The 50,170-nt window shown below is 71.8% G+C and carries 43 protein-coding genes and 1 riboswitch (1 of these 44 cut by a window edge); of the genes, 29 read left to right on the forward strand and 14 right to left on the reverse strand.

Translation table 11 applies throughout. From position 1 onward, the window contains the following. The 4 genes from IEZ24_RS03850 to pcrA all read left to right on the forward strand — a co-directional run. Window positions 1-1,089 carry the 3' portion of an APC family permease gene (locus IEZ24_RS03850; RefSeq protein ID WP_129455607.1) on the forward strand. Its footprint begins 345 nt before the window's first position, so 1,089 of the gene's 1,434 nt are visible here — the last part of the coding sequence; the start codon falls outside the window, past its left edge; the stop codon is at window positions 1,087-1,089. After that, the gene (locus IEZ24_RS03855; protein ID WP_129455608.1) at window positions 1,089-1,532 is read left to right on the forward strand and encodes a universal stress protein; all 444 of its coding nucleotides are present in this window, start codon (window positions 1,089-1,091) and stop codon (window positions 1,530-1,532) included. The genes IEZ24_RS03850 and IEZ24_RS03855 overlap by 1 nt, the downstream gene beginning before the upstream one ends. 26 nt (window positions 1,533-1,558) lie before the next feature. Further along, complete coding sequence (locus IEZ24_RS03860; protein ID WP_129455609.1) at window positions 1,559-1,912, forward strand: hypothetical protein; 354 nt, start codon at window positions 1,559-1,561, stop codon at window positions 1,910-1,912. Between the two features lie 70 nt (window positions 1,913-1,982). Then, on the forward strand, window positions 1,983-4,364 hold the full coding sequence (pcrA, locus tag IEZ24_RS03865) for a DNA helicase PcrA (protein WP_129455610.1): 2,382 nt from the start codon (window positions 1,983-1,985) through the stop codon (window positions 4,362-4,364). A 148-nt stretch (window positions 4,365-4,512) separates the two neighbouring features. Here the strand turns inward: pcrA and IEZ24_RS03870 are convergent, their stop codons facing one another. Beyond that, window positions 4,513-5,340, reverse strand: coding sequence for a M23 family metallopeptidase (locus IEZ24_RS03870; RefSeq protein ID WP_207206845.1), 828 nt, complete (start codon window positions 5,338-5,340; stop codon window positions 4,513-4,515). A 160-nt stretch (window positions 5,341-5,500) separates the two neighbouring features. Then, window positions 5,501-6,811, reverse strand: coding sequence for a cryptochrome/photolyase family protein (locus tag IEZ24_RS03875; protein WP_129455612.1), 1,311 nt, complete (start codon window positions 6,809-6,811; stop codon window positions 5,501-5,503). Window positions 6,812-6,939: 128 nt separating this feature from the next. Between IEZ24_RS03875 and sucC the strand changes: the two genes are divergently transcribed. Together sucC and sucD are read left to right on the forward strand one after the other, a co-directional pair. After that, window positions 6,940-8,109, forward strand: a complete 1,170-nt coding sequence (gene sucC / locus IEZ24_RS03880) for an ADP-forming succinate--CoA ligase subunit beta (RefSeq protein ID WP_129455613.1) — start codon at window positions 6,940-6,942, stop codon at window positions 8,107-8,109. Between the two features lie 17 nt (window positions 8,110-8,126). Beyond that, window positions 8,127-9,008: a succinate--CoA ligase subunit alpha gene (sucD, locus tag IEZ24_RS03885; RefSeq protein ID WP_129455614.1), complete on the forward strand. Its 882-nt coding sequence runs from the start codon at window positions 8,127-8,129 to the stop codon at window positions 9,006-9,008. Window positions 9,009-9,028: 20 nt separating this feature from the next. On the opposite strand, the gene IEZ24_RS03890 is transcribed toward sucD, so the two are convergent. From IEZ24_RS03890 to IEZ24_RS03900, 3 genes are read right to left on the reverse strand one after another with little or no spacing between them, the layout of a single operon-like run. Next, window positions 9,029-9,232 carry a hypothetical protein gene (locus IEZ24_RS03890; protein WP_129455615.1) on the reverse strand — a complete coding sequence of 68 codons (204 nt, stop codon included), beginning with the start codon at window positions 9,230-9,232 and terminating at the stop codon, window positions 9,029-9,031. Window positions 9,233-9,238: 6 nt separating this feature from the next. Further along, window positions 9,239-10,537 carry a hypothetical protein gene (locus IEZ24_RS03895; protein WP_129455616.1) on the reverse strand — a complete coding sequence of 433 codons (1,299 nt, stop codon included), beginning with the start codon at window positions 10,535-10,537 and terminating at the stop codon, window positions 9,239-9,241. Between the two features lie 36 nt (window positions 10,538-10,573). Beyond that, entirely contained in the window at window positions 10,574-12,472 is a 1,899-nt protein-coding gene (locus IEZ24_RS03900; protein WP_129455617.1) for a SigE family RNA polymerase sigma factor, read from the reverse strand. A 135-nt stretch (window positions 12,473-12,607) separates the two neighbouring features. Here IEZ24_RS03900 and IEZ24_RS03905 point away from each other — a divergent pair, with 135 nt between their 5' ends. From IEZ24_RS03905 to IEZ24_RS03930, 6 genes are all read left to right on the forward strand, one after another. Beyond that, window positions 12,608-13,858, forward strand: a complete 1,251-nt coding sequence (locus IEZ24_RS03905) for a cell division protein PerM (protein WP_129455618.1) — start codon at window positions 12,608-12,610, stop codon at window positions 13,856-13,858. Window positions 13,859-13,860: 2 nt separating this feature from the next. Then, window positions 13,861-15,060, forward strand: a complete 1,200-nt coding sequence (locus IEZ24_RS03910; protein WP_129455619.1) for a YibE/F family protein — start codon at window positions 13,861-13,863, stop codon at window positions 15,058-15,060. Between the two features lie 10 nt (window positions 15,061-15,070). Further along, window positions 15,071-15,688, forward strand: a complete 618-nt coding sequence (gene purN / locus IEZ24_RS03915; RefSeq protein WP_129455620.1) for a phosphoribosylglycinamide formyltransferase — start codon at window positions 15,071-15,073, stop codon at window positions 15,686-15,688. A gap of 2 nt (window positions 15,689-15,690) precedes the next feature. Then, a riboswitch (ZMP/ZTP riboswitch) is annotated at window positions 15,691-15,768 on the forward strand. 34 nt (window positions 15,769-15,802) lie between these two features. Next, a complete protein-coding gene (purH, locus tag IEZ24_RS03920) occupies window positions 15,803-17,374 on the forward strand; it encodes a bifunctional phosphoribosylaminoimidazolecarboxamide formyltransferase/IMP cyclohydrolase (RefSeq protein ID WP_191192813.1) in 1,572 nt (523 codons plus the stop codon). A 26-nt stretch (window positions 17,375-17,400) separates the two neighbouring features. After that, window positions 17,401-18,249: a bifunctional methylenetetrahydrofolate dehydrogenase/methenyltetrahydrofolate cyclohydrolase gene (locus IEZ24_RS03925; protein ID WP_129455621.1), complete on the forward strand. Its 849-nt coding sequence runs from the start codon at window positions 17,401-17,403 to the stop codon at window positions 18,247-18,249. Between the two features lies 1 nt (window position 18,250). Continuing rightward, a complete protein-coding gene (locus IEZ24_RS03930; RefSeq protein WP_129455622.1) occupies window positions 18,251-18,610 on the forward strand; it encodes a DUF3017 domain-containing protein in 360 nt (119 codons plus the stop codon). Window positions 18,611-18,660: 50 nt separating this feature from the next. On the opposite strand, the gene IEZ24_RS03935 is transcribed toward IEZ24_RS03930, so the two are convergent. Continuing rightward, window positions 18,661-19,647, reverse strand: coding sequence for a malate dehydrogenase (locus tag IEZ24_RS03935; RefSeq protein ID WP_129455623.1), 987 nt, complete (start codon window positions 19,645-19,647; stop codon window positions 18,661-18,663). Window positions 19,648-19,735: 88 nt separating this feature from the next. Here IEZ24_RS03935 and IEZ24_RS03940 point away from each other — a divergent pair, with 88 nt between their 5' ends. Beyond that, window positions 19,736-20,419 carry a hypothetical protein gene (locus IEZ24_RS03940; protein WP_129455624.1) on the forward strand — a complete coding sequence of 228 codons (684 nt, stop codon included), beginning with the start codon at window positions 19,736-19,738 and terminating at the stop codon, window positions 20,417-20,419. A 1-nt stretch (window position 20,420) separates the two neighbouring features. On the opposite strand, the gene IEZ24_RS03945 is transcribed toward IEZ24_RS03940, so the two are convergent. After that, a complete protein-coding gene (locus tag IEZ24_RS03945) occupies window positions 20,421-21,536 on the reverse strand; it encodes an aquaporin (RefSeq protein WP_129455625.1) in 1,116 nt (371 codons plus the stop codon). Window positions 21,537-21,712: 176 nt separating this feature from the next. On the opposite strand from IEZ24_RS03945, the gene IEZ24_RS03950 reads away from it, so the two are divergent. From IEZ24_RS03950 to IEZ24_RS03965, 4 genes are all read left to right on the forward strand, one after another. Continuing rightward, the gene (locus tag IEZ24_RS03950; RefSeq protein WP_129455626.1) at window positions 21,713-23,926 is read left to right on the forward strand and encodes an NADP-dependent isocitrate dehydrogenase; all 2,214 of its coding nucleotides are present in this window, start codon (window positions 21,713-21,715) and stop codon (window positions 23,924-23,926) included. A 44-nt stretch (window positions 23,927-23,970) separates the two neighbouring features. Continuing rightward, the gene (locus IEZ24_RS03955) at window positions 23,971-24,636 is read left to right on the forward strand and encodes a DUF6498-containing protein (protein WP_129455627.1); all 666 of its coding nucleotides are present in this window, start codon (window positions 23,971-23,973) and stop codon (window positions 24,634-24,636) included. A 73-nt stretch (window positions 24,637-24,709) separates the two neighbouring features. Beyond that, complete coding sequence (locus IEZ24_RS03960; protein WP_129455628.1) at window positions 24,710-25,954, forward strand: MFS transporter; 1,245 nt, start codon at window positions 24,710-24,712, stop codon at window positions 25,952-25,954. 130 nt (window positions 25,955-26,084) lie between these two features. Beyond that, window positions 26,085-26,243, forward strand: a complete 159-nt coding sequence (locus IEZ24_RS03965) for a hypothetical protein (RefSeq protein ID WP_165356102.1) — start codon at window positions 26,085-26,087, stop codon at window positions 26,241-26,243. 51 nt (window positions 26,244-26,294) lie between these two features. On the opposite strand, the gene IEZ24_RS03970 is transcribed toward IEZ24_RS03965, so the two are convergent. Continuing rightward, a complete protein-coding gene (locus IEZ24_RS03970; RefSeq protein ID WP_207206846.1) occupies window positions 26,295-27,467 on the reverse strand; it encodes a lipase family protein in 1,173 nt (390 codons plus the stop codon). 282 nt (window positions 27,468-27,749) lie between these two features. Here IEZ24_RS03970 and trpS point away from each other — a divergent pair, with 282 nt between their 5' ends. From trpS to IEZ24_RS03990, 4 genes are all read left to right on the forward strand, one after another. After that, on the forward strand, window positions 27,750-28,769 hold the full coding sequence (gene trpS / locus IEZ24_RS03975) for a tryptophan--tRNA ligase (protein ID WP_129455630.1): 1,020 nt from the start codon (window positions 27,750-27,752) through the stop codon (window positions 28,767-28,769). A 9-nt stretch (window positions 28,770-28,778) separates the two neighbouring features. Then, window positions 28,779-29,288, forward strand: coding sequence for a 2'-5' RNA ligase family protein (locus IEZ24_RS03980; protein ID WP_129455631.1), 510 nt, complete (start codon window positions 28,779-28,781; stop codon window positions 29,286-29,288). A gap of 1 nt (window position 29,289) precedes the next feature. Continuing rightward, window positions 29,290-30,354: a YihY/virulence factor BrkB family protein gene (locus tag IEZ24_RS03985; protein ID WP_129455632.1), complete on the forward strand. Its 1,065-nt coding sequence runs from the start codon at window positions 29,290-29,292 to the stop codon at window positions 30,352-30,354. Between the two features lie 425 nt (window positions 30,355-30,779). Beyond that, window positions 30,780-31,580, forward strand: coding sequence for a hypothetical protein (locus IEZ24_RS03990; protein ID WP_129455633.1), 801 nt, complete (start codon window positions 30,780-30,782; stop codon window positions 31,578-31,580). 269 nt (window positions 31,581-31,849) lie between these two features. Here the strand turns inward: IEZ24_RS03990 and IEZ24_RS03995 are convergent, their stop codons facing one another. From IEZ24_RS03995 to IEZ24_RS04005, 3 genes are read right to left on the reverse strand one after another with little or no spacing between them, the layout of a single operon-like run. Continuing rightward, window positions 31,850-32,593 carry a succinate dehydrogenase/fumarate reductase iron-sulfur subunit gene (locus tag IEZ24_RS03995; RefSeq protein ID WP_129455634.1) on the reverse strand — a complete coding sequence of 248 codons (744 nt, stop codon included), beginning with the start codon at window positions 32,591-32,593 and terminating at the stop codon, window positions 31,850-31,852. A 2-nt stretch (window positions 32,594-32,595) separates the two neighbouring features. Continuing rightward, complete coding sequence (locus IEZ24_RS04000; RefSeq protein WP_129455649.1) at window positions 32,596-34,632, reverse strand: fumarate reductase/succinate dehydrogenase flavoprotein subunit; 2,037 nt, start codon at window positions 34,630-34,632, stop codon at window positions 32,596-32,598. Between the two features lie 32 nt (window positions 34,633-34,664). Continuing rightward, window positions 34,665-35,378, reverse strand: coding sequence for a succinate dehydrogenase cytochrome b subunit (locus IEZ24_RS04005; RefSeq protein WP_242498517.1), 714 nt, complete (start codon window positions 35,376-35,378; stop codon window positions 34,665-34,667). 145 nt (window positions 35,379-35,523) lie between these two features. Here IEZ24_RS04005 and IEZ24_RS04010 point away from each other — a divergent pair, with 145 nt between their 5' ends. Genes IEZ24_RS04010 through IEZ24_RS04020 form a run of 3 tightly spaced genes read left to right on the forward strand, consistent with a single transcriptional unit; the run spans window position 35,524 to window position 39,010 of the window. Further along, entirely contained in the window at window positions 35,524-36,345 is an 822-nt protein-coding gene (locus IEZ24_RS04010; RefSeq protein ID WP_129455636.1) for a hypothetical protein, read from the forward strand. Further along, window positions 36,345-38,237, forward strand: a complete 1,893-nt coding sequence (locus IEZ24_RS04015) for a fumarate reductase/succinate dehydrogenase flavoprotein subunit (RefSeq protein ID WP_224744775.1) — start codon at window positions 36,345-36,347, stop codon at window positions 38,235-38,237. Before IEZ24_RS04010 ends, IEZ24_RS04015 begins: the two co-directional genes overlap by 1 nt. Further along, on the forward strand, window positions 38,234-39,010 hold the full coding sequence (locus IEZ24_RS04020; protein ID WP_207206847.1) for a succinate dehydrogenase/fumarate reductase iron-sulfur subunit: 777 nt from the start codon (window positions 38,234-38,236) through the stop codon (window positions 39,008-39,010). Before IEZ24_RS04015 ends, IEZ24_RS04020 begins: the two co-directional genes overlap by 4 nt. 6 nt (window positions 39,011-39,016) lie before the next feature. Here IEZ24_RS04020 and IEZ24_RS04025 read toward each other — a convergent pair whose 3' ends face one another. Beyond that, window positions 39,017-39,787: a DUF4328 domain-containing protein gene (locus tag IEZ24_RS04025; RefSeq protein WP_129455637.1), complete on the reverse strand. Its 771-nt coding sequence runs from the start codon at window positions 39,785-39,787 to the stop codon at window positions 39,017-39,019. A gap of 43 nt (window positions 39,788-39,830) precedes the next feature. Then, on the reverse strand, window positions 39,831-41,060 hold the full coding sequence (locus tag IEZ24_RS04030; protein ID WP_129455638.1) for a hypothetical protein: 1,230 nt from the start codon (window positions 41,058-41,060) through the stop codon (window positions 39,831-39,833). A 144-nt stretch (window positions 41,061-41,204) separates the two neighbouring features. Between IEZ24_RS04030 and IEZ24_RS04035 the strand changes: the two genes are divergently transcribed. From IEZ24_RS04035 to IEZ24_RS04050, 4 genes are read left to right on the forward strand one after another with little or no spacing between them, the layout of a single operon-like run. Further along, on the forward strand, window positions 41,205-43,016 hold the full coding sequence (locus IEZ24_RS04035) for a methylmalonyl-CoA mutase family protein (RefSeq protein ID WP_129455639.1): 1,812 nt from the start codon (window positions 41,205-41,207) through the stop codon (window positions 43,014-43,016). Continuing rightward, complete coding sequence (gene scpA, locus IEZ24_RS04040) at window positions 43,013-45,190, forward strand: methylmalonyl-CoA mutase (RefSeq protein WP_129455640.1); 2,178 nt, start codon at window positions 43,013-43,015, stop codon at window positions 45,188-45,190. The genes IEZ24_RS04035 and scpA overlap by 4 nt, the downstream gene beginning before the upstream one ends. After that, window positions 45,190-46,179 carry a methylmalonyl Co-A mutase-associated GTPase MeaB gene (gene meaB, locus IEZ24_RS04045; protein WP_129455641.1) on the forward strand — a complete coding sequence of 330 codons (990 nt, stop codon included), beginning with the start codon at window positions 45,190-45,192 and terminating at the stop codon, window positions 46,177-46,179. Before scpA ends, meaB begins: the two co-directional genes overlap by 1 nt. Window positions 46,180-46,191: 12 nt before the next feature. Beyond that, window positions 46,192-47,388, forward strand: a complete 1,197-nt coding sequence (locus IEZ24_RS04050; protein WP_129455642.1) for an amidohydrolase — start codon at window positions 46,192-46,194, stop codon at window positions 47,386-47,388. On the opposite strand, the gene IEZ24_RS04055 is transcribed toward IEZ24_RS04050, so the two are convergent. Next, window positions 47,378-48,535, reverse strand: a complete 1,158-nt coding sequence (locus IEZ24_RS04055) for a sensor histidine kinase (protein WP_165356103.1) — start codon at window positions 48,533-48,535, stop codon at window positions 47,378-47,380. The genes IEZ24_RS04050 and IEZ24_RS04055 overlap by 11 nt on opposite strands. Window positions 48,536-48,704: 169 nt before the next feature. Here IEZ24_RS04055 and IEZ24_RS04060 point away from each other — a divergent pair, with 169 nt between their 5' ends. Beyond that, window positions 48,705-50,036 (forward strand): HNH endonuclease, encoded by a 1,332-nt coding sequence (locus IEZ24_RS04060; RefSeq protein ID WP_129455644.1) that lies wholly within the window; start codon window positions 48,705-48,707, stop codon window positions 50,034-50,036. Window positions 50,037-50,170 lie beyond the last annotated feature (134 nt).

Consider the following 50,170-nt stretch of genomic DNA (forward strand, 5'->3'; position numbering starts at 1 on the left):
GGCTCGCTGGCGACCGGCTTCGCGTCGTACTTCTCCCAGCTCTTCGACGGCGGAGGTCCGCCGGCCCTGATCGTCTCGCTCGTCTTCGTCGCCGTCCTCGTGCTCATCAACTTCATCGGCATCACCGAGTCGGTGGTGATGAACATGCTGATGACCTTCATCGAGCTCACCGGCCTGGTGATCGTCATGATCATCGGCATCTGGTACATCGCCGAGGGCAACGCCGACTTCGGGACGCTCACCGACATCAGTGTCTCGGGCAACCCGGCCCTGGCCGTCCTCGCCGGGGTCGCGCTCTCCTTCTTCGCGATGACGGGCTTCGAGAACACCGCCAACGTGGCCGAGGAGACCATCGACCCCTACCGGTCCTTCCCCCGATCGCTCATCGGGGGTATGGTCGTCGCCGGCGTCGTCTACGTCCTGGTGTCGATGGCCGCGGCCCTCACCGTGCCCGTCGACACCCTGGCGGAGTCCGACGTCGCGCTGCTCGAGGTGGTCAAGCAGGGCATCCTGCCGTTCTCCACCGACCTGATGACCACGATCTTCACGGTCATCGCGCTGGTCGCGATCACCAACACCACCCTCGTCACCCTCGTCACCCAGCCCCGCATCCTCTACGGCATGGCCCGCGAGGACGTGGTCCCGGGAGTCTTCGCCAGGGTCCACGCGACCCGTCGCAGCCCCTGGGTGGGTCTGCTGTTCAGCGGCCTGGTCGTCGGCACCCTGCTCGTGACCGGCTACGCCGTCACCGCGGCCGGCGGCGGCATCGACCTGGTCAACCGGCTGGCGCTGGTCACGGTGGTCTTCCTGCTGGTGATCTACGCGCTCGTGATCGCGACGTGCCTCAAGCTGCGCGGGCAGGACGAGGACGAGCGGGCCTTCCGTGCCAACACGCCGCTGCTGGTCCTGGGCCTGGTCGGCAACCTCGCGATCCTCTACTACGCCGTCTACGACGACCCCGCCTCGCTGCTGTGGTGCGCCGGGCTGCTGGCGGTGGGCGTGGTGCTGTACCTCCTCGAGCAGCTCTTCGGTGGCCGGTCGGCTCCCCGGCCCGGCACCGCCTCACAGACCCCGAAGGGAGACCTCTGATGCACGTCATCGTCGCCACGGACGGTTCGAAGCAGTCGCTGGCCGCCGCCAAGCACCTGAAGTCCTTCGCCGACCCGACGAAGATCACCGAGATCTCCGTCGTCGCGGTCGTCCGTCCGCTCGCCTCCGTCGCCTTCGCCGACGACGTCTCGGAGAACAGGCTGGACGGCTCGTTCCGCGACGCCGCCCAGAGCGCCGTCGACACCATCGCGGGTGTCTTCGAGGGCTGGGGGCCCAAGGTCAGCAAGCGCATCCGCAGCGGCTCCGCGGCCAACGAGATCATCAAGGCCGCCAAGCAGTACGACGCCGGGCTCGTCGTGGTCGCCGCCGGCGGCCGCGGCCTGAGCGACGCGGTCCTCGTCGGCAGCACCGCGCAGCGCGTCCAGCACTACGCGCCGTGCCCGGTGCTCGTCGTACGCCCCGCGCCCCGGAAGAGGAAGTAGCACCCGCCAGCCGTAGGATCCCCGCCATGGAGACCCTGCGGCTGGTGCTGCTCTTCGTCCACATCCTCGGCTACGCCGCGCTGCTCGGCGGCCTGCTCGTGCAGCTGCGCTCGGAGCAGAAGGCCGTCAACCCGCTGATGCGCGACGGCTCCGGCACGGCCCTCCTCGCCGGGCTGCTGCTCGTCGGCGTGCTGGAGAGCCTCGGCAGCCCCGACCACGCCAAGATCGGCGTGAAGTTCGCCATCGGCCTCGTGATCCTCGTGCTGGTGATGGTCAACCTGCGCAAGCCGAGCATCCCGCAGGGTCTCTACCTCGGCCTGCTCGTGCTGACGGTCGCCAACATCGCCGTCGCGGTGTTCTGGTCGCCCACGCACGCCTGATCCGCGACCGGTCCACAGGGCCGGGCGGGGGCGTACGGCTGTCACCCCCGCCGCATAGGCTGGGGCGGACATGAGCCCCACTGACGCCACCCCCGATCAAGCCCTCTTCGAGCGCACCGACCACCCCCTCCTCGAGGGGCTCAACGAGCCCCAGCGGGCGGCCGTGGTGCACTCCGGCGCGCCCCTGCTCGTCGTGGCCGGCGCCGGTTCGGGCAAGACCCGGGTGCTGACCCGTCGCATCGCCTGGCTGATCAACGAGCGCAAGGCCCACCCGGGCTCCATCCTGGCGATCACCTTCACCAACAAGGCCGCGGCCGAGATGAAGGAGCGGGTCCAACAGCTGGTCGGCAACCGCGCGAGGATCATGTGGGTCTCGACCTTCCACTCGTCGTGCGTGCGCATCCTGCGCAAGGAGATCGACCGGGTCGGGTTCAAGTCCAACTTCTCGATCTACGACGCCGCCGACTCCAAGCGGCTCATGACGATGGTGCTGCGCGACCTCGAGCTGGACCCCAAGCGCTACCAGCCCAACGCGGTGCTCCACTGGGTCTCCGACCAGAAGAACGAGCTGCGCGACGCCGAGGACGCCGCCAAGGAGGCGCGCAACTCCTTCGAGGAGGCCTACGCCAAGGCCTTCGCGGCCTACCAGCGCCGCCTGCGTGAGGCCAACGCGCTGGACTTCGACGACCTGATCTCCACCACGGTCCACCTGCTGCAGGCCTTCCCCGACGTCCGCGAGAACTACCGCCGCCGGTTCCGCCACGTGCTGGTGGACGAGTACCAGGACACCAACCACGCCCAGTACAGCCTGATCCAGCAGCTGTGCGGCTCGTCCTTCGAGGAGTCGAGCGCGGAGTCCGTCGAGCCGAGCGAGCTGATGGTCGTCGGTGACGCCGACCAGTCGATCTACGCCTTCCGTGGCGCCGACATCCGCAACATCCTCGACTTCGAGCAGGACTTCCCCGACGCCACCACGATCCTGCTCGAGCAGAACTACCGCTCGACCCAGACGATCCTCAGCGCCGCCAACTCCGTCATCGGCAACAACCGCGGCCGCAAGCCCAAGCGGCTGTGGACCGACGCGGGGGAGGGCGAGCGCATCGTCGGCTACGTGTCCGACGACGAGCACGACGAGGCCCGGTTCGTCAGCGAGGAGATCGACCGGCTCGTCGACGAGCACGGCGTACGCCCCGCCGACGTCGCGGTCTTCTACCGCACCAACGCGCAGTCGCGCGTCTTCGAAGAGGTGTTCATCCGCACCGGCCAGCCCTACAAGGTCGTCGGCGGGGTGCGCTTCTACGAGCGCAAGGAGGTGCGCGACGCGCTCGCCTACCTGCGGATGCTCGTCAACACGGCCGACGAGATCTCGTTGCGCCGGGTGCTCAACACCCCCAAGCGCGGGATCGGCGAGCGGGCCGAGGCCTGCATCGCCGCCCTCGCCGAGCGCGACCGGATCACCTTCTGGGAGGCGCTCACCCGGGCCGCCGAGGCGCCCGGCCTGGCCACCCGCAGCCTCAAGAACATCGAGGGCTTCGTCGCCGTCGTCCAGGAGCTCCAGTCGATGGTCGAGGCCGACGAGCGCCCCGACGTGATCCTGGAGTCGGTCCTCGAGCGCTCCGGCTACCTCGCCGAGCTCGAGGCCAGCGACGACCCCCAGGACGGCACCCGTGTGGAGAACCTCGCCGAGCTCGTCGCCGTCGCGCGCGAGTTCGCCGAGGACCCGCAGCCGGGCCCCAGCGCCGACCCGGCCGAGGTCGAGGCCGGCACCGTGTCCGTCGGGCTCGGCGACTTCCTCGAGCGCGTGGCCCTCGTCGCCGACGCCGACCAGATCCCCGACGCGCCCGACGGCGACGACTCCGGCGTGGTGACCCTGATGACGCTCCACACGGCCAAGGGCCTGGAGTTCCCCGTCGTCTTCCTCACCGGGCTCGAGGACGGCGTCTTCCCCCACCAGCGCTCGCTGGGCGACCAGCCCGAGCTCGAGGAGGAGCGCCGCCTCGCCTACGTCGGCCTCACCCGCGCCGAGAAGCGGCTCTACGTCTCACGCGCCCTCGTCCGCTCTGCGTGGGGCGCGCCCAGCCACAACCCCGCGAGCCGCTTCCTCGACGAGCTCCCGGTCGACCTCGTCGACTGGCGGCGTACGGCTGCCGAGCAGACCCGCTGGGGCCGCCAGGACCTCAGCGGCGGCTCGACCCGCCTCGCCACGCCCACCGACGCCGGGCGCCGCAACTTCAGCTCCGCCGCCCTGCGCGCCGACGCGGCCGCCAAGGCCAAGCCGGCCCGCGCCATCCCCAGCCTCGAGCCGGGCGACCGGGTCGTCCACGACTCCTTCGGCATGGGCACCGTCGTGGCGGTCGAGGGCGTCGCGGAGAAGTCGGTGGCCTCGATCGACTTCGGTTCCGAGGGCGTCAAGCGCCTGCTGCTGCGCTACGCACCCGTCGAGAAGCTCTGACCGGACCGAGCCCCCGGGGATCGGGGAGCGCCGGCCTGCTCAGGGCGAGCCAGGACTCCCCGTTGACTCCGATGTGCCCGCGGACTGGCCGAGAGATCTCGATACGCGCTCGATCTTCCGTGAGCTCAAGCCCGCTGCGCGGTCTTGGTCACGGGACGATGCCGTGCTCGACGAACGCCTGGAACGGGTCGACCGGACCGCCGCCGCCGGGGCGTACCTCGAGGTGCAGGTGCGAGCCGGTCACGTTGCCCGTGGCGCCGACGGTGCCGATGGTCTCGCCGCCGTTGACGCGGTCGCCGACCGAGACGTAGATCGAGGTCTGGTGGCAGTACCAGATCTCGGTGCCGTCATCGAGGGTGACGACGGTCTTGTTGCCGTACGCGCCGTCGTAGCCGGTCTCGGTGACGGTGCCGTTGGCCACCGACAGGATCGGGTCGCCGCTGTTGGCGTTGAAGTCGAGGCCGGTGTGGTAGCTGGCCCACAGGCCGTACTGGCCGAAGGTGGCGGTGATGCCATAGCTGGCGAGGGGGAGAACCCACTTGTTCTCCTTGATCTTCGCCGCCTGGGCCTCCGCGGCCTTGCGCATCTCCTCGAGCTTGGCGGCGCGCTCGGCCATCTGCTTCTCGGCCAGGGCGATGAGCTCGGGGTCGGTCTCCTCGCCGCCGGGGTCGCGGGTGGCGTCGCGGCTGACGATCACGCCGCGGCGCGACAGGGCCTGGCCGGCGGCCTGGCCGATGGACCCGGTGGCCTCCATCGCAGAACCCGTCGAGGTCAGCGCGGTCACGCCCGTGCCGGACGCGGTGACGGCGCCGCCGGCGGACACCGCGAGGACGGCGACTCCGGCCACGAGGGGCAGGGAAGGCAGCTTCACCAGGGAGCGGCGGGGCGGCGGCGTGGCGCGGCGCTTGCCGTTCGTGGGTGCAGCCGGTGCCGAGGTGCGTCGCTTGGGAGCGCGCTCCGCTCGGTGGTTGCCCATGGAGGAATTACCAATCTGCCGGATCGTCAGGGGGGTTCGGGTCGGCGAGACCGCGCACGACTGTAACGGAAAGATCACGGGAAAGTGCAACCCTCGACAAAAAGAGTTCATGTACCCGCGTGACCGGTCGATAAACGGACGCCTCACCCTCAGGGAGGGGTCAGCCTCGCGCCGACTGGTAGCGCTCGAGCGCCTCGCGCCGCTCGTCGGCGTGGTCGACGATGCGCAGGGGATAGTCGCGCTCGTAGCCCACGTCGGACTTCCAGGGCTCGTGCGCGGCCTTGCCCGGCAGGTGCGCGAGCTCGGGCACCCAGCGCCGTACGTAGTCGCCCTGCGGGTCGAACTTGAGGCCCTGGGTGACGGGGTTGAAGACCCGGAAGTAGGGCGAGGCGTCCGTCCCGGTGCCGGCCACCCACTGCCAACCGTGGTTGTTGGACGCGACGTCGCCGTCGATCAGCAGGTCGAGGAAGTGGCGGGCGCCGACCGGCCACCACACGTGGAGGTCCTTGGTGAGGAAGGAGGCCGTGATCATCCGGACCCGGTTGTGCATCCACCCGGTGTGCAGCAGCTGGCGCATCCCGGCGTCGACGATGGGGAAGCCCGTCGTGCCGGTGCGCCACGCCTCGATCGCGTCCTCGGGCTCGTCGTACCTCATGCCCTTCAGCGCGGGCTTGAGGTCGGTCCACGCCGAGGCGGGGGTGTGCCACAGGACGTCGGCGTAGAACTCCCGCCAGCCGAGCTCGTCGGCGTACGTCGACGTGTGGGCGACCTCGGCCAGGAGCGAGCGCGGGTGCAGCACGCCCAGGTGCAGGTAGGGCGAGAGCCGTGAGGTCCCGTCGTGGTCGGGCCGGTTGCGCTCGGTGGCGTACGCGTCCAGGGCGTCGTCGCGGAAGGTCCGCCAGCGGCGCCACGCGGCGTCCTCGCCGGCGCCGGGAAGCTCGAAGGGCGCGTCCTCGACGGCCTTGTGCAGCAGGTCGAGCGCGCGCTGGTGGGAGTCGCCCTGCTCCACGTCGGGGGAGCGGGGCGTGGGCGCCGGCTCCGGCCACCCGTGCTCGCGCCAGGCCCGCGCGAAGGCGGTGAAGACCTGGTAGGGGTCGCCGCTGCCGTTGCGGACCAGACCCGGCCCCACGGCGTACGGGGAACCGGTCGGCACCAGCTCGACCTGCTCGCCCACGGCGTCGTCGCGACGGCGGCCGTACGGGGTGGTCTCGGCGGCCACGTGCACGCGGCGCCCGTCCGCCACGCGGGGCACGACGTCGCGTGGGTCGCCGTGGTGGATGGTGAGCGGGATGCGCTCGGCGAGGGCCAGCACGTTGGCCGCCAGCCACGCCCGTCGCGCCGCACCGGCGCTCGCCCAGATGGTGGGGTCGACCACGAAGAGCGCGGTGACCGGTCCCTCCTCGAGGGCGGCGAGGAGGGCCGGGTTGTCCCTGACCCTCAGGTCCCTGCGGAACCACATGACCGACGACATGCGACTCAACGTAGCCGGGGAGTGAGCACCACCACGCTCACCCGACCTCGTGCGACCCCGCCGGGGAGGTCTAGGGTGCCGAGAGGGAATCCCCGCCACTGTTCGCAACGAAAAGGACTGGTCACCTCGTGGACCTGATGGAATTTCAGGCGAAGGAGCTCTTCGCCAAGCATGGAGTAGCGACCACCCTCGGCGTCGTGGCCGAGACCCCGGAGGCCGCGCGAGCAGCCGCCGAGGAGATGGGCGGCGTGACCGTCGTCAAGGCCCAGGTCAAGGCCGGCGGCCGTGGCAAGGCCGGCGGCGTGAAGATCGCCAAGACCGCCGACGAGGCCGAGTCCTACGCCCGCGACATCCTCGGCATGGAGATCAAGGGCCTCACCGTCAACCGGGTCCTCGTGACCCCGGCGACGCCCCCGGTGGAGGAGTACTACTTCTCCTTCCTGCTCGACCGCTCCAACCGCTCGCACCTGTGCATCGCATCGGTCGAGGGCGGCGTGGAGATCGAGGAGGTCGCCAAGACCAACCCCGACGCCGTCAAGAAGATCCGCGTCGACGCCCTCGAGGGCGTGACGCCCGAGAAGGCCGCCGCCATCGTCGACGAGGCCAAGTTCCCCGCCGCGCTGCGCGACCAGGCCATCGAGATGGTCCAGGCGCTGTGGAAGGTCTACGTCGAGGAGGACGCCACCCTCGTCGAGGTCAACCCGCTCGCGCGGCTCGAGGGCGACAAGCTCGAGGCGCTCGACGGCAAGGTGTCGCTCGACGACAACGCCTCCGAGGTGCGCCACCCCGACCACGAGCAGTTCGAGATCCGCGAGGAGGCCGACCCGCTCGAGGCGAAGGCCAAGGACAAGGGCCTCAACTACGTCAAGCTCGACGGCCAGGTCGGCATCATCGGCAACGGCGCGGGCCTCGTGATGAGCACCCTCGACGTCGTCGCGTACGCCGGCGAGGCGCACGGCGGCGTGAAGCCCGCCAACTTCCTCGACATCGGCGGCGGCGCCAACGCCCAGGTGATGGCCGACGGCCTCGACGTGATCATCAACGACCCGCAGGTCAAGAGCGTGTTCGTCAACGTCTTCGGCGGCATCACCGCCTGCGACGAGGTCGCCAACGGCATCGTGGGTGCGCTGAAGATCCTCGGCGACGAGGAGAGCAAGCCCCTCGTCGTACGCCTCGACGGCAACAACGTCGAGGAGGGCCGTCGGATCCTCGACGAGTTCAACCACCCGCTGGTCACCCAGGTCGACACGATGGACGGCGCGGCTGACAAGGCCGCCGAGCTCGCCCACCAGGCCTGAGAGAGAGAACTGAACAGATGAGCATCTACCTCAACTCCGACTCCAAGATCATCGTCCAGGGCATGACGGGCGGCATGGGCGCCAAGCACACCACCCTCATGGTCGAGTCGGGCGCCAACATCGTCGGCGGCGTCAACGCGCGCAAGGCCGGCACCACCGTCGAGCTCGGCGGCAAGGAGCTCCCGGTCTTCGGCACCGTCGAGGAGGCCATGAAGGAGACCGGCGCCAACGTGTCCGTCGCGTTCGTGCCGCCGGCCTTCACCAAGGATGCCTGCATCGAGGCCATCGACGCCGAGATCCCGCTCCTCGTGGTGATCACCGAGGGCGTCCCCGTCCTCGACACCGCCGAGGTCGTGGCCTACCTCGAGGGCAAGAACACCCGGATGATCGGCCCCAACTGCCCCGGCATCATCACGCCGGAGGAGTCGCTGGCCGGCATCACCCCGCACACCATCGCGGGCAAGGGCCCGGTCGGCCTCGTCTCGAAGTCGGGCACGCTGACCTACCAGATGATGTACGAGCTGAAGGACTTCGGCTTCACCACCGCCATCGGCATCGGCGGCGACCCGATCATCGGCACCACGCACATCGACGCGCTCGAGGCCTTCGAGAACGACCCGGAGACCAAGGCGATCGTGATGATCGGCGAGATCGGTGGCGACGCCGAGGAGCGCGCTGCGGCCTACATCAAGGAGCACGTGACCAAGCCGGTCGTCGGCTACGTCGCCGGCTTCACCGCCCCCGAGGGCAAGACGATGGGCCACGCCGGCGCCATCGTGTCGGGCTCCTCGGGCACCGCGCAGGCCAAGAAGGAGGCCCTCGAGGCCGCCGGGGTCAAGGTCGGCAAGACGCCGTCCGAGACCGCTGCGCTGATGCGGGAGATCCTCGAGAAGCTCTGATCGACCCCTGAGCCGGCGGCTCAGTCCAGACGGCCTCGCAGGTCATCCTGCGGGGCCGTCGGTGATTTCGCGTGCCGTCCGGGACGTACGGGAGCCTTCGCCTCCCACAGCACGCGCCACACGACGTGGGCGCCGAGCAGGCGTACGGGCGCGACGGCGTTGAGCCGGCGCGGGGACGGCAGGGTCGGGCAGGCCGAGCTGGCGAGCGTCGATGGAATTGACATGGTTGTCTAGCACCCCGTTCTCGTGAACACGCACATCGCCGGAAGGATGTTCTGCGAGGTCCCCGTGACCTCGTCGGCCTGCCCGTCCAGCGACGCGAGCGAGCCCTCACCGTATGTGCTGACGAGCAGCCGCGCCGAACCGACGCGGGTGACCTGGAGGACCGAGCTGCCCAGGCCGTCGGAGTAGGTGAGACCGACTGTGACCGTGTCGTGCCCGGTGTCGCGCTCGAGCAGGGTCCACACCAGGTTGCGGTCGGTGCGGCACTCCGCCACGGCCTCCCGGAGGACGTCCATGGCCGAGCTCGCGTGCTCGGGGCCGGTGTGCACGACCAGCTCGCGCCACTCGTGGTGCTCGGGGGCCGCGGCCGACGCGACCAGGCGCCGCAGGCCGCCGGGCGTCTCCCGCTGCGGCCACACCACCTGCCCGCACATCTCGACCTCTCCGATGCCGTCGCCGTCCGGCGACGGCGGGGACACCCGGACGTCACCGCCGTCGGCGGGAAGACCCACGGCGAGGGGGAAGTCCGCCGGGATCTCGGTGGGCGCGGCCTCGTCGGTCGGCTCGTCGGTCGGCTCCTCGGACGAGACGGGCACGTCCCCGAACGCCCCCAGGGCGGCGACCGTGTCCCGCAGCGGGCCGACCGTGTCGTCGACGGCCCGCCTGGCCTGGTCGCGCGTCCACTGGCCGTAGGTCGAGGTGACGAGCAGCGCCGGCCCGACCGGCACGACGTGGACGACCGTCGCGCCGGTGCCGGGGACGCCGTCGACGGTGTGGGTCTGGAGCAGCGTCGTCGCCGGGGTGGGGCCGAAGGGGGACTCCAGCACCTCGGTGCGGGTCGCCATCCGGTCGCTGCCACCTGTCTCCCCGTCCGTGTCGCAGCCCGTCGCGAGAGCGGCGATCTCCTCGCCCAGCGCGGTCGCCTCGTCGGCCCCGCTCAGGACGACGAGCTCACGGGTGTCGGCCGACTCGCCGCCGCTGGCGTCGGCGACCATGCGGTCCCGGGTCCCGATGCCGCGCAGGGGTGTCGTACGGCACACGTCGAGGTCGCGCAGGCCGGTGCCGGTGCGCGAGGTGGGGACGGTGTCCTCCGGCCCGCCCATCCCGGCCGAGAGGGGGAAGTCGTCGGGGATGGTCACCTCGGCCGCGCTGGACGCGCCGGCCGTCGACGCGTCCGCGGAGGCGAGGTCGCCCGACTGCCGGTCGCCGCAGCCGGCGAGCACCAGTCCCCCTGCCAGTGCCCCTGTCAGGGCGCAGGCCAGGGCGCGCGCCGAGATGGCGCGTCCGGGCCGGTGACGGTGCCTCATGACGGATGAGACACCGCGGGGCGGCAAAAGGTTGCGTCAGCCTGAGGAGTCGAGTCGTCCGAGCCGCTCGAGGACCCGGCGCGAGAGCGCCACGAAGTCGGCGCGCGACATCGTCATGGTGCGGTCGGGGGCGAACCCGAGCTGCGACACGGCGGTGCCGTGGCGGACGATCGCCATGAGGAACGGGAACGACTGGCGGTCGTTGAGCTCGATGGTGAGGGCCCACACGCTCAGGTCGGTCGTCCGGGTCGAGGTCTCGGCGAGCTGGGTCACGCTGGTGCCGAGGTTCTCCCGGCCGCACTGGCGGATGCGGTCGCGGACCTGGTCGACGAACCCGCTCGCCTTCGCCTGCTTCATCGACCCGACGGTCTGGGTCAGGCCGAGCTGGGAGGCGTCCGGCGTCTCGGGGAACAGGAAGGTCCGGGTCAGCGCCTTGCTGATGCCCTTGCCCTGGAACGTGGTGCGGTCGCACCGGGTCGCCGCGTAGTTGCTGCGCGCCCGCTCGGGCTCGGTGCCGACCCAGGGACCGCGCACCTGGGCGACGGGCGGCAGGTCGACGACGGACAGCAGTCCGGGAGGTGTGCCGATGTCGAGGGGCGCGGTGGTGGTCGCGCGGGCGCGGCCGGCACACGTCCCGGCGCCGTCGGAGCCGCACAGACCGTTGACCGCGGCCGCGAGGCCGGTGAGGACCGCCTTGTCGCCGACCGCCTTTCCCTGGCTGCGGACGACGGTGGTGACGAGCAGGCTGCCCGTGCGGGCGGTGCCGACGCTGATCGAGGCCGGCACCTTGCCCCACGACCGCAGCCGGAACACCCGGGCGTCGTCGCCGACGCGCTTGACGGTGCGGGTGGAGAGCAGCTGGGTGCGGGGGTCGATGCAGCCGGCGAACCACAGCGACGCGGTCTCGAAGCCCTGCTCGGCCTGCTGCTCGTTGCGCGACATCTCGACCATCTGGACGGCGGTGGACTCGACGCGGCTGACCTCGCGCTCGCGGGTGCGCTGGCGCTTGCCCTTGCCGACCTGCTGCTTCACGACCCGGGTCGTCGAGCCCTCCCACGTACGGGCGAGGGCGGTGACGCCGTCGGGGTCGGCGAACCGCTCCCGCTGGCACGGCGCGAGCAGGCCGTTGCCGGAGAGGTTGTCGGTCGTCGAGGTCTCGGCCCAGTCCAGCCCGGACCCGAACCGGGACAGCTGGCCGGGGGAGAAGAGGGCGGCCTCGTCGATGATCGGCTCGCCGGCGCTCTCGGTCTCGGGCTGGTGCACCGTGACGCCCGGCGTGGCCTTCTCCTCGCTGAGGCTCGTCGCCTCGGCGTTGGACCCGGTGGCGACGAGGGACCCCGAGGCGACGAGGGCGGCCGTGGCGACGGCGGCGCCGATCACCGTGTGCGTACGACGCCGTGCCGCGCCGGCGCGCCGGATGACCGTCGCGCGGGGCCAGCGGATCTCCTCGAGCGGTGCCGCGAGGCCGTGGAGCAGGCGCGGGATCTCGGTGGTGGGCGCGTCGCGGTGCAGGGAGAACTGGGAGCTCGCGGTCTGCAGCTCGCGCTCGGCGTCGGCGCGCGGCAGGCCCACGGTGCGCGAGATGTCGGACAGCGACAACGCGGAGAGCCCGTTGAGCACGAGGAGCTCGCGCTGGCGGGTGGAGAGCTTGGAGAGTGCCTCGAGCGTGCTGCGGGTCTCGGGGGCGAGCGACTTGTCGCGGTGCCAGATGCGGGCGGTGTGCCGGCGCCGGGCGCGGCCGAGGGCGAGCGGGCGGACGTACGCGTCGCGGTCGTCGAGCTGGCCGACCTTGCGCCAGTGGTGCCACGCGACGACGAAGGCGTCGCGAACGGCTGCACGGGCGGCCGGGGCGTCGCCGGTGAGTGCGTAGGCCTCGTGCAGGAGTCGGGTGCGGGTCTCGACGTAGTAGGCGTCGAACGTCTCGGGGCTCCTCATGACCGCTCCACGGTACGGGAGCGGCCAACGCCGCGCACATCCTTCCCCACCATCGGCCCGCGCTCGGCCGGCCCCTGCGCGCGGGCGGCGTGGGAGCGCGATCTGCCGCCGCGACCGGGTGATGATGGGTCGGCCATGACGTCGCTCCTCACCCGACCCGACCACGCGCGCACCGAGGCTGCCCGGCCGCGCCCGCTGGTGCTGATCGCGACGCTCGGGGGGGTGATGGCCGCGCTCGGCCCGCTCGTCGTGCTGCTCGCGATCGGGGTCATCGGCTGGTTCGCCACCGACGCCGGCGTGCACGGCGCTCCCCGCGACGGCATGCGCGTGGGCGCGCTGGCGTGGCTGGCCGGACACGGCTCCGGCGTCACCGTGATGGGCGCGCGGATCGCGATCGTGCCGCTCGGCATCACCGCGGTCGCCGCGTGGTCGATGTGGCGCCTCGGGCACCGCGTCGGAGACTCGGTCTCCGGCCACGGCCCCGACGCCGACCGGATCTCCGACGGCGAGCGCGACTTCACCGTGCCCACCGCCGTCGTGCTGTTCCTCGCCGGGTACGCCGTGGTGGCCGTCGTGGTGGCGACCCTGGCGGCCGGCACCACGGCCGACCCGTCCCTGCCGCGCGTGCTCGCCTGGACCGTCCTGCTGACCGCCTTCGTGGCCGCACCGGCGATCGCGACCGGGTCCGGCCGGGCCGCGATCTGGGCGGCGTTCCTCCCGGCCGCGGTGCGCGCGGGTGCAGCCGTCGCCGGCGCCGTCCTGGCCCGGCTGCTCGTCGTCTCCACGCTGGTCCTCCTCGTCGCGCTCGCCCTCTCCTTCGACGACGCCGCCACCATGACGTCGCGGCTGCACCCCAGCCCGTCCGAGGCCGGGCTCTACGCGCTCGCCAACACCGCGTTCGTCCCCAACGCCGCGCTGTTCACCGGCTCCTTCCTGCTCGGGCCGGGCTTCGCGGTCGGTGGCGCCACCCTCGTCTCGCCCGGCGCGGTCGTGCTGGGTCCGCTGCCGGTCGTGCCGCTCCTGGCCGCGCTCCCGGCGACGGGCACGCCAGCGGGCTGGGTCGGTGGGCTGATGGCCCTCCCGCCGTTGGTCGCGGCGTACGCCGCCTTCCGGGCGCTGCGCGGCCGGCTGCTCAGCTGGGACCGCCTGCTGCTCGCCGGCTGCGGTGGCGGGCTCGTCGCGGGCTTCGGGTTCGCGGTGCTCGCCTCCCTCTCCGGCGGGGCCGTCGGACCGGGTCGGATGCGCTTCGTCGGTCCGTTCACCCGCGACGTGCTGGTCCACTCGGTGACCGCCTGCGGCATCGGTGCCCTGCTGGGTGCCTCCGTGCTGGCGGTCCTCGCCTGGCGCTCGACCTGTACGCCCCGCCCGACCCCCACGGAGGACTGAGCATGGGGGCTGGACACAGCCACGGCGACCGTCCCTCCCTGGGGGCCGCGCCGCGGCGGCTGCAGGTGCTGTTGGCCGTCGTCGTCGGACCCCTCGTCCTGGCGACCCTGGTCGGGCTGTTCGTGCTCTGGCCCGACGGCGACCTCGCGGTCAGCGGTCCGGGCGTCGACGTGGAGCGCGGCACCGCCGAGGTGCTGTCCGTCGGACCCTGCCAGCAGGAGCAGGCGGTCGAGGGCTGCCAGCAGGCCGAGGTCGAGGTGCTCAGCGGTCCCGGCGCGCCCGGGGAGGCGGTGGCCCTGCTGCCCTACGGCAGCCAGGCGCCCGAGGTGGTGGCGGGCGACCGGATCATCGTCTCCTTCACCGCGGAGGCCCCCGACGGCGAGCAGTACGCCTTCCAGGACTTCGACCGCGGCCCGCCGCTGCTCGTGCTGACCATCCTGTTCGCCGTCGGCGTCCTCGCGCTGTCGCGCTGGCGCGGCATCGGGGCCCTCGCCTCCCTCGCGTACTCGCTGGTCCTCATCGCGGTCTTCACCCTCCCCGCGATCATGGAGGGCGCCTCGCCCCTCGCCGTGGCCGTCATCACCGCCGCCGCCATCATGCTCGTCACGCTCTACCTCTCCCACGGCTTCGACATCCGCTCCACCGTCGCGATGCTCGGCACCCTCGTCTCGCTCGTGGTCATCGGCGTGCTCGGGTGGGTGTTCACCCGGGTGGGCCACTTCACCGGTCTCGTCGACGAGGGCAGCCAGTACATCTCCGGCATCGCCGCCCAGGTCGACCTCCGCGGGCTGCTGCTCGCCGGCCTCGTCATCGGCGCGCTCGGCGTGCTCGACGACGTGACCGTCACGCAGACGTGGGCGGTGTGGGAGCTCGCCGACGTCGACCCCGACGCCAGCGTGCGGTCGATCTTCGTGCGGGCGATGCGGATCGGGCGCTCGCACGCCGCGTCGACCGTCAACACGCTCGTCCTGGCCTACGTCGGCGCCACGCTCCCGCTGATGCTCGTCTTCTCGGCGCTGTCGCTGCCCTTCGGGATCGCGGTCAGCCAGGAGGTGGTCGCCCAGGAGGTCGTGCGCGGCCTCGTCGGCGGACTCGGCATCCTCGCCGCCGTGCCGGTGACGACCGGCATCGCGGCGCTGGTCGCGGGCCGTCTGGTGCGCGAGCGACGGACGGCGTCGGACGGGCCCTCCCACCGCGCCTAGACTCCCCGGCGTGAACAGTCCCGCTCGCATCGTCGTCCTGGTGTCCGGGGCCGGCACCAACCTGCAGGCCCTGCTGGACGCCTGCGCCGACCCGGCGTACGGCGCCCGCGTCGTGGCCGTGGGGGCCGACCGCGACGGCGTCGAGGGCCTGGCACGGGCCGACCGCGCCGGGGTGCCGACCTTCGTGGCCAGGGTCGCCGACTACACCTCCCGCGAGCACTGGGACCGCGCGCTGGCCGACAAGGTGGGCGCGTTCGAGCCGGACCTGGTGGTGTCGGCGGGTTTCATGAAGCTGCTCTCGCAGGACTTCCTCGACCGGTTCCTCACCCTCAACACCCACCCCGCACTGTGCCCGGCGTTCCCCGGGATGCACGGCCCGCGCGACGCGCTCGAGCACGGCGTCAAGGTCACCGGAGCCACTCTGTTCGTGGTCGACGCGGGGGTCGACACCGGCCCGATCGTGGCCCAGGTGCCCGTCGAGGTCGTCGAGGACGACGACGTGGCGTCGTTGCACGAGCGGATCAAGGCAGCCGAGCGCGCCATGCTCGTCGACGCGGTCGGCCGGATCGCCCGCGAGGGGATCTCGGTGGAGGGGCGCCGGGTTCGCATCGGCGGCGACGCTCGGTAGTCTGCGGGGCACACGACTGGCGCAGGTGGGCCACCACCAGGGAGTGACGCGCGAGGGCATCGAACGCCTGGGTGCCCTCGATCTCGTCAACGAGCTCGACCTCCGAGGAGTCCCGTGTCTTCTGAACTGCGTATCCCGATCAAGCGTGCACTCGTCTCCGTCTACGACAAGACCGGGCTCGAGGCCCTGGTCCGGGGCCTGCACGACGCCGGCGTCGAGCTGGTCTCCACCGGCGGCTCGGCCGCGCTGATCGAGTCGCTCGGCCTCCCGGTCACCAAGGTCGAGGACCTCACCGGCTTCCCCGAGTGCCTCGACGGGCGGGTCAAGACGCTGCACCCGCGCGTGCACGCCGGCATCCTCGCCGACCGCCGCCTCGACTCCCACGTCGCGCAGCTCGAGGAGCTCGGCGTCGAGCCGTTCGACCTCGTGGTCAGCAACCTCTACCCCTTCACGCAGACCGTCGCCTCCGGTGCCGGCCCCGACGAGTGCGTCGAGCAGATCGACATCGGCGGCCCGTCGATGGTGCGCGCCGCCGCCAAGAACCACCCCAGCGTCGCGATCGTCACCTCGCCCGCGGCGTACGACACGGTGCTGGCCGCCGTGGCCGCCGGGGGCTTCACCCTGGCCGAGCGGCAGCGCCTCGCCGCCGAGGCGTTCGTCCACACCGCGACCTACGACGTGCACGTGGCGGCGTGGATGGGCAACGTGCTCACCGACACGAGCGAGGGGTCCGGCTTCCCGGCCTGGATGGGTGCGACGTGGAACAAGGAGGCGGTGCTGCGCTACGGCGAGAACCCGCACCAGTCCGCCGCGCTCTACAGCAACGGCTTCCTGCCCGGCGGTCCGGGGCTGGCGCAGGCCACGCAGCACCACGGCAAGGAGATGTCCTACAACAACTACGTCGACGCCGACGCGGCCCGCCGGGCGGCGTACGACTTCGACGAGCCGGCCGTCGCGATCATCAAGCACGCCAACCCGTGCGGCATCGCGGTCGCCGGTGACGTGGCCGAGGCCCACCGCAAGGCGCACGAGTGCGACCCCGTCAGCGCGTTCGGCGGCGTGATCGCCACCAACGTCCCGGTCTCCGTCGCGATGGCCGAGCAGGTCGCCGAGATCTTCACCGAGGTCATCGTGGCGCCCGGCTACGAGGACGGCGCGATCGAGGCGCTCCGGGCGAAGAAGAACATCCGCGTCCTCGAGTGCCCGCCGCTGGCGCGCGGTGGCGGCGACATGCGCTCCATCTCCGGCGGGCTGCTGCTCCAGGAGCGCGACGACGTCAGCGCCGAGGGCGACGACCCGTCGACGTGGACCCTCGCGACCGGCGAGGCCGCGTCCGACGAGGTGCTCGCCGACCTCGCCTTCGCGTGGCGCGCGTGCCGCGCGGTGAAGTCCAACGCGATCCTCCTGGCCGCCGACGGCGCCTCGGTCGGCGTCGGGATGGGCCAGGTCAACCGTGTCGACTCCTGCCGCCTCGCGGTCGAGCGGGCGGGGGAGCGGGCCGCCTCGGCCGTCGCGGCCTCCGACGCGTTCTTCCCCTTCGCCGACGGACCGCAGATCCTCATCGACGCCGGGGTGAAGGCCATCGTCCAGCCCGGAGGGTCGGTGCGCGACGCCGAGGTCGTCGCGGCGTGCGAGGCTGCCGGCGTGACGATGTACGTCACCGGCGCCCGGCACTTCTTCCACTGAGGACGGGGCTCCCTAGGATGACCACCGTGACCGCACAGACCCTCGACGGCGCAGCCACGCTGCGGACCATCAAGGCGGAGCTCGCCCAGCGCGTCGCCGCCCTGAAGGAGCAGGGGGTCACCCCCGGCCTCGGCACCGTGCTCGTCGGCGACGACCCCGGCTCGCACTGGTACGTCGGCGCCAAGCACAAGGACTGCGCGGAGATCGGCATCACCTCGATCCGCCGCGACCTGCCCGCCACGGCCACCCAGGCCGAGGTCGAGGCGGTCATCGACGAGCTCAACGCCGACGCCGCCTGCACCGGCTTCCTGGTCCAGCAGCCGACCGGCCTCGACGAGTTCGCCCTGCTCTCGCGCGTCGACCCCGACAAGGACGTCGACGGCCTGCACCCGGTCAACCTGGGCAAGCTCGTGCTCGGTGAGTCCGGCCCGCTGCCGTGCACCCCTGTCGGCGCCATCGAGCTGCTGCGGCGCCACGGCATCGAGATCGCCGGCGCGGAGGTCGTCGTCGTCGGACGTGGCCTCACGGTCGGACGCCCGCTCGGGCTGCTGCTGACCCGCCGCTCCGAGAACGCCACGGTCACGCTGTGCCACACCGGCACCCGCGACCTCGCCGCCCACGTACGCCACGCGGACATCGTCGTGGCGGCCGCGGGCGTTCCCGGCATCATCACCGCCGACATGGTGAAGCCCGGCGCCGCCGTGCTCGACGTGGGCGTCTCCCGGGTCGACGGCAAGGTCACCGGTGACGTGCACCCCGGCGTCTGGGACGTCGCCGGCTGGGTCTCGCCCAACCCCAAGGGCGTGGGCCCGATGACGCGCGCGATGCTGCTGACCAACATCGTGGAGATCGCCGAGAGGTCCGTCCGGTCCTGACATGGCCGACAGCCACGACCACCTCGAGCCGCCCGAGTCCGTCCCGCCGGTCTCCGCCGAGCCGTACGACCCGGACGAGCCGCGGCGCTACCCCTCGACCATCGGGGGCGCGTTCTACCTGCTCGTCCTCGGCGCCGTCGGCGTCGCGATGGTCGTCGTCGCGCTCGACGAGTGGCGCACCGGCATCCGACTGATGGGCGGCTCGCTGATCTTCGCGGCCGCCGTACGCCTCGTGCTCCGCCGTCGTGACGCCGGCATGCTCGCGGTGCGGCACAAGGTCCTCGACGCGGTCGTGCTCATCGTGCTCGGGGGGGCGCTGATCTTCCTGGCGGGGTCGATCCCGGACCAGCCGGAGTTCTGAGACGACGGCGGCCGGGCACCCCCGCGAGGGAGTGCCCGGCCGGGGTCGGATCAGATGAGGCCGAGCTCCGTGACGGCCTTGCGCTCGTCGGCGAGCTCCGCGGTGGAGGCGTCGATGCGGGCGCGGGAGAAGTCGTCGATCTCGAGGCCCTCGACGATCGACCAGTCGCCACCGGAGGTGGTGACGGGGAACGAGGAGATCAGGCCCTCGGGGACGCCGTACTCGCCGCTGGACACCACGGCCATCGAGACCCAGTCGTCGGCCGCGGAGCCGAACAGCCAGTCGCGGGCGGCGTCGATGGTCGCCGACGCGGCGGACGCGGCCGAGGACGAGCCGCGGGCGTCGATGATCGCGGCGCCGCGCTTGGCGACGGTCGGGATGAAGTCGTTCTCCAGCCAGGCCTGGTCACCGACGAGCTCGGCGGCGTTCTGGCCGTTGACCTCGGCGTGGAACAGGTCGGGGTACTGGGTCGCGGAGTGGTTGCCCCAGATCGTCATCTTCTTGATGTCGGTGACCTTGGCGCCGGTCTTGGCCGCGAGCTGGCTGATCGCCCGGTTGTGGTCGAGGCGGGTCAGCGCGGAGAAGCGCTCGCGCGGGATGTCGGGCGCGTTGCTCATCGCGATGAGGGCGTTGGTGTTGGCCGGGTTGCCGGTGACGCCGATGCGGACGTCGTCGGCGGCGACGGCGTTCAGGGCCTTGCCCTGCGCCGTGAAGATCGCGCCGTTGGCGGAGAGCAGGTCGCCGCGCTCCATGCCGGGGCCGCGCGGGCGCGCGCCGACGAGCAGGGCGAGGTTCACGCCGTCGAAGATCTTCTCCGCGTCGGCGCCGATCTCGACGCCGGCGAGGTTCGGGAAGGCGCAGTCGTCGAGCTCCATGACGACACCCTCGAGCGCCTTGAGGGCGGGCTCGATCTCGAGCAGCCGGAGCTCGATGGGGCGGTCCGCGGCCAGCGCGCCGCTGGCGAGGCGGAAGAGCAGGCTGTAGCCGATCTGGCCGGCGGCGCCGGTGACGGCCACCTTGAGAGGTTCGGAGGTCACGGTCGTACTCCTCGTGAGGGGGTCTCGAAGCGGTGCTGGATTGTCCTGCTGACGCTAGCAGCGGGGGCCGGCTGGCATGCTGGCGCCCATGACGACGGGGCCCCGAGCCGTACGCCGCCCGCTGGCGGCCGGTGTGCTGGCGGCCGGTCTCGCGCTGGGGTTCACCGGGTGCGCCGGCATCGGCCAGCCCGAGCCGTACGACTCGCCGGGCATCAACGGGCTGGTGGTCCCGACCCCGACCCCGTCGCCCGGCGACTTCGTCGATGTCGTGGACAACCCGTGGCTGCCCCTCGAGCCCGGAGCCCGGTGGACCTACGACGTCACCGGCGACGGGTCCTCGAGCGGCACGATCGAGGTGGAGGTGCTCGACGGCACGGTCCCGGTCGCCGGGCTCGACGCCACCGCGGTGGAGACCACCGTCGACCTCGGCGGCACGACGAGCGTGGAGACCGATCTCTACGCCCAGGACGAGGCGGGCAACGTCTGGCTCGTCGGGGCCGACGCGGACGGCGCCGGCTGGCGCGCGGGGGAGGGCGGTGCCGGGGCGGGCCTCGCGATGCCCGCCGACCCGCGGCTCGGCGACGGCTGGCTGACGTACGACGTCCCGGGCCTGCCCCGCGCGAGCCGGACGATCGAGGACCAGTCGGACGACATGGTCCAGACGCGCGACGAGGCCGACACCACGACTCGTCGCGTGTACGAGAAGGGTGTCGGCCTCGTGGGGTTCGAGGACCTCGACGCCGGCTGGACCGCGCAGCTGGTCCGACCGTGAGCTAGTCCGGGCGGCGCACCTGCGTGCGGCCGTCGTCGTCGCCGTCGGGGTTGCCCCAGTGGCCGGGCGCGCTCGGGCCGGGCTGCTGCGGCTGTTGCGGCTGGTACGGCTGCTGGGGAGCGCCCCACTGGCCGGGCTGGGTCGGCTGCTGCTGCGGTGCGGGCTGCCCCCACTGGCCGGGCTGCGGCGCCGCCTGGGGCGTGGAGTAGGGGTCGGGCTGCTGCTGTGGCGGGTGCGGCGGCTGGTAGGGGTCGGGCTGGCCCCACTGCTGCTGCGGGGGAGCACCCCACGCGGCGCCGGGCTGGCCCCAGCCGCCCTGCTGGCCCTGGTTCCACTGGGCCTCGTAGGAGCCGGGGACGAACTGGTCCTTCCTCCCGCCGCTGAAGTTGAGGCCCGAGCCGGCGACCGGGGCCCCGCCCTGGCCGAAGAGGATCGGGTAGGTGAGGCCGGCGATCGCCGCGCCGAGGAGCGGTGCGACGACGAAGAGCCACAGCTGCACGATCGCGTCGGTGCCGGCGAAGACGCCGACACCGATGGAGCGGGCCGGGTTGACCGACGTGCCGGTCAGCGGGATGGCGACGAAGTGGATCATCGCGAGGGACAGGCCGATCGCCAGCGGGCCGAGCGCGGCGTTGATCTCGTTGCGCTCGTCGGTCACCGCCAGGATGATCCAGAGGAAGACCGCCGTCAGGAGGACCTCGAGCAGCAGCGCCGCCCACCAGGCGTACCCCGAGCCCTGGTCGCCGAAGAAGTTCTGGCCCATGTTGCCCTCGGCGGTGAAGCCCTCGAAGCCGTTGCCGAGGCCGAGGAGCACCGCGCCGGCGAGGAGGCCGCCGAGGAGCTGGGCGGCCATGTAGATGCCGACCTGGTTCCACGGCAGTCGGCCGCCGAGCACGGCGCCCAGCGTGACGGCCGGGTTGAAGTGCCCACCGGAGATGCGACCGACGGCGTAGGACATCACCACCACGGTGAGGCCGAAGGTCAGGGCGGTCGCGACGAGATCGCCGCCGCTGTAGACGGCGGCACCGCAGCCGAAGAAGACGAGCACGAAGGTGCCCAGAGTCTCTGCGGTGAACTTCTGCCCGGTGGTCGGTGTGTCTTCGACGATGTCGCTCATCGCGAGTCCCCTCAGTGAGTCAGGTCGGCCGTACCCCTCGTAGGCCACGGTGAGCCTAGCGGCGTTGGCGAGAGGGGTGCGAGGGTAGGCGAGTCGCAACGCTTCCCCGCGTCAGGTATCTTGACGTCAAGAGTTATGCCCGGATCAGATCGCGATCTACAGGAGCTGTCGTTACCATGGCCAAGATCATCTACACCCACACCGACGAGGCGCCGCTGCTGGCGACGTACTCGTTCCTGCCGATCATCGCCGCCTACGCGAAGACCGCCGGTGTGGACGTCGAGACGCGTGACATCTCGCTCGCCGGCCGCGTGATCGCGCAGTTCCCCGACCGTCTCACCGACGAGCAGCGCCTCGACGACGCCCTCGCCGAGCTCGGCGAGCTCGCCACGAAGCCCGAGGCCAACATCATCAAGCTGCCCAACATCTCCGCCTCGATCCCGCAGCTCAAGGCGACCATCGCCGAGCTGCAGTCGCAGGGCTACGACCTGCCCGACTACCCGGAGAACCCGCAGACCCACGAGGAGCGAGAGATCCGCGCCCGCTACGACAAGGTCAAGGGGTCCGCGGTCAACCCGGTGCTGCGCGAGGGCAACTCCGACCGCCGCGCGCCCGCGTCGGTGAAGAACTACGCCAGGTCGCACCCGCACTCGATGGGCGCGTGGAGCAGCGAGTCGAAGACGTCGGTCGCCACGATGGGCCACGACGACTTCCGCAGCAACGAGCAGTCGGTCGTCATCCCCGCCGACGACACCCTGTCGATCGTCCACGTCGGCAGCGACGGGTCCGAGACGGTGCTCAAGGAGGGCCTGGCGGTCCTCGAGGGCGAGGTCGTCGACGCGACCTTCATGAGCGCAGCCAAGCTCGACGAGTTCCTCCAGGAGCAGGTCGCCAGGGCCAAGGCCGACGGCGTCCTGTTCTCCGCCCACCTCAAGGCCACGATGATGAAGGTCTCCGACCCGATCATCTTCGGCCACGTCGTGCGCGCCTACTTCGCCGACGTCTTCGCCCAGTACGGCGAGCAGCTCGCCGCCGCCGGCCTGTCGGCCAACGACGGCCTCGGCGCCATCCTGTCCGGGCTCGACAAGGTCGAGGGCGGGGCCGAGATCAGGGCCGCCTTCGAGAAGGGCCTGGCCGAGGGGCCGTCGCTGGCCATGGTCGACTCCGACCGCGGCATCACCAACCTGCACGTCCCCTCCGACGTCATCATCGACGCCTCGATGCCGGCCATGATCCGTACGTCGGGCCAGATGTGGAACGCCGACGGCGAGCAGCAGGACACCCTCGCCGTCATCCCGGACTCGTCCTACGCCGGCGTCTACCAGGCCGCGATCGACGACTGCCGGACCCACGGCGCCCTCGACCCGGCGACGATGGGCTCGGTGCCCAACGTCGGCCTGATGGCCAAGGCGGCCGAGGAGTACGGCTCCCACGACAAGACCTTCGAGATCCCCGCAGCGGGCAAGGTCGAGGTCCGCAACGCCGCCGGCGAGGTGCTGATGTCGCACGACGTCCAGCCCGGCGACATCTGGCGCGCCTGCCAGACCAAGGACGCCTCGATCCGCGACTGGGTGAAGCTCGCCGTCACCCGCGCCCGCGCGTCCGGGACGCCCGCCGTCTTCTGGCTCGACGAGACCCGCGCGCACGACGCCAACCTGATCGCGCTCGTCACCGAGTACCTGAAGGAGCACGACACCGACGGCCTCGACATCCGGGTGATGGCGCCTGCCGAGGCCACGACGTACTCGCTGGAGCGGATCCGCAAGGGCGAGGACACCATCTCGGTGACCGGCAACGTGCTGCGCGACTACAACACCGACCTGTTCCCGATCCTCGAGCTCGGCACCAGCGCCAAGATGCTCTCGATCGTGCCGCTGATGAACGGTGGCGGCCTCTTCGAGACCGGCGCCGGCGGCTCGGCGCCCAAGCACGTCCAGCAGCTGGTCAAGGAGGACTACCTCCGCTGGGACAGCCTCGGCGAGTTCTTCGCCCTGGCCGCCTCGCTGGAGCACCTCGCCGGCTACGCCGACAACCAGCGCGCCAAGCTGCTCGGTGACGCCCTCGACCGGGCGACCGAGACCTTCCTCAACGAGGACCGCTCGCCCGGCCGCAAGCTCGGCACGATCGACAACCGCGGCTCGCACTTCTACCTCGCCCTCTACTGGGCAGAGGAGCTGGCGCAGCAGACCGAGGACGCCGACCTCGCGGCGGCGTTCGCGTCCCTCGCCGGCTCGCTGCGCGAGAACGAGCAGAAGATCGTCGACGAGCTGCTCGCGGTGCAGGGCAAGCCGGCCGACATCGGCGGCTACTTCCGCCCCGACCCCGAGAAGGCCGCGGCGGTCATGCGTCCGTCCGCCACGTTCAACGAGGCGCTCGCCTCGCTCGGCTGAGCGAGGACCGGGCGCCGACGGCGATGGTCACGGGGGAGCAGGGGTTGCCGCGGGCGCCCCTGCTCTCCTCGCTCTCCCTGGTGGTCGGCAACCTGCTGCCGATCTGGGCGGTGTGGGCCGGCCACATGTCGGTGGGCGACGTCTTCGTCGTCTACTGGATCGAGAACCTCGCCTACTGGGCGATCACGATCGTCAAGGTGCGCACCGCCCGCGGCGAGCGCGGGCCCGGCTCGGCGCGGATGACACTCAACGGCCGGCCCGTCGACGCGTCGGACTCGGGCTCGCTGGCGTTCTTCTTCGCCCTCCACTACGGCATCTTCACCTTCGTCCACGGGGTCTTCGCCTTCGTGATGGCGTTCCTCGCCGGCGGTGACCTCCACCCCGGCGCCTGGCTGCTCGCCGGCGTGGCCCTCGGCCTGAGCCACCTCGGGTCGTTGTGGTTGAACTGGTTCGACGGCGGCGAGCGCTGGCGGGTGTCGGCCTCCACCGCGATGTGGCAGCCCTACCCTCGGATGCTCGTGCTCCACGTCGGCATCATCGTGGGCTTCGGGCTGGCGATGCGCTCGGTCGGTGCCTCGGACGCCCCCAGCGGGCTCGAGGAGCTGGCGCCGGTGCTGCTCCTGCTCGGGCTCAAGACCGTGGTCGACCTCGCCCTGCACCTGTGGGAGCGCCGACGGGCACGGTCGCTGCCGGCGGTCGAGGCGGCGTGATCCCGGCCACGAACCACCCCGACGCGCCGTGGCGGGGGAACAAAACCTCCGTCGCGCCCTCTTGCGCCAGGTGATGACGACGACCACCGAGACCACTGCCCTGCCCGACCACCCCTCGTCGCGCGACCTCGACGTCCCGTCGGTGACCGCGCGCCACTTCGGCCTCGCGGTGCTCGCGCTGGCGATGGGCGGCTTCGCGATCGGCACCACCGAGTTCGTCACGATGGGCCTGCTGCCCCAGATCGCCGGCGGTGTCGACGTCTCGATCCCGACCGGCGGCCACGTCATCTCGGCGTACGCCGTCGGGGTGGTCGTGGGCGCACCGGTGCTCGCCTTCCTGGGCGCGCGGCTCCCGCGGCGGGCGCTGCTGGTGGCGCTGATGGCGGCCTTCGCGGTCGGCAACGGGGTGAGCGCGCTCGCCACCTCGTACGAGCAGCTGATGGTCGCCCGTTTCGCCGCGGGCCTGCCGCACGGCGCCTACTTCGGCGTCGCCTCGCTGGTCGCGGCCAGCATGGCGCGGCCCTCGCGCAAGGGCCGCGCGGTCTCGCTGGTCATGCTCGGGCTGTCCGTCGCCAACGTGCTCGGCGTCCCGGCCGCCACGGTCCTCGGCCAGGAGCTGGGGTGGCGTGCCGCGTTCTGGGCGGCCGCCGGTCTCGCGCTGCTCACGCTCGCGCTGGTCGTCTGGTTCGTGCCGTCCGTGCCCGGCGACGCCGCGGCGAGCGGGCGCCGCGAGCTCTCCGCCTTCAAGGTCCCGCAGGTCTGGCTCACGCTGCTCGCCGGTGCCGTCGGCTTCGGCGGCATGTTCGCCGTCTACACCTACATCGCTCCCGTCGTCACCGACGTCGCCGGGCTGGGGGAGCGGTCGGTGCCGGTCTACCTCCTGTCCTTCGGCCTCGGCATGGTCGCCGGCACCTGGCTGGCCGGGATCATGGCCGACTGGTCGATCTTCCGCTCGCTGATCATCGGCGGTGTCGGCATGGCCGCCACGATGCTGGCGTTCTGGCTCACTGCGCCCTACGGATGGGCCGCGCTGCCGGTCGTCTTCCTGATCACCACCCTCGGCTCGGTGCTGGTCGTGAACCTCCAGCTGCGGCTGATGGACGTCGCCGGTGACGCCCAGACCCTCGGCGCGGCGATGAACCACGCCTCGCTCAACATCGCCAACGCGCTCGGCGCCTGGCTCGGCGGCCTGGTCATCGCAGCCGGGTGGGGCCTGCGAGCTCCCGCCCTCGTCGGCCTCGTCCTGTCGATCGCCGGGGTGGGGATCCTGCTGCTGTCGGCCGCGCTGCACGTGCGCGGCCGGGACGTACGTGCCTGATCACCCCCCGAACGGCTGTGTTCGTGTTGCACGGAGTTAACACAGGCGGAACTCCTGCGTTGCACACGTTTGTAACGATCAAATCCGCGGGGGTGGATCAGCCACCCGGAATCCTTGCGGAGGGTGAGTCATGGAAGACGACAAGATCGCGCGCGAGATGGAGCGCCGCCGACAGCTGGCCGACCGCAACGTCGGCGCCGTGGTGAACCTGCTGCAGCGCCGTCAGGAGCTGCGGGGGATCTACCCGGCGGCCGACCTGGTCGCCGAGAACGTCGGCTGGGTCGTCTGAGGCAGTCGCTGCGAACCCCCGCCCCGGGGGGCGGGACGGGGGTCGCGGCGGTCAGATCAGCCAGCAGTTGCTGAGCTGCGGGATCCCGGCGAACCGGGCCTCGAAGAACGGCAGCGACTCGGCGACGTGAGGCACGAGGCCGCCGACGTGGAGCGGCGCCACGTTGGTGGACAGCCGCACGTTGGCGCCCTTGCCGCACCACGACCTCGCCATCTGCTTGCCGACGGCGTAGGGGATCACGTCGTCGAGCGCGGAGTGGGTGACGAGCACCGGGACGGTCGGCTTGATGGTGCCGATGCGCTGCGCCTCCACGATCGACCTGAACGGCTCGGCGGCCATCAGCGTCGACATCGGCTGGCCGTTGTAGCTCAGCGTCGACGACTTCACGAAGGCGTTGTTGAGCAGGTCGAAGACGCACTCGGTCTCGACGCGGTCGCTGGTCGCACGCCCGGTCGCGTTGAGGTACGGCGTGAGGTCGACGTCGTAGCTGGCCGCGAGCCCGCGCAGGGCGAAGAAGGCGAACGAGGAGTAGAGCCCGCCGTCGAGGTTCGTGGCCACCTTGGTGAGGTCGGCGGGCACGGCTCCGACGACGGCGCCCTTGACCCGGAGGTCGGGGGCGTACGTCGAGGCCAGCTCCACCGCCGCCGCGGCCGCGCCGCCGCCCTGCGAGTAGCCCATCAGGCCGACGGGACTCGTCGTGCTGAGCCCGGTGCCGGAGAGCCGTTGTGCGGCGCGTACGACGTCGAGCGTGGCGCGGCCCTGCGACACGCGGTCCATGTAGGTGTGGATGCCGACGGTGCCGAGGCCCTCGTAGTCGGGCATCGCCACGGCGTAGCCGCGCAGCAGCAGCGCCTCGATCCCGATGCCCTCGTACTCGATGCCCTCGGAGAACTGGCGCGACGGTGCGCACCGGTCGGCCATCCCCTGGGTGCCGGGGGAGTAGCCGATGACGGGGCGGGAGCCGAGCCCGATCCAGGGGGCGTTGGGGACCAGGACGGTGCCGGAGACCGCGATGGCCTTCCCGGAACGGTTGGTGGTCTTGTAGAGGACGCGCTGGGCGTTGCGGACCAGGCTGGTGGCGTCGAGCGGGTCGAGCAGGAAGGTCATCTTCTCGCTGCGGATGAGCGTGCCATTGGCGCTGGGCAGGGTGGCGGGAGTCTCGTAGAACGCCGGCCGGGGCGGCTCGTCGACGGCGGCCTGCGCCGGCGACGTGCTGATCGCCACGAGGGCGAGCGTGGTGGTGAGTGCGGTGGTGAGCAGGGTGGAGACTGACGCGATCGCGCGTGCCGACAGACCCCGAGTGCGTGTCCGACGACGTGATGGTGCAGGTGCCATGGTGGCTTCCCTCCTGGGCCGGACCGCCCGGCCGACTCCGGAAACCTACTGGTGAGTCACATCACACTGGCAATGTGACGTCGGTCACAAGTCGGCACCACGTCGAGCGTCCGTGCGTACGGGCGTGGGACCACGCGCCGACGTGTCCGTGGGCGGTGAGAGACTGGCGCCATGTCGACCTCACCCGTCTCGCGCCCGCGGGTCCTGTCCGGGATCCAGCCGACAGCGGACTCGTTCCACCTCGGGAACTACCTCGGTGCGCTGCGGCAGTGGGTCGCGCTGCAGGAGGACTTCGAGCCCTTCTACTTCATCGCCGACCTGCACGCGATCACGGTCGAGCAGGACCCCAAGGTGCTCCGCGAGCGCACCCTCGTCTCGGCCGCGCAGCTCGTCGCGGCCGGCGTCGACCCGGCGCGCGCCACGATCTTCGTGCAGAGCCAGGTGCCGGCGCACACCCAGGCCGGCTGGGTCCTGCAGTGCCTGACCGGCTTCGGCGAGGCCCGGCGGATGACCCAGTTCAAGGACAAGTCCGCCAAGGGCGGTGAGGGCGCCGCCAGCGTCGGCCTGTTCACCTACCCGATCCTCCAAGCGGCGGACATCCTGCTCTACCGCCCCCAGTACGTCCCGGTCGGCGAGGACCAGCGCCAGCACCTCGAGCTGACCCGCGACCTCGCGAACCGCTTCAACCACCGCTACAAGAAGACCTTCCGGCCGCCCGAGCCCTACATCCTCGAGTCCACGGCGAAGATCTACGACCTCCAGATCCCCCAGAAGCAGATGTCGAAGTCGATCGGCGGCCAGGGCTGCGTGTGGGTCCTCGACGACCCCAAGGTGCTGACCAAGAAGTTCCGCTCGGCGGTCACCGACTCGGAGACCGAGATCCGCTTCGACCGCGAGAACAAGCCCGGGGTCAGCAACCTGCTGTCGATCCACTCCGCGCTCTCCGGGGAGAAGGTCGAGGCGCTGGAGTCCGCCTTCGAGGGCCGCGGCTACGGCGACCTGAAGTCCGAGGTGGCCGACGTCGTCCTCGAGACGCTGACGCCGCTGCGCGAGCGCACCCGGGAGCTCCTCGAGGACCGTGCGGAGCTCGAGCGCATCCTCCGTGAGGGCGCCGGGCGTGCGGGTGCGGTGGCCGAGTCGACGCTGCGCGACGTCTACGACCGAGTCGGCTTCCTGCCCGCGACTCGCTAGGGTCGAGTGGTGCCCACCATCGGAGTAGCCATCGCCATCCCCGAGCCCTGGGCGAGCGAGCTCCAGGACTACCGCACGAGCGTCGGCGACACCACCGCGACGCAGATCCCGACGCACATCACGCTGATCCCGCCCGCCGAGGTGGCCGAGGAGGAGCTGCCCGCGGTGAGCGAGCACCTCGCCGGCGTCGCGGCCACGATCGAGCCGTTCGACATCCACCTGCGCGGCACCGGCACCTTCCGGCCGGTGTCACCCGTCGTGTTCGTGACGGTGGCCGAGGGGATCTCCGGGTGCGAGGTGCTCGCCGACGCCGTACGCCGGGGCCCACTGGCGGTGGAGCTGCACTACCCCTACCACCCGCACGTCACGATCGCGCACCACCTCGACGACCCGACCCTCGACCGGGCGTTCGACGAGCTGGCCACCTTCGAGTGCCGCTTCGCCGTCGACGCGTTCAGCCTCTACGTCCACGACAGCGACGCCGGCTGGCAGCCGACGCACGAGTACGGGCTGGGCTGAGATGTCCTTCGTCTCGGGCCTGAAGGACCGCGTCGAGCGCGTGCGCGAGCGGCGCCCGCTCGTCGACCACGTCGTGCGCACGGTCGAGCACTACGGCACCGTCAAGGGCAGCGCCCTGGCCGCCGCGGTGACCTACTTCGCCTTCCTCTCCTTCTTCCCGATCCTGGCGCTGTCCTTCGCGGTCATCGGGTTCGTCGCGCGGGCCTACCCGGACGCCGACGACGACCTCGTCACGGCCATCAGCGACGTGCTGCCCGGCATCATCGGCAACGACGAGGGCGAGCTGCCCCTGTCGACGTTCCAGGACAACGCGCCGGGCCTCCTCAGCGTCGGCATCCTGCTCGCCCTCTACTCCGGCCTCGGCTGGCTCTCGGGCATGCGTACGGCGCTGGTGGCCGTCTTCGAGGAGCCCGAGCGCGAGCAGCCCAGCTTCGTGGTGGGCAAGCTGCGCGACCTGCTCGCCCTGCTCACCCTCGGCTCGGTGCTCGTCGTCAGCGTGGCCGTCTCCGGCGTCGCGACCAAGGTCGCCACGCCCGTCCTCGAGCTCGTCGGGCTCGGCGCCGGAGCGAAGCCGCTGCTGTGGGTCTTCGCCCTGGTGCTCGGCCTGGCGGCCAGCGCGCTGCTGTTCTTCGCCTTCTTCAAGCTCCTCGCCACCCCCGACGTACCGACTCGGTCCCTGTGGTCGGGCGCGGTGCTCGGCGCCGTGCTGTTCGAGCTGCTCAAGCAGCTGTCCACGGTCCTGCTCCAGGGCACCCGCGAGCAGCCTGCCGTGCAGGCCTTCGGGATCGCGTTGATCCTGCTCGTGTGGATCAACTACTTCTCGCGGGTCGTCGTCCTGGCCGCCTGCTGGGCGCACACCTCGCCAGAGGCCCGCGCGATCCGCGACGCCCGCCTGGTCGCCGACCAGATGCCCGAGGGCCCGCGGATCGACCTCGCCGCGGCGAGCGCCGGCGTACGGCCCGCTGGCGCTGACGGCGCTGGGGTGACCACCTCGCCGAAGGCCGCCTTCGCCGCCGGCGCTGCCTCCATGCTCGGCCTCGTCGCGCTCGTACGCCGCCGCCGCTGACCGGCCGCCTGTGAGCGGTGAGTGAGCCACATTTCACCGCCCCCAGATGTGGCTGTGCCACCGCTTCCAGGCGCGTCGTGTGTGTCGCCTGTTCGGGCGGTGGCTGAGCCACATGTGCCGGCCCGCGAATGTGGGTGGCGCACCGTCCGTGGGCGGGCCCTGTTGTGACTCGACTGGCGGAGTCGCAGGCCACCGATCATCCACAGCGGGCGTGGTGGCGCGCGTTTCCACAAGCCGGCCGTCGGAGGCGCGCGCGAGCGCCTCTGGAGTGGCGCGATGGAGCCATGCACCGCGTACCCCCCGAGCTCCTTCACGGTCCGTTCACCCGCGCACACGCCCTGGCGACGGGGCTCTCGGCCCGCGTCCTCGAGGGTGTGCAGTTCCGCCGACTCCATCAAGGTGTGTACGTCCACAGGAGCCACGACATGGGTTGGACCGACCATGTGGAGGCAGCACGTCTTGCCCTGCCCGCAGGCGCTCGTACCACGGGCGCCACCCGCCTGCGGCAGGCCGGCCTCGGCGTCGGTGACCGGTGGCCGCTGCACTTCGTGATCGAGGGTGACCACCACCTCGCACTCGATGGTGTGTTCCTTCACCGCACCGTCAAGATGCCGCCGTGCGACGACGACGGGGTCACCATCGAGGGCGCCTTCGTCGCCTTCTGTGCCGAGTCGCGCCTGCTGGACGCCATCACGCTGGGATCGGTCCTGCTCAACAAAGAGCTGCTCGACCTAGCGCTCCTCGACCAGATCCTCATCGAGGAGAAGTGGCGCCGCGGCGTGCCGGAGACGACGTACGTCCTGCCGCACCTCGAGGGGCGCTGCCGCTCCATTCCGGAGGCAGAGCTGCTCACCTACGTGGTCTTCGCCGCGATGCCAGGGCCGGAGGTCAACCGGGCGGTCGAGCTCCGTGCCGGCGTCCAGCTCACGCCGGACCTGTGGTTCGAGGACTACGGGCTGGCGGTCGAGTACGAAGGGAGTCACCACCAGGACGATCGCGCCCAGTACAACGCCGACATCGACCGCTATGCGCTCTACCGTCGACACGACGTGCCCTACGAGCAGGTCACCAAGGAGCGGATGCGATCACCCAAGGCCACGGTCCGGTGGATCCACGCCGCGCTCGTGGCGGAGGGGTACGACGGACCGCCCCCGGTGTTTGGTGAGCAGTGGGAGTCGCTGTTCCGGCCGCTCGCCGAACTCGTACGCCCACCTCGCGCAGCGTGATCCCCGAGCGGTGCGCAAGCCACATCCCCGGACCGTGGAATGTGGCCGGGACACCGCTCAGCCGCGAGCATCAGCGTGTCGTCCGTGGAGAGGTGCGCCACCCACGTCCGCCCCGCGCAAGATGTGGCTGGGACACCGCTAGCGGTCAGGCCGCGGCGGAAGGCGGCCGGGAGCCGCTGACTCACCGCCCGAGGGAGCGGACGGAGCCGGAGACGCAGCAAGGGCCGGGGGAGATCCCCCGGCCCTCGAGCGACGTACGACGGTGGCGGTCAGTGGCCGTGCTTGATGGCCGTGCGCAGGTCCTTGTTGAGCTGCGAGATCACGTCGAGCGGGATCTCCTTGGGGCAGGCTGCGGTGCAGGCGCCGATGTTGGTGCAGCCACCGAAGCCCTCGTGGTCGTGCTGGGCGACCATGTTGACCACGCGGCTGTCGCGCTCCGGCTGGCCCTGGGGGAGCTCGCCGAGGTGCGTGATCTTGGCACCCATGAACAGCGACGCCGAGCCGTTGGGGCAGGCGGCGACGCAGGCGCCGCAACCGATGCAGGTGGCGACGTTGAAGGCGCGCAGCGCGTCGTCGCGGGGGACGGGCACCGAGTGGGCCTCGGGGGCCGAGCCGGTGTTGACCGAGATGTAGCCGCCCTGCTGGATGATCCGGTCGAAGGCGCTGCGGTCGACGACGAGGTCCTTGATGACCGGGAAGGCGTCCGAGCGCCACGGCTCGACGGTGATCGTCTCGCCGTCCTTGAACGAGCGCATGTGGAGCTGGCAGGTCGTGGTGACCTCCGGGCCGTGCGCGTCGCCGTTGATCATCAGCCCGCACATGCCGCAGATGCCCTCGCGACAGTCGGAGTCGAACGCGATGGGCTCCTCGCCCTGCTCGTTGAGCTGCTCGTTGAGCACGTCGAGCATCTCGAGGAACGACATGTCGGGGGACACGTCGGCGAGCTGGTAGGTGTGCATCGCCCCGGCGGACGAGGCGTCCGGCTGGCGCCAGATCTTGAGGGTCAGGTTCATGCTCACTTGTAGCTCCGCTGCTTCATCTCGATGGCCGAGTAGACCAGGTCTTCCTTGTGCAGGACGGGGATGGAGTCCTCGCCGGCCCACTCCCACGCGGCGACGTAGGCGAACTCGTCGTCGTGGCGCAGCGCCTCGCCGTCCTCGGTCTGCGACTCGCCACGGAAGTGGCCGCCGCACGACTCGCGCCGGTTGAGGGCGTCGATGCACATGAGCTCGCCGAGCTCGAAGAAGTCGGCCACGCGGCCGGCCTTCTCCAGCGACTGGTTGAGCGTCTCCGCGCTGCCGAGGACCTTCACGTTGCGGTAGAAGTCGTCCTTGAGCGAGCGGATCAGGTCGATCGCCTTCTTCAGCCCCGTCTCGGTGCGCTCCATGCCGCAGTACTCCCACATGATGTTGCCGAGCTCGCGGTGGTAGGAGTCGACGCTGCGGGTGCCGTTGACGGACAGGAAGTGGTCGATGCGGCCCTTGACCGACTCGCGCGCCTCGACGACGGCGGGGTGGTCCTCGGTGATCTCCTCGAACGGCCCGTCCGCGAGGTAGTCGCGGATGGTGTGCGGCAGGACGAAGTAGCCGTCGGCCAGGCCCTGCATCAGCGCGGAGGCGCCGAGGCGGTTGGCGCCGTGGTCGGAGAAGTTGGCCTCGCCCGTCACGAACAGGCCCGGGATCGTGGACTGGAGGTCGTAGTCGACCCACAGGCCGCCCATGACGTAGTGCACGGCGGGGTAGATCCGCATCGGGACCTCGAACGGGTTCTCGCCCGTGATCCGCTCGTACATGTCGAACAGGTTGTCGTACTTCTCGGTGATGCCCTTCTCGCCCAGCCGCTCGATGGCGGCGGAGAAGTCGAGGTAGACACCACGGCGTACGCCGTCGACCTCCGGGCCCACGCCGCGACCCTCGTCGCAGACGTTCTTGGCCGCACGCGAGGCGATGTCGCGGGGGACCAGGTTGCCGAACGAGGGGTAGATCCGCTCCAGGTAGTAGTCGCGGTCCTCCTCGGGGATCTCGCGCGGGTCCTTGTCGCAGTCGGCCTGGTTCTTCGGCACCCAGATCCGGCCGTCGTTGCGCAGCGACTCCGACATGAGCGTCAGCTTGGACTGGTGCGAGCCCGACACCGGGATGCAGGTCGGGTGGATCTGCGTGTAGCAGGGGTTGGCCATGTAGGCGCCCTTGCGGTGCGCGCGCCAGGCGGCGGTGACGTTGCAGCCCATCGCGTTGGTCGACAGGTAGAACACGTTGCCGTAGCCACCCGAGGCGAGCACGACGACGTCGGCCACGTGCGTCTGGATCTCGCCGGTGACCATGTCGCGGGCGACGATGCCGCGGGCACGCTTCTGGCCGGAGCCGTCGTCGACGGTGATCAGCTCGAGCATCTCGTGGCGGGTGAACGTCTCCACCGTGCCGGCCGCGACCTGGCGCTCGAGGGCCTGGTACGCGCCGATGAGCAGCTGCTGGCCCGTCTGGCCGCGGGCGTAGAACGTGCGGGAGACCTGCACGCCGCCGAAGGAGCGGTTGTCGAGCAGGCCGCCGTACTCGCGGGCGAACGGGACGCCCTGCGCGACGCACTGGTCGATGATGTTGGTGCTGACCTCGGCCAGCCGGTAGACGTTGGACTCGCGCGAGCGGTAGTCGCCGCCCTTGACCGTGTCGTAGAAGAGCCGGTGGACGGAGTCGCCGTCCTCCTTGTAGTTCTTCGCGGCGTTGATGCCGCCCTGTGCGGCGATCGAGTGGGCGCGGCGCGGGGAGTCCTGGTAGCAGAAGGACTTCACCCGGTAGCCGGCCTCGCCGAGCGTGGCGGCGGCCGACGCGCCGGCCAGGCCGGTGCCGACGATGATGATCGAGAGCTTGCGCCGGTTGGCCGGGTTGACGAGGCGGGCCTCGAACTTGCGGGTCTGCCACCGCTCGGCGATGGGGGCGTCGGGCGCCTTGGTGTCGACCAGCGGCGAACCGGGGGTGTAGTAGCCCGCGGCGTCGTCGTAGTCGCCGTCGAGCGACCCGCTGGCCGAGGCCTCGGCCGCGCTGACGGTGTCGGGCATGTCCATGTCGTGGCTCACTGTGCGGTGACCCCTTACTTGGTGATGATGCCGGCCAGGACGGCGAGCGGGACGAGGGAGAAGCCGATGGAGACGATCAGCGCGACGACGAAGCCGAACGTCTTGGCCCGCTGGCGCTTGGCCGCGGTGCCGGTCCAGCCGAGCGTCTGGGCGGCGCTCCAGATGCCGTGGTGCAGGTGGGCGCCGAGCGCGAGCATCGCGACGAGGTAGATCAGCGTCATCCACCACAGGTCGAAGGTGTCGACCATGAGGAGGTAGGGGTCGTCGGTCGCGCCGCCCTGCGGGTTGACCTTGCCGATGGTGAAGTTGAGCAGGTGCCAGACCAGGAAGACCAGGATGGTCACGCCACCCCAGCGCATCATCAGGCTGGCGCGGGTGGCGCCGGTGTCCTTCTTCACCACGTACTTGGTGGTGCGGGCCCGCGCGGCCCTGCGCCACAGCACGACGGCGCAGTAGACGTGCACCACCAGCGAGAGGATGAGGCCCAGCCGCAGGATCCAGAGGGCGCCCTCGTGCGGGAGCATCGGCTCGCCGAGCTCGCGCAGGTGGTGGGCGTACTCGTTGAACGCGTCCTGGCCGGCGAACGCCTTGAGGTTGCCGTACATGTGCGCGAGCACGAAGCCGAGGAAGATGAAGCCGCTGACCGCCATGCCCAGCTTGAGGGCGATCGTCGTGCGGGAGGCCCGCGCGCCCGTCACGAGCCTGGGGGGAGTGAGTTGGGTTGCCACGACGCCCACGGTATCGCGGCGTTCACGCGCAGGACGCGCCGAGTCCGTGTGAGGTTTTCGTGGGCGCGTTGTCTTCCGCTCAGGTGTGACACACGCCATAGTCGTGGGCGTCGTCCCGACCGCTCCCGGGCCTCTTGGAGGATGCATGGCATCGACCGACCACGGCGTGACCAGTCCGGGCCGCGCGCACATCGAGGCGCGGACCCTCCGCCAGGACCGGTGGTGGCAGGCGCCGCTGACCACGTTCGTGGTCTTCTCGGCCTTCGTCGTCTACGCCACGGTCCGCGCGTTCATGGGCCGCGACTACTACGCCTCGCCCTACCTCTCGCCGTTCTACTCGCCGTGCCTCGGCGACTGCGTCGAGGGGGCGTCCGACTTCGGCCAGCCGTTCGCGTGGTGGCCGCTCTCGGCGGCGCTGATCATCCTGGTCTTCCCGCTCGGCTTCCGGATGACCTGCTACTACTACCGCAAGGCCTACTACCGGGCGTTCTGGCTGAGCCCGCCGGCCTGCGGCGTCGCCGAGCCCCACCAGGCCTACTCCGGCGAGACGCGGTTCCCGCTGATCCTCCAGAACGTGCACCGCTGGTTCTGGTACGCCGCGGTGCTGGTCGGCCTCGTGCTGACCTTCGACACGGTCCTGGCCTTCCGCCCGATGCCGGCCGAGTACGCCCTGGGCGACGGCGAGACCTCCGGGATCCACATGGGCCTCGGCACGCTGCTGATGATCGCCAACATCGTGTTCATCTGGCTCTACACGCTCTCGTGCCACTCGTGCCGCCACGTCGTGGGCGGGCGGCTGCGCCACTTCTCCAGGCACCCGGTGCGCTACCGGCTCTGGACGTGGGTCTCGCGACTCAACGAGAGCCACGGCAAGTGGGCGTGGTACTCGCTGTTCTCGGTCGCGATCGTCGACCTCTACATCTTCCTGCTCGCCACCGGCACGATCCAGGACGTGAGGTTCTTCTGATGGGTGACCGGCATCCGATGACCGGCAACGAGATGTCCCCCGAGGCACGGGGCGGCATGGAGCGCCACGCGTACGACGTGGTGGTGATCGGCGCGGGCGGCGCCGGGCTGCGCGCCGCGATCGCCGCGCACGAGGCGGGCGCCCGTACGGCCGTGGTCTGCAAGTCGCTGCTCGGCAAGGCGCACACGGTGATGGCCGAGGGCGGCGCGGCCGCGGCGCTCGGCAACCGCTGGCCCGAGGACAACTGGCAGGTCCACTTCCGCGACACGATGCGCGGCGGCAAGATGCTGAACAACTGGCGCATGGCCCAGCTGCACGCGCAGGAGGCGCCCGAGCGGGTCCTCGAGCTCGAGGACTGGGGCGCGTTGTTCGACCGCACCGAGGACGGCCTCATCTCCCAGCGCGACTTCGGCGGGCACAAGTACGCCCGGCTCGCGCACGTCGGCGACCGCACCGGCCTCGAGCTGATCCGTACGCTCCAGCAGCGCACCGTCCAGCTCGGCGTCGACGTCTTCATGGAGTGCACGGTCACCGAGGTGCTCAAGCAGGGCGGGAAGGTCGCCGGCGCGTTCGGCTACTGGCGCGAGACCGGCCGCTTCATCACCTTCGAGGCGCCGAGCGTGATCCTCGCGACCGGTGGCATCGGCAAGTCCTACAAGGTGACGTCGAACTCCTGGGAGTACACCGGCGACGGGCACGCCCTCGCCCTGCGCGCCGGCGCGAGCCTCATCAACATGGAGTTCGTCCAGTTCCACCCGACCGGCATGGTCTGGCCGCCGTCGGTGAAGGGCCTGCTGGTCACCGAGTCGGTCCGCGGCGACGGCGGCATCCTCCGCAACTCCGAGGGCAAGCGGTTCATGTTCGACTACATCCCCGACTTCTTCCGGGCCGAGACGGCCGACACGGAGGAGGAGGCGGACGCCTGGTACGAGGACAAGAAGAACAACCGTCGTCCGCCCGAGCTGCTGCCCCGCGACGAGGTCGCCCGCGCGATCAACTCCGAGATCAAGGCCGGGCGGGGATCACCGCACGGTGGCATCTTCCTCGACATCGCCAGCCGCCGCGACGCCGACTACATCCGCAAGCGGCTGCCCTCGATGTACCACCAGTTCAAGGAGCTGGCCGACGTCGACATCACCGCCGAGCCGATGGAGATCGGCCCGACCTGCCACTACGTCATGGGCGGCGTGGAGGTCGACCCCGACACCCAGCAGTCCGCCGTCACCGGCCTGTACGCCGCGGGCGAGGTCAGTGGCGGGATGCACGGCTCCAACCGGCTCGGCGGCAACTCGCTGTCGGACCTGCTGGTGTTCGGCAAGCGGGCGGGCGAGGCCGCCGCGGCCCACGCCACCACCCTCGACCAGCGTGGCGAGCGGCCGGCCGTGGACGAGGCGGACGTGAAGGCCGCGCAGGCCGACGCGCTCGCGCCCTTCGAGGTGGAGGGCGGCGAGAACCCCTACACGATCCAGCACGACCTCCAGCAGTCGATGAACGACCTCGTCGGCATCATCCGCACCGCCTCCGAGCTCGACGCCTCGCTGGCCGAGCTCGAGCAGCTCAAGCAGCGGGCGGCGGGCATGGTCGTCGAGGGCCACCGGCAGTACAACCCCGGCTGGCACCTCGCGCTCGACCTGCGCAACATGCTGCTGGTCAGCGAGTGCATCGCCAAGGCCGCGCTGGCCCGGCAGGAGTCCCGCGGCGGCCACACGCGCGACGACTTCCCGGGCCTCGACCCGGAGTGGGGAGCCAAGAACCTGGTGCTCTCTCTCGACGCGACGGGTGCCGGCGTGGACATCGCCGAGAAGCCGCTGCCGACGATGCCCGACGACCTCAAGCAGCTCTTCGAGCCGCCACCGGCTGAGCCTGTCGAAGCCAAGGAGGCTGACAAGTGAGCTACGACCTGAAGATGCGCGTGTGGCGGGGCGACGCCGACGGCGGCGACCTCACCGACTACACCGTCGAGGTGTCCGAGGGCGAGGTCGTGCTCGACGCCCTCCACCGGCTCCAGGCGACCCAGACGGGCGACCTGGCGATCCGCTGGAACTGCAAGGCCGGCAAGTGCGGCTCGTGCAGCGCGGAGATCAACGGCCGCCCGCGCCTGATGTGCATGACCCGGCTCTCGGACTTCGACCCGGCCGAGACGATCACCGTGACCCCGATGCGGACGTTCCCGGTGATCCGCGACCTGGTGACGGACGTGTCGTTCAACTACGAGAAGGCCCGCGAGCTGCCGTACGCCGAGCTCGGCCCGCGCGACGCCGACGGCAAGCGCCGGATGATGCAGGTCGACGTCGAGCGCGGCCAGGAGTTCCGCAAGTGCATCGAGTGCTACCTCTGCCAGGACGTGTGCCACGTGGTGCGCGACCACGAGGACAACAAGCAGCACTTCGCCGGCCCGCGGTTCTTCATCCGCTACGCCGAGCTCGACATGCACCCGCTCGACACCCACGACCGCCGCCAGCTCGCCCAGGACGCGGCCGGCCTCGGGATGTGCAACATCACCAAGTGCTGCACCGAGGTCTGCCCCGAGGGCATCCACATCACCGACAACGGGATCATCCCGATGAAGGAGCGGGTCGTGGACCGCAAGTACGACCCCCTGGTGTGGCTCGGCAACAAGATCGGCCTCCGCAACAAGGACAACGACGGCCGCACCGAGGTGTGAGGCGGCTCAGTCCTCCGCGGGTGCGAGGACCCGGGTGCGGATCTCGTGCACCACGAGGACGGCCAGCAGCGCGGAGACGATGCTGAGCCCGCTCGACAGCCGCTCCCACGACGCCGCGTCGCCGAGCGCGTCGACGTACTCGCCCCCGACCGGTGCCCCGGCCACGCGCCTGTAGAGCGCGCTCACCACACCGGACACCACGCTGAGCGCGACCCAGGTGCCCCACCACCAGCCCTGGCGGAAGGACACCCCGGCGTCGGCGTCACCGGTCGCGCCGCGTCGCACGTCGGAGACCATCTGGAACGGTCGCCACAGGTTGAGCACCGGGACGAACCAGCCGCCGATCGCCCAGCCGGACGAGTGGCGCATCGCCCGGCGGTCCATCCGCGAGCTCCGGTGGGCCGTGTAGAGCCACACGATGAACAGCACCCCCGTCACGAGGATCGCGAGCACCTCCATCGACGTCCACAGCGTGAGCCGGTCGATCCGCTCGCCGTCGGCGACCGTGACCGCGTCGGGCCGCAGCCGCACCTCCTCCACGAACGCCAGGGTCTCGAGGTCGACCCACAGCGTGAAGGACGACGCCGCGACGCAGCCCAGCAGCGCCGCCTGGACGACGTAGGAGAAGCCGGACCACCACCGCGGGAGCGGCGTGTCCCAGTGGGTGGTGGTGCCGGGCGCCGGGTGGACGTGCTCGGTCCAGCGCGTGCCGTCCCACCAGCGCAGCCTGGACGCGTCCTGCGGGTCGGCGAACCAACCCTCCCCCTGGGCAGTCATGCCCGCATGATGTCGTACGCACGCGCCCCGCGTCGGGAAACGCTCAGGTGTCCGGCTGCCGGGGGAGCAGCCGGGACGAGGGCGACGTGCGCTCGAGGTAGAGCCGGGAAGCTCGCTCGACCAGCGGGTGCCGGTCCGCGTGGTGCACCGCGCGCTTGCGCAGCCAGAACCCGCCCGCCCGCACCTCGCTGCCCAGCACCTCGACCGCCGACGGAAGGCGCCCCTCCGCCTCGACGAACGCCCGCCGGTAGCGACGGAAGAGCCGTCCGTGGTCGAGGGCGAGCGACACCAGGGCGGCCTGGGTCGCCGCCAGCAGCTCGTCGTCGGGCACGTCGTCGAGCTCCGGACCGGTGGGTGCCCGGTCGATCGGCACGAGGTCGGCGAGGTCGCCGTGGACCGGCAGCCGACGGCGCTCGAGCTCACGCACGAGCCCCTCGCCGTAGGCCCGGGCCCATGCCACGTGCTGCGCCGGCAGGTCCAGCGGACGGGCGGTCGCGCCGGCCAGGCGCGCACGGATGCCCGCCTCGACGACGAACCGGTGCTGGGCGGAGTTCAGCCGGTCGGACACCGACGCGTTGAGCCGGCGCACCACCTCGAGCTCGGCCGCGCCCAGCGACACGTTGCGGACGGACTGGTGGCCCCCTGGCCAGGCGTCGGGCAGGCCGACCGCGGCGGCGAACCTGGCCAGCAGCGTCTCGGGCGGCGCACCACGCGGCGGCACCGTGACCAGCCGGACGTGTCCGGCCGGAAGCACCGACGACCAGGTGTCCACGACGCGGAGGAGGTCGTGCCGCCAGTGGAACGACATGCCCTCGCTGGGAGGGGTGCCGTCCTCGCCCCGCACCGACGCCACGAAGTCCGACCACCGGGTGCTTCCGCCGTTGACCACGGTCTGCTGCCACGCCGAGACCAGCGTGCGTCCCATGTCCCGCGCCCCCACCACCACGAACACCCGGTGGCCCGCGAGTCCGCGCACCAGCCGCCGCGCCTGGCGCGGGCGGGCCAGGGACAGCTCCTCCTCCGACACCACCGCCGCCGGGCCGTCGTGGGAGTCGACGAGCTCGAGCAGCCGGCCCAGCGCTCCGGCGGCCTCCCCACGCTGCTCTCCGCCGACGCGCTGGCCGAGCAGGTCGTACGCGGCCAGCCGTTGCGCCCGGAGGTCGGGGACCAGCACCCCGTGCCGGGCGAGGTGTCGTGACGTGGCGGCGAGGGCGCCCTGGATCGTGGTGGTCCCGGTCTTGTAGAGCCCTACGTGGAGGTGGACGTCGACCATGGAAGCGAACGTAGGGACGGTGTCGATCCCGGGACATGGGGCTGCAGACCCGGCTCCCCGGGAAAGCAGGACCGGCCCCCACGGTGACCTATCCCATAGCCCGAGCAGTGTCCGTCGGGTGACGACCGTCCTATCCTGCGCTACATGACCGACCCGGACGGTGTTCTCGAAGGCGGCCTCGACGAGCCCGCGGAGCTGCAGCCCGCGGAGGGCTCGCTCCGGCTCGTCGGTGACGACGACTCCTACGACGCCGCCGCCTGGGAGGCGGCGACCGCGGCGGTGCTGCGCAAGGCGCGTCGCCTCGGTGAGGACGCGCCCGACTCGGACGCGTGGGCGGCGCTGACGCGCACGACGCTGGACGGGATCGACGTCGCGCCGATCGGCCAGCGGTCCGACCTCGACGGCCTCATCACCAGCGGGCGGCCGCAGCGGACCGGCGCCTGGGACGTACGCGCGTCGCTGGTCGGCGCCGACGCCGAGGCCGTCAACGAGGCGGCCCTCGTCGACCTCGACAACGGTGCCACGTCGCTGCACCTCGACCTCGAGCCCGGCACGGACCTGGCCGCCGCCCTTGACGGTGTGCTCCTCGACCTCGCCCCGGTGACGCTCGAGCGGCCGGGCGCGGAGCATTCCGAGGCGCTGGCCCGGCTGCTCGAGGACACCGCGGACGACCCCCATCCCGGCAGCAACCTCTCCGCCGACCCGGCGACCGCGCTGGCGTTCGGCGAGGGCGTCCCCGACGACGGGGAGGCCGTGGCGGAGTCCTTCGTCGCGACCGTGCGACGTGCCCAGGCCCTCGGTGTTCTCGGAGCCGTCGTCGACGGCACCGCGCTCCACGACGAGGGCGCCAGCGACGCCCAGGAGCTCGGCTGGACCATGGCCGTCGGAGTCCACTACCTCCGCGTGCTGACCGAGGCGGGCCTCGCCGTCGACGAGGCCGCCGGACTGGTCGAGTTCCGCTACGCCGCCACCGACGAGCAGTTCCCCACGATCGCCAAGCTCCGCGCCGCGCGCCGGCTGTGGGCGCGCGTGCTCGAGGCCAGCGGGGCCCAGGACGTCCCGCAGCGCCAGCACGTCGTCACCAGCCGCGCGATGATGACCAGGCACGACCCGTGGGTCAACATGCTCCGCGGCACCGTCGCGGCCTTCGCGGCCGGCGTGGGCGGCGCCGACGCCATCACGGTCGTGCCGTTCGACGAGCGGCTCGGGGTGCCCGACGCCCTCGGGCGCCGCATCGCGCGCAACACCTCCTCGCTGCTGATCGAGGAGTCGCACGTCGCCGCCGTCACCGATCCGGCCGGCGGCGCGTACGCCGTGGAGAAGCTCACCGACGCCCTCGCCGTCGCCGCGTGGGCCGAGCTCGGCCGGATCGAGGCCGACGGGGGCTTCGGCGAGCAGGCCGTGGCCGGGGTGAAGGAGCGCGTCGCGGCCGTCCGCGCGGCCCGCGACGCCGGCATCGCCGACCGCTCCCGCCCGCTGACCGGCATCTCGGAGTTCCCCAACCTCGACGAGGTGCTGCCCGAGCGGACGCCGTGGGGCCGCGGCGGCGTGCGCTACGCCGCGCCCTACGAGGACATGCGCGCCGAGCCCGCGCAGCGACCGGTCTTCCTGGCCACGATGGGTCCCGTCGCGGCGCACACCGCACGGGCGACCTTCGCGACCAACCTCCTCGCGGCCGGTGGTGTCGCCGTCGAGGCGGCCGGCGCGACCGCCGGGGTCGACGACGTGACGGCGGCCTACGACGGTCAGCCGGTGGTGTGCCTCGCCGGCACCGACGCCGCGTACGCCGAGTGGGGCGCCGACCTCGTCGCCGCGCTGCGGGCGGCCGGGGCGACGTACGTCGTGCTGGCGGGCAAGCCGGGGGAGCGGACCGTGGTGGACGTCGACGACTCGTGTGCCATGGGGGTCGACGCGCTCGGCTTCCTCGGCCGGATCAGGCAGGAGCTGGCCCGATGAGCATCCCGAAGAACTTCGCCGAGGTGGACCTCGGTCCCGACACGTCTCCTACGGCTGGTCGACCGGCGGCCACAGGGGCTGAGCCGTGGGCGAGCCCGGAGGGCATCGACGTCCTGCCGGTCTACGGCCCCGAGCACCTCGAGGGCCTCGACGGCCTCGACACGTGGCCGGGCCTCGCGCCGTTCCTGCGCGGCCCCTACCCGACGATGTACACCACCCAGCCGTGGACGATCCGGCAGTACGCCGGCTTCTCGACCGCCGAGGAGTCCAACGCGTTCTACCGTCGCAACCTCGCAGCCGGCCAGAAGGGCCTGAGCGTCGCGTTCGACCTCGCGACCCACCGCGGGTACGACTCCGACCACCCGCGGGTGCGCGGCGACGTCGGCATGGCGGGCGTGGCGATCGACTCGATCTACGACACCCGCACCCTCTTCGACGGCATCCCGCTCGACGAGATGTCGGTGTCGATGACGATGAACGGCGCGGTGCTGCCGGTGCTGGCGCTCTACATCGCGGCGGCCGAGGAGCAGGGGGTGAAGCCGGAGCAGCTCGCGGGGACCATCCAGAACGACATCCTCAAGGAGTTCATGGTCCGCAACACCTACATCTACCCGCCGGCGCCGAGCATGCGGATCATCAGCGACATCTTCGCCTTCACCTCGCAGAGGATGCCGCGCTTCAACTCCATCTCGATCTCCGGCTACCACATCCAGGAGGCCGGGGCGACCGCCGACCTCGAGCTGGCGTACACGCTGGCCGACGGCGTGGAGTACATCCGCGCCGGCCTCGGGACCGGCATGACGATCGACCAGTTCGCGCCGCGGCTCAGCTTCTTCTGGGCCATCGGGATGAACTTCTTCATGGAGGTCGCCAAGATGCGGGCCGCCCGGGCGCTGTGGGCGCGGCTGGTCGACGACTTCGACCCGCAGAACCCCAAGTCGCGCTCGCTGCGCACGCACAGCCAGACCTCGGGCTGGTCGCTGACCGCGCAGGACGTCTTCAACAACGTCGGGCGCACCTGCATCGAGGCGATGGCCGCGACGCAGGGCCACACCCAGTCGCTGCACACCAACGCGCTCGACGAGGCGATCGCGCTGCCGACGGACTTCTCCGCGCGCATCGCCCGCAACACCCAGCTGCTGCTGCAGCAGGAGTCGGGCACCACGCAGGTCATCGACCCGTGGGCGGGCTCCTACTACGTCGAGAAGCTCACCCACGACCTCGCCGAGCGCGCGTGGGCGCACATCCAGGAGGCGGAGCGGGCCGGCGGCATGGCGGCCGCGATCGAGCAGGGCATCCCCAAGATGCGCATCGAGGAGGCGGCCGCGCGCACCCAGGCGCGGATCGACTCGGGCGCCCAGAAGGTCATCGGCGTCAACACCTACCGCCTCGCCGCGGAGGACAGGCTCGACGTGCTCCGCGTCGACAACGACGACGTCTACCGCCAGCAGGTCGCCAAGCTCGAGCGGCTGCGCGCCGAGCGCGACGACGACGCCGTACGCCGGGCGCTGGACGCGCTGACCGCGTCGGCCGAGCGCGGGCCGGCGGGCGGCGGCTCCCTCGACGGCAACCTCCTCGCGCTGGCCGTCGACGCGGCCCGCGCCAAGGCCACGGTCGGGGAGATCTCCGACGCGCTGGAGAAGGTCTACGGCCGCCACCAGGCGGTGATCCGTACGATCAGCGGGGTGTACCGCGACGAGGCAGGCACCGCCGAGGGCAGCAAGGTCGCCGAGGTGCTCGAGGCGACCGAGGAGTTCGAGGCCGCGGAGGGCCGGCGCCCGCGCATCCTGGTGGCCAAGATGGGCCAGGACGGCCACGACCGCGGCCAGAAGGTCGTCGTGACCGCCTTCGCCGACCTCGGCTTCGACGTCGACGTGGGGCCGCTGTTCTCCACGCCGGAGGAGGTCGCCCAGCAGGCGGTCGACGCCGACGTGCACATCGTCGGGGTGTCGTCGCTCGCCGCGGGCCACCTGACGCTGCTGCCCGCGCTCAAGCAGGCACTGGCCGACCAGGGCCGCCCGGACATCATGGTCGTCATCGGCGGGGTGATCCCGCCCGACGACGTCGAGACGCTCCACGAGATGGGCGCCGCGGCGGTCTTCCTGCCCGGCACCGTGATCGCCGAGTCGGCCCTCGACCTGCTGGCGCGGCTGCGGGAACAGCACGCCGGCTGATGCCCCGGCCGATCGACGTCGAGGCCCTCGTCGCTGACGTGCAGGCCGGGCAGCGGGCCGGGGTCGCGCGCGCCATCACGCTGGTCGAGTCGTCGCGCCCCGAGCACCGGGTCGCGGCGCGCGAGCTGCTGACGGCGCTGGCCACGACCGACCGCCCGATGGCGACCAGGGTCGGCATCTCCGGGGTCCCAGGGGTCGGCAAGTCGACCTTCATCGAGGCGCTCGGCACCCGGCTGACCAGGACCGGCCACCGCGTCGGGGTCCTCGCCGTCGACCCGTCGTCGGTGCGTACGGGCGGCTCCGTGCTCGGCGACAAGACCCGGATGGCGGCGCTCGCCGTCGACCCGAACGCCTTCATCCGGCCCTCGCCGTCGGCGGGCACGCTCGGCGGCGTGGCGCGCGCGACCACGCAGGCGATGCTGGTGCTCGAGGCCGCCGGCCACGACGTGGTGCTGGTCGAGACCGTGGGCGTCGGTCAGTCGGAGGTCACCGTCGCCGGGATGGTCGACACGTTCCTCTTCCTCACCCTGGCGCGCACCGGCGACCAGCTGCAGGGCATCAAGAAGGGCATCCTCGAGATCGCCGACGTGGTCGCGGTCAACAAGGCCGACGGTGACCACGAGGCCGACGCCCGCGTCGCCGCCCGCGAGCTCGCCGGGGCCCTGCGGCTGGTGCGCGGACACGCGGAGTGGGCGCCGCCCGTCGTCACGTGCTCCGCGCTCACCGGGGCCGGCGTCGACGAGGTCTGGCAGCGGGTCGGCGCGCACCGCGAGCACCTCGGCATCGACGGACTCGCCCACAAGCGGGCCGGGCAGCAGCTCGAGTTCACCTGGGCGCTCGTGCGCGACGAGCTCGACCAGAGGCTGAAGTCCTCGCCGGGCGTCGCGGCGGTGCGCGACGACGTACGCCGCGCGGTGCTGTCGGGCGAGCTGCCCGCGCCGCTGGCCGCGGACCGGCTACTCGCCGCCTACGACGGGGATGCGACCTAGACTGGGGCGGTCATGCCACCCACGCTCCCCGCTGCCCCCGCCACCCCCGTCATCGCCGAGACCGTCGACAAGTACGCCGAGGACCTCGTCGCCCTGCGTCGCGACCTCCACGCCCACCCCGAGCTGAGCTGGGCCGAGGAGCGCACCTCCGCGGCGGTGGTGTCCGCCCTCGAGGGAGCGGGCTGGGCCGTGACGCGGCCGGAGGGCGGGGGAGTGCTCGCCGAGATCGGCCACGTCGGGCGGCTGGTGGCGCTGCGCGCGGACCTCGACGCGCTGCCGGTCGACGACCTGATCTCCGACCCGTGGAAGAGCACCAACCCCGGCGTCGCCCACGCCTGCGGCCACGACGTGCACACCGCCGGCCTCGTCGGAGCCGGCCTCGCCCTGGCCGAGGTCGCCGCCCGCGGCCTGCTGCCGGGTCGCGTACGCCTGCTGTTCCAGCCGGCCGAGGAGGTCATGCCCGGCGGGGCGCTGCACCTGATCTCGGCCGGGGCGCTCGAGGGCGTCTCGCACGTCTTCGGCCTGCACTGCGACCCGAGCCTCGACGTGGGCCGGGTCGGCCTGCGCGAGGGGCCGCTGACCGGTGCCGCCGACGCGCTGACCGTGCGCCTCATCGGCAAGGGCGGGCACACCTCGCGCCCGCACCTGACCGAGGACCTCACCTTCGCCCTGGGCAAGGTCATCACCGAGCTGCCCGCGATCCTCAGCCGCCGTCTCGACCCCCGCGCGGGCGTCAGCGTGGTGTGGGGGATGGTGCGCGCGGGCTCGGCGCACAACGTCATCCCGCACGGCGGAGTCGTCGCCGGCACCGTCAGGATGCTCGACGCGGTCGCCTGGGCCGACGCCGAGCACCTGATCCGCCAGCTGATCACCTCGATCGTGGCGCCCTACAGCGTGACCGCCGAGGTGACCTACCAGCGCGGCGTGCCGCCGGTGGTCAACCACGAGGAGTCGACCCGCCTGCTCGGCATCGGGGTCGAGAACGTCCTCGGCCCGCACGGACACGTGACCACCGCGCAGAGCCTCGGCGGCGAGGACTTCGGGTGGTACCTCGACTCCGTGCCCGGCGCGATGGCCCGCCTCGGGACCCGCACCCCCGGCGGCCCGACGTACGACCTCCACCAGGGCAACCTGCGCGTCGACGAGGGCGCCACCACCATCGCCGCCCGGGTGCTCGCCGAGGCCGCGGTGACCGCGCTCAGCGCCTGACCGGCTCCTCCGCGGGCCTGAGCGGGAGCCCGAAGGTGAAGGTGCTGCCCTCGCCGAGCGTGGACTCGACCGTCAGCCGGCCGCCCATCAGGTCGACGAGCTTGCGGCAGATCGCGAGCCCGAGGCCGACGCCCTTGCCGTCGCCGGCGGTCAGCGGATCGGCCTGCACGAACGGCTGGTAGAGGTCGTGCACGTGGCACGCGGCGATGCCGATGCCGGTGTCGCGGACCACGACCTCGACCCACGTCGCCGTGCCGCACGGGCGGCTGCTGACGCGTACGTCGATCGTCCCGCGCTCGGTGAAGGTGAGGGCGTTCTGGACGAGGTTGGTGATGACCTGGTTGATGCGCCGGGCGTCGCCGACGGCGGTCGCGGGGACGGCGTCGTCGACGGCGAAGGAGATCGCGAGACCCCGGCTGTCGGCCTGGCACGTCGCCCACGACCGGACGTCCTCGACGAGGGCGCGTACGTCGACCGGGCCGTCACGGAGCACCGTCTGGTGGGCCTCGAGCCCGGAGAACTCGAGGACGTCCTCCACCACGTGCATGAGGCGTTCGCCGGAGCGGTGCACGATCCGCGCGAAGTGCTCCGGCTCGGGCGCGAGGTCGGAGTCCAGCAGGAGCTCGGACGCGCCGACGATCGCGGCCAGGGGAGTGCGGACCTCGTGGCTGACGGTGGCGAGGAAGAGCGTCTTGGCGGCGTTGGCCGCCTCGAGCTCGCGCAGCACCCGGTTGGCCTCGGTGACGTCCTCCGAGACGCCGTGGACGCCGACGACCTCGCCGCCGACGATCACCGGGATCGCGGTGCAGCGGATGTCGGTGACCTCGCCGTCCGTGCTCACGACGCGGGCGTCGATGACCTGGGGCTCCCCGGCCATGGCGCCCTCGAAGCCGGCCTGGATGCGATCGAGGTCGTCGGGGTGGATGACCTGGGCGAAGTGTGCCTGCCTCATCTCCTCGAGGGTCAGGCCCGCCATCTCCAGGGCCTGGGTGTTGGCGTCGGTGAAGAAGCCGTGCCGGTCCACGCTGTAGGCCGCGTGCGGGTGGTGGGTGAACAGCGAGGCGTACCGCTCGGTGCTCTGCGCGAGGGCGCCCTCACCGAGGGTCGCGGGCGTCGACGGGGAGCGATCAGGCTCGCCGGGTGCCATCGGTGGACCTCCGAGATCTCCGTGTGCTGTGCACGGCACCGTACCCCGGTGAGACGGTGCCGTGTGCATCATCGCCCGAAGAACTGGTGTTCGATAAGCGTCGCTCGACGGCCTGTTGCGCGCTCAGGTTCGCGGGTGCAGTGTCGGTGGGCTCTGGTGGAATGTGATCATGACGACGCAGCTGGTGGGGCCGGAGGTCCCGGTGTTCGAGGGAGACCTCGAGCAGCCCGACGCGCCGTCCATCGCCCTGCTCGCACGCGTGCTGGGCCGGTCCGGGACGGGTCTGGCGCTCGGCGTGCCGCTGGCTGACGCCGAGCGGATCGACCGGCTCTCCGCCCTCGAGGACCTCAAGGCCGCGGCGTCCGCCGCCCAGGCGCTGCTCGCCTCCGAGCTCGACGCCTCCCGTCGCGTCGCCGAGGCAGCCCGCGGCGTGCCCGCCACCGACCAGGGTCGCGGCGTCGCCCACGAGGTCGCGCTGGCGCGCCGCGAGTCGCCGCACGCCGGCGGTCGGCTCCTCGGCCTCGGCAAGGCGCTGGTGCGGGAGATGCCGCACACCCTCGAGGCGCTGCGGTCGGGCGCGATCAGCGAGTGGCGGGCGACCCTGCTGGTCAGGGAGACCGCGTGCCTGACCCGCGAGGACCGCGCGACGGTCGACCGCGAGCTGGCCGGCACGCCCGAGGCCGCTGCCGAGCTGGGCCGCAAGGGCACCCGCGCCATCGTCGCGGCCGCGCAGCGCATCGCCTACCGGCTCGACCCGCAGGCCGTGGTCGACCGCTCGTCCCGGGCGGCTCGCGACCGCCACGTCTCGCTGCGCCCCGCTCCCGACTGCATGGCCCGGATCAGCGCGCTGGTGCCCGTGGCCCAGGGCGTCGCCGCGTACGCCGCGCTCAAGGCAGAGGCCGACGCCGCTCGCGCCGCCGGTGACCCGCGCACGCGCGGGCAGGTCATGGCCGACACGCTCGTTGCCCGGGTCACCGGGCAGGGGAGCGCGGAGTCCGTGTCCGTCTGCGTCAACCTGACGATGGATGCCGACGCGTTCTTCGGCTCGGGCGAAGGCACCGCCGACGTGTCCGCCCCCGGGGCCGGTTCGGTCGGACCCGTGCCCGCCGCGATCGCTGCCCGCATCCTGGGCGCCGCGCCGCAGCAGGGCCGGTGGGTCCGCCGTCTCTTCATCCGCCCGACGTCCGGCCAGCTCGTCTCGGCGGAGTCCCGCCAGCGCCGCTTTCCCGCCGGGATCGCCCAGCTGGTCGCCCTGGTCCACCCCACCTGCCGTACGCCGTGGTGCGACGCCCCGGCCGTCCACACCGACCACGTCGTCGACCACGCGAAGGGCGGACGGACGGCTCTCTCCAACGCGCAGGGGCTCTGCGAGGCCTGCAACCACGCCAAGTCGCTCCCGGGTTGGCGGGCATCGCCGGTGGGGGAGGGCAACGGACCACCCGTCGCGGTGGTCACGACGACGCCCACCGGGCATGTGTACGAGTCGGGGCGTGGGCCGTAGGGCGATCCGGCTCCCCTCTGTTGTCAACGAGTGGCTTCGCGGGTCCTTGTCGCTGTGCTCTTTCGGGGCGGCGCAGGTGCGGCGTAGCGTCGGGCGTGCGGGTCCGGGAGTGGCTGATCCGAAGTGTCGATGTG

The sequence above is a fragment of the Nocardioides ganghwensis genome (assembly GCF_014779655.1).
GTDB classification, from domain to species: Bacteria; Actinomycetota; Actinomycetes; order Propionibacteriales; family Nocardioidaceae; genus Nocardioides; species Nocardioides ganghwensis.

Coding starts and splice junctions, on each gene's coding strand:
- IEZ24_RS03990 (WP_129455633.1), top strand. CDS start 30,780: ATGGGTTGGACCGACCATGTGGAGGCAGCACGTCTTGCCCTGCCCGCA.
- IEZ24_RS03940 (WP_129455624.1), top strand. CDS start 19,736: ATGACGACGGGGCCCCGAGCCGTACGCCGCCCGCTGGCGGCCGGTGTG.
- IEZ24_RS03890 (WP_129455615.1), bottom strand. CDS start 9,232: ATGTCAATTCCATCGACGCTCGCCAGCTCGGCCTGCCCGACCCTGCCG.
- IEZ24_RS03930 (WP_129455622.1), top strand. CDS start 18,251: ATGGCCGACAGCCACGACCACCTCGAGCCGCCCGAGTCCGTCCCGCCG.
- IEZ24_RS04030 (WP_129455638.1), bottom strand. CDS start 41,060: ATGGTCGACGTCCACCTCCACGTAGGGCTCTACAAGACCGGGACCACC.
- IEZ24_RS04000 (WP_129455649.1), bottom strand. CDS start 34,632: ATGCCCGACACCGTCAGCGCGGCCGAGGCCTCGGCCAGCGGGTCGCTC.
- IEZ24_RS04055 (WP_165356103.1), bottom strand. CDS start 48,535: ATGGCACCCGGCGAGCCTGATCGCTCCCCGTCGACGCCCGCGACCCTC.
- IEZ24_RS04060 (WP_129455644.1), top strand. CDS start 48,705: ATGACGACGCAGCTGGTGGGGCCGGAGGTCCCGGTGTTCGAGGGAGAC.
- IEZ24_RS04035 (WP_129455639.1), top strand. CDS start 41,205: ATGACCGACCCGGACGGTGTTCTCGAAGGCGGCCTCGACGAGCCCGCG.
- IEZ24_RS03965 (WP_165356102.1), top strand. CDS start 26,085: ATGGAAGACGACAAGATCGCGCGCGAGATGGAGCGCCGCCGACAGCTG.
- pcrA (WP_129455610.1), top strand. CDS start 1,983: ATGAGCCCCACTGACGCCACCCCCGATCAAGCCCTCTTCGAGCGCACC.
- IEZ24_RS04050 (WP_129455642.1), top strand. CDS start 46,192: ATGCCACCCACGCTCCCCGCTGCCCCCGCCACCCCCGTCATCGCCGAG.
- IEZ24_RS03945 (WP_129455625.1), bottom strand. CDS start 21,536: ATGAGCGACATCGTCGAAGACACACCGACCACCGGGCAGAAGTTCACC.
- IEZ24_RS04010 (WP_129455636.1), top strand. CDS start 35,524: ATGGCATCGACCGACCACGGCGTGACCAGTCCGGGCCGCGCGCACATC.
- IEZ24_RS03900 (WP_129455617.1), bottom strand. CDS start 12,472: ATGAGGAGCCCCGAGACGTTCGACGCCTACTACGTCGAGACCCGCACC.
- IEZ24_RS03895 (WP_129455616.1), bottom strand. CDS start 10,537: ATGAGGCACCGTCACCGGCCCGGACGCGCCATCTCGGCGCGCGCCCTG.
- IEZ24_RS04015 (WP_224744775.1), top strand. CDS start 36,345: ATGGGTGACCGGCATCCGATGACCGGCAACGAGATGTCCCCCGAGGCA.
- IEZ24_RS03860 (WP_129455609.1), top strand. CDS start 1,559: ATGGAGACCCTGCGGCTGGTGCTGCTCTTCGTCCACATCCTCGGCTAC.
- IEZ24_RS03950 (WP_129455626.1), top strand. CDS start 21,713: ATGGCCAAGATCATCTACACCCACACCGACGAGGCGCCGCTGCTGGCG.
- IEZ24_RS03855 (WP_129455608.1), top strand. CDS start 1,089: ATGCACGTCATCGTCGCCACGGACGGTTCGAAGCAGTCGCTGGCCGCC.
- sucD (WP_129455614.1), top strand. CDS start 8,127: ATGAGCATCTACCTCAACTCCGACTCCAAGATCATCGTCCAGGGCATG.
- IEZ24_RS04025 (WP_129455637.1), bottom strand. CDS start 39,787: ATGACTGCCCAGGGGGAGGGTTGGTTCGCCGACCCGCAGGACGCGTCC.
- IEZ24_RS03910 (WP_129455619.1), top strand. CDS start 13,861: ATGGGGGCTGGACACAGCCACGGCGACCGTCCCTCCCTGGGGGCCGCG.
- IEZ24_RS03960 (WP_129455628.1), top strand. CDS start 24,710: ATGACGACGACCACCGAGACCACTGCCCTGCCCGACCACCCCTCGTCG.
- meaB (WP_129455641.1), top strand. CDS start 45,190: ATGCCCCGGCCGATCGACGTCGAGGCCCTCGTCGCTGACGTGCAGGCC.
- trpS (WP_129455630.1), top strand. CDS start 27,750: ATGTCGACCTCACCCGTCTCGCGCCCGCGGGTCCTGTCCGGGATCCAG.
- IEZ24_RS03905 (WP_129455618.1), top strand. CDS start 12,608: ATGACGTCGCTCCTCACCCGACCCGACCACGCGCGCACCGAGGCTGCC.
- scpA (WP_129455640.1), top strand. CDS start 43,013: ATGAGCATCCCGAAGAACTTCGCCGAGGTGGACCTCGGTCCCGACACG.
- IEZ24_RS03870 (WP_207206845.1), bottom strand. CDS start 5,340: ATGGGCAACCACCGAGCGGAGCGCGCTCCCAAGCGACGCACCTCGGCA.
- IEZ24_RS03875 (WP_129455612.1), bottom strand. CDS start 6,811: ATGTCGTCGGTCATGTGGTTCCGCAGGGACCTGAGGGTCAGGGACAAC.
- IEZ24_RS03985 (WP_129455632.1), top strand. CDS start 29,290: ATGTCCTTCGTCTCGGGCCTGAAGGACCGCGTCGAGCGCGTGCGCGAG.
- IEZ24_RS03995 (WP_129455634.1), bottom strand. CDS start 32,593: ATGAACCTGACCCTCAAGATCTGGCGCCAGCCGGACGCCTCGTCCGCC.